Genomic DNA, 55,818 nt, shown 5'->3' with positions numbered 1-55,818 from the left:
TGGCGGCCCTGAAGTAACTCACTCTGTAAAATACCGCAGATCAAATGTGGGAGCGGGCTTGCTCGCGAATGCGCTGGTTCAGTCAATACATCTGGCGACTGATCCACCGCTTTCGCGAGCAAGCCCGCTCCCACATTGGGTTTGCGTACGCGTTAGAAATTGGCCTCCAGGGAAACCATCGCCGTACGCTCCTCACCTACGTTGTAATACGCCGAGCTGGCCGCCAGGCCATTTACCGGCGCCGAGTTGAACGACACGGTGCGCGCCGAGCTCAAGTATTCCTTATCAAACACATTGAGCATCGAGAAGCGCAGCGCGGCCGACTTGAAGACCTTCTTGTCCACCGGCAGGTAGATACCGGCGTTGAGGTCGAACACGGTGCGCCCGGAGATTTTCTCGTTGTTGGTCAAATCACCGTAGAACGCCCCGACATACTTGCCGGCAATGTTGCCGTAGTAGCGCTTGTCGTCGTAACCAAACACCAGGTTGAGCATGTTTTCCGGCACGTTGGCCAACTGGTTGCCCTTGGTCGGCAACAACACGTTCTTGCTGACAAAGTCGTCCTGCTGCTCGGACTTGGTATAGGTGTACGACGCGTAGTAGTTGAAGTTGTACGGCAGCAGGCCGCTCCACTCCAACTCCAGGCCTTTGTTGGTCACGTCACCGACGTTGGCCATCACGTAGTCACCGTTCAAGTCGGTGGTCGACAGCTGACGGTCCTTGAAGGTGATGTAGAACAGGGTGGCGCTCAGGGCCATTTTCTCTTCGGTGTAGCGCCAGCCCAGCTCCTGGTTCCAGCTCAGCTCGGGGTTGAGGTTGAGGGAGTCACCCTTGTTGTACAGCACGTAGTTCTGCGGGGTGCGCATGTTGCGAGTGACGTTGTAGAACGCCTGGTTGCTCTCGTCGACCTGGTACTTGGCGCTGAAGTTCGGCAGGAACTGATGGTAGCGGGCGTTACGCTTTTCCGGCTTGTCGTACAGGCTACCGAGGTTGTCGCCGTCACGTTCGACGTACTGGTACGCCAGGCCGCCGACAAAGCTCAGGTCTGGCGTGGCTTGCCAGCTGTCCTGCACCCACAGCTTCTGGGCCGGGGTCACGGTGTATTGATGGCGCCCCTGGACAGTCTTGCCGTTCTTGTCGACCACCTGGCCGCCGCTGTTGTAATCGCCCCAGACGTCGTCCGGTGCACCTTCGCTGTTGATCCCGATATACGGCTGGGTCTGGCGCTGGCGAGCGCGCTCGTACCAGTAGCCGTAATCCAGGCTGTGCTCCTCGTTGATGTCCCATTTCATTTTGACCGTCACGCCAGGGCGCCAGGTTTCGGTCCACGAGGGGCGATAGTAGTTGGCCGACTTGAGGTTGCTCAGGTCGTAGTTGCCACTCTTGTCGGACTTCGGCCCCAGGTTGGTCGCGGTCTGGCCGCTGAAACTGCCGCCGTTGCCCCAGTAGTAGTAAGGCGCAACCGTCAGGGCCAGGTCATCACGCAGGCGCCAGCGCTGGGTGAAGGTGGTCATGACACTTTCAAATGGGTTGCGGTTGAGCTTGTAGGAAGACGACAGCAATCCGTTCTTGTAGACCGGCGTTTCCGCGTAATCCAGGCGGCGGCCCTGTTGCTGGAACTGGCTCTTGCTCAGCGTGTTGTAGTTGTAGTTTTCCTGGGTGTTGTACTTCATGGTGAAGTTGCTGGTGTTGCCGTTGTCGTCTTCGAACAGCGTGCTCCACTCCACCTTGTCGCCCCGCAAGGTGCCCTTGCCGCGCCACTTGTCGCCCTCCGTGTGAGAGGCCGACACCCAGGTCTTGAAGCCGCCGAGGTCGCCGGTGTTGATGCGGGCGAAGGACTTTGTCAGGTTGTTCGAACCCATGGATTGCTTGACGAACAGCCCCGGCTCCTTGGTCGGCCGAATGGTGACCATGCCGATGTTACCGCCGCTGGAACCAATGTGCGGGCCGTCCGCTTCCGAGGAGCCCTGGGTGACAAATACTTCGCCGACGTTTTCCGGATCGCCCAACTGGTTGGCGTACACGCCATAGCTGCCGGAGTCGTTGATCGGCACGCCGTCCATGGAAACCCCGACCTGATCGGAGTTCATGCCGCGCATGGTGAAACTGGTGCCGCTCATGCCGCTGGCGTCGTCGTTGGAAACGTTGATGCCCGGGGTGTACTTGAGCTTGTCGATGGCGTTGGCCGTCGGGGACATTTCGTCCATGGCTTCCTTGGTCACCGTGGACCGGGCCTTGGCACTTTCTTCCTGAATCATGTGGCCGGTGCCCAGGGTACGTTCGCCGGCGACGTGCACCGAACCGACATCCTGTGAATCGTCTGCCAGAACCAGCGGCGCAAAGCCGCCCAGGCCCGATGCTAAAAGCAGGGCATAGAGTTTGTTGTAGGTCACGAGTAGATCCCTTACATGCATCTATCTGTTGTTATGGGGGAGGTATTGGCGATCTCGGCCGGGTGAACAGCGCCGCCAATCTTCCTGACCACCTGCTCAGGAATCCGAGGATCATCCGTGCATCACGTAACGATTTGGTTACAGGTTTTGGCGATTGCGATGAAGGTTAAATGAAAGGTCCACACACACGGATGTGCCAAGGCATGGGGATTTTCAAGGGAAGGTGGTGCAAGTAATGACAGCGCCACGCCATTGCAGCGTAGCGCTCTGTATCTAGCGCAATACGATCATCCGACCGAGCAGCGAGTGTTGTTCAAACCCCAAGACCGCCTGCAACGCATTGAGCACCGCCTGGGGGTCCTTGCTCGGGAAACTGCCGCTGACACGCCGGGCGCCGAGGTCTTCGTTGAGCAGCAGAATACGCCCGGGGTAGTAGCGACCGAGGTCTTGCACCACATCGGCCAGTGGTGCCTTGTAGTAATTGAGCCAACCGTCACGCCAGGCCAGGCGCGACTCGCTGTCGACCGCGTGCAGCTCATCGGCGACACCATCGGCGTAGGCCACTTGTTGGCCGGCCGTCAGAATCTGTTGCTGAGCATACTTCGACGGCGTTACCCCAACCCGACCGGACAACACCGTCACCTGCGCACCTGCCGGTTGCAGGCGCACCTCAAACTGCGTGCCGAGCACCCGTGCTTCGCCGCTGCCGGCCTCGACCACAAAGGATTCGCCAGTGTGGGTCACACTGAAAAAACCGGCGCCACGGCGTAGCTGGATATGGCGCTCGCCATGCTTGAAATCCACTGCGATCGCACTGTCGGCGTCCAGGGTGACCTGGCTTTGATCGGCCAGGGTCACGGTCTTCACCTCACCCGGCGCGGTGACATAATCGGCACCGAAGTCATCGACCCAGCGTGACGGCTGCCAGCCGGCGCCCATCGAGATCATCACCAGCAGGCAGGCGGCCATGGCCAGGGCGCCAGACCAGCGCCGCACGCTGGAGCGTTTCGAGGTATTCATCGCGTTCAAGTAACCCTGCAGCGCCAGGGCATCCTCATCCGCCAACGTTCTGGCCGGTACTTCACTCAATTCCCACAGCACCTGGGCCTGGGCGTAGGCTTCCACATGCGCAGGATCGGCCCGCAGCCAACGGCTGAACGTGGCCTGGTCGCCACTGCTGGGTTGGTCATGCAACAGACTCAACCAGGCCAGTGCGGCCTGTTCCTGGTCGGGCGTCGGGGTGACGCTGGCGGTGGGGTTCACGGGGCTTTCCTTGGCGATGGTTCACGAAGGCTGGCCTTGCAGGCTTCGAGGGCACGCATCATATGTTTTTCCACGGCGCTTTGGGACAGGCCCATGGCCTTGGCGATTTCCGCGTACTTGCGGCCATGGATGCGGTTGAGCAGGAAAATCTGCCGGGTACGTTCCGGCAGGCTGCGCAAGGCTGCTTCAACGTGACGCAGATCATTGCCCGCCTCCAGCGCGGCCTGGGGTTCGCAGCCCTGGTTATCCTGTTGTTCCGGCAGCCAGCCTTCGCTGCTGCGCACCCGGGCGCCTTCGCTGCGCAGGTGGTCGATGGCGATATTGCCGGCGCAGCGCAGCAGGTAGGTGCTGAGCTCCTCGACCTGCACCAGCGGCCGGCGCCAGAAGCGCAGGAACAAATCCTGCACCAGGTCCGCCGCCGTCGCACGGCAGCCCACGCGGCGGCTGACCAGCGCTTCCATCTGCGAGCGCTGGGACAGGAACACCTGCAGGAAATGCGCCCGTCCGCCCGCCGCGTCTGCGTGCTGCTCTGGGTGTTCGGGAGGCGTGGTGATCATCAACGGTGGACTCAAAGGGTCGCGAAGGCCGCGACCGGACTGGCCAGCAGGCCGAGGCCCGCCAGGATCAAGGCCAGCCTTGGCCGATACGGCAACAGCAACACCAGCAACAACCCGCTGAGCATCAAGACCGCGCACCACTCCACCAACCCCTGGCTCCACCCGGTCGCGAGCACCGCCGGCCAGATCGAGACAATCAACAGCAGCCAGCCGCCCACGCGCAAACCCAGGCGCCGACGAGGCGAAGGTTTACTGTGCAGCAGTTCGCCATGGTGCCGGTCCATGGACAGGCACAACGCGGTAAACCCTGCGTAACACAGCAATAGCGCCAGGAGCATTCAGTTCACCTCGCCCTTGAGGGTCAATGGCCGGGCACGTTCGGTCTTGGGCTGAGGGACGCGGCGGTGCTGCATTTTCCAGGCAGCCCAGGCGAGGAACACACCGCTGCCCAGGCACGTCAGGTCGAAGCCGGCCATGGCCCAGTCGCCGTTGGCCAGGGTCACACCCAAATGCTGGGTCGTGGTCAGCGCGTTGAGCACCGGCACGCCGATAAACAGCAGCGCGCCCACACTCAATTGCTCAACCCAGCCGCGGCGCCCCTGGCGAACAATCGCGTGCACGACGCTCAAGCCCCAGGCAATAAAGAAGGCTTGTACTTCCCAGTCCGAACGCCCGGCAAAGCTGGCCGGCAACAGGCGGTTGGCCCAGAAGAATGCAGCGATGGCGATCATCAAGCCGGACATGCTGGCGATGTTCAGCACTTCCACCAGCCGCAGCTCAAAGGGCATCACACCGGTTTTGGTGTGCTTGAGCTGACGCTTGCCCAGCCACATCACCAGCCCGGTGCCGATCATTGCCGTGCCCGCGAGGCCGCAGATGAAATACAGCCAGCGCAATACCGGGCCGGCGAAATGGCCCATGTGCAAACCGTAGAAGCTGCCACCAATCGCCGCCGGCAGCGACTGCTCGCCGCTCACCCGCAACAGTTCGCCGGTAGTGCCGTTGAATGACACGGTGCTGCCAAAGTCATGCACCACTCGATCCGACCCGGCGCGGAACACATTGACCGAAGCGTTTACATCGCTTGGATTATTCACCACCAGCCGCCCGACATGCCCGCCGGCCCATTGCCCGCGCGCCTGCTCGTACATCGGGCCCAGTGGCAGCAATTGCCCCGGCTGGCCGAGGGCCGGCGCATTGTCGGTGGCCGGAAACACATCGTTGAAGAACGCACGGGTGTCGTTGCCGTAGGAAGCGAGGATGCTCGCCGGCATCACCATGCTCATGAAAATCACCAGGCTGCTGTAGGTGATCATCAAGTGGAACGGCAACACCAGCACGCCCACGGCGTTGTGCCCGTCGAGCCAGGACCGCTGGCCCTTGCGCGGGCGGAAGGTGAAGAAGTCCTTGAAGATTTTCTTGTGGGTGATGATCCCGGTGATCAACGCCACGAACATCACCATCGCGGCGATGGTCGACAGCCAGCGCCCCCACGGATAGGGCATTTGCAGCTGGAAGTGGAAACGATAGAAGAATTCGCCGCCCATGCTTTCCCGGGCCTGGACCTGCTGGCCGCTGACGGGATCGAGGAGTTTTTCGACGAAATTGCCGCGTTTGCCCGGGTCGACCTTGTCTTGCCACATCACCGACAGGCCCGGCTCACGGCTGCTCGGCAAGGTGATAAACCAGCGCGCGGCATTGGGCGCCTGGTGTTGCAGATAGGTTTGGGCGGCGGCCAGGCTACGGGCGTCATCGACGGGATGCGCCTGCACTTCGGGCTGCATCCAGTGGGTAATTTCGTCCTTGAAATACGACAGGGTGCCCGTCAGGAAAATCGCAAACAGCAGCCAGCCAAAGATCAGCCCGGCCCAGGTGTGCAACCAGGCCATGGCCTGGCGGAAGCCCTCTTTCATGTGCGCGCCATCCAGTACGCCAACCCGGCGAACGTGGCCATTATCGCGCTGGGCAGCAACACGCCAAACCAGGCGCGCCAGGCCGTGCGGCAGGCGAAGCACCAGATGACCGCCAACAGGTAGAACACAAACGAACTCAGCATGCCGCTGATCACCGCATCGGCGCGGCTGGTGGGCAGCCACAGCGTCATGCACACGCTGGCCAGCGAGGCCAGCAGGTAACCGCCGACCACAGCCGCCAGCACCCGCGAAGTCACGGCAAGACGGTAGGAAACGGGAAGTGAAGTTTTGCGTTTCATGCACAAGGCGCCAGGTTCGTCAGTGCGCAATATTAATGATAAAGGTTCTCATAAGCAAAAGAGAACGCATCACTGGCAATTGCCGAACCCGCCTGCGCGCCCTACAATGCGAACAATTCTTGTTCTCTAAAGCATGCCCATGCTGCCGGAGTGTGCGCGTTGCAGCCGTCCAACACCGTCGAAGTCCTGTACCACGACCATCACCACTGGCTTACCGGCTGGTTGCGACGCAAGCTCGGCTGCCCGGAAAGCGCCGCCGACCTGGCCCAGGACACCTTCATCCGCGTGCTCACCGCACGGGAAACACCGACGCTGATCGAACCTCGCGCCTTCCTCACCACCATCGCCAAGCGTGTGCTGTGCAACCATTACCGCCGCCAGGACCTGGAGCGCGCCTACCTCGACGCCCTGGCGCAAATGCCCGAACACGTGGCGCCGTCGGAGGAAGAGCGGGCAATCATCCTGCAAACCCTGATGGAGCTGGACCAGTTGCTGGACGGCTTGGCGCCCCTGGTTAAACGCGCGTTCCTGCTGGCCCAGCTCGACGGCCTGACCTACGCGCAAATCGGCGCGGAACTGGGCATCTCCATCGCCACGGTCAAGCGCCATCTGAATAAAGCGGCGATGCGCTGCTACTTCGCCCTATGAGTTTCTCAACGCAAGTCGCCGAACAAGCGGTGCACTGGCTGATGGAAATGCAGCAGGGCCCGCTCAACCCACGCAAACAGGCGGCCTGGCAACAGTGGCTGGACGCCCACAGCGAACATCAGCGGGCCTGGGCGCACATCCAGCGAGTGAACCAGCGCTTGCGCGGGATGCCATCACCCCTGGCCCACGCCGCCTTGAATGCACCGAAATCCAACAGTCGTCGTCAGGCCCTGAAGTTGTTGCTGATACTCGGCGCCGGGTCGGCAGCGGCCTGGGGTTTGCGCCAGCAACATATATTGCCGCCGTTGAGTGCCGACTACCGCAGCCCCATCGGCCAACGGCGCAAGTTCCAGCTGGCGGATGGCAGCCAGTTGCAGCTCAACACCGGCAGTGCGGTGGATGTGCATTTTGATGGCCAGCAACGCTTGATCCGCCTGCTCGAAGGCGAAATCCTGCTGACCGCCAAACCCGGCAACGCCCCGCTGCGGGTCATCACTTCCCAGGGCCTGCTCAGCGCCCAGGCCGCGCGGCTCAACGTGCGGCAATTCAACGATCACACACAACTGGCGGTGTTTGATGGGCACGTTGACGTGATGCCCAACACCTATAGCGGTTTGCCGTTGTCGGTGGAGAAAGCCCATCAGGTCAATTTCACCCGCAAAGGCTGGGACACCGCCCGCCCCACCGACGCCGGCAGCGGCGCCTGGGCCGACGGCATGCTGGTGGCGGCCCACATGCGCCTGGAAGATTTCCTCGCCGAATTGAGCCGTTATCGCCGTGGCCAGCTCAATTGCGACCCGCAGGTGGCCAACCTGCTGATTTCCGGCAGCTACCCGCTGGACGACAGCGAACGAATCCTGGACCTGCTGCAAGTCAGCCTGCCGGTCAGGGTCCGGCGGTTTACCCGCTACTGGGTCACTGTCGAAGCCCGTGCCTGAAATATTTTCAAACCCCGTGAGCCGTTTTCCGCACCTCGCGTGACAGAGAAGGAAAGCCACCTTGATCCTTCCTTCTCAGGACCGCACTTCATGCCCCAGCAACCGACTCGCCTGACGCCACTCGCCCGCACCCTGCGCCACATGTTGCTGGGGGCCAGCCTCAGTTTCAGCACCGTTCCCTACGTAATGGCGGCCGACGCCAAGCCCTACCGCATCGCCCCTACGTCACTGGAAGCGGCGCTGAATCAATTTGGCCGGGAAGCCGGCGTGCTGATTTCATTTGGCTCGGACGTTACCGCCGGCGTGCAAAGCCACGGCCTGTCGGGCAACTACACCGCTGAAGAAGGCTTGAATGCGTTGCTCAAAGGCACCGGCCTGCAAGCCCGTGCCGAGGGCAACAACGCCTTCAGCCTGCAACCGGCGAATGCTCCGGCCACCCTCGAATTGGGCACCTCCAACGTGGTCGGCGACTGGCTGGGGGACGCGGCGCAAACCAACGTCTTCGAGCACCCGGGCGCCCGGGACGTGATCCGCCGCGAAGAATTCGAACGCCAGGGCGCCACCCAGGCCCGCGACGTGCTCAACCGCATTCCCGGGGTCAACGCCCCGGAAAACAACGGCACCGGCAGCCACGACATGGCGCTGAACTTCGGCATTCGCGGGCTCAACCCACGCCTGGCCTCGCGCTCCACGGTCTTGATGGACGGCATCCCGGTGCCGTTCGCGCCGTATGGCCAGCCGCAGTTGTCGTTCGCGCCCATCAGCATGGGCAACATGGATGCCGTGGACGTGGTACGGGGCGGCGGCGCAGTGCGTTATGGCCCGCAGAACGTCGGCGGCATCGTCAACTTCGTCACGCGCGCGATTCCCGATGCGCCAACGGTGAAAGGCGGCCTGCAAACCGAAACCAGCCCGTCTTCCAGCCACGATGGCTTCAAGACCACCGGCAACCTGCTGGCCGGCGGCACGGCGGACAACGGCCTGGGCGGCGCGATCCTGTATTCCGGCACCCGTGGTGGTGTTTGGCGCGAGAACAGCGACACCCGCATCGACGACCTGATCCTCAAGGGCAAATACCAGTTGGACGACGCCAACAGCTTCAACGCCATGGCGCAGTACTACGAAGGCAAGGCCGATATGCCCGGTGGTTTGAGCACTGCGGCCTACAAGGCCGACCCCTACCAGTCCACCCGCCCCTACGACCAGTTCTGGGGCCGGCGTACCATGTTCAACGCGGGCTATCGCTACCAGGAAGATCGCCGGGAATTCACGGTCAACAGCTTCTTCACCACCACCCTGCGCAGCGGTTACCTGGACCAGGGCAATTTCCTCTCCCTGTCGCCCCGCGAGTATTGGGTACGCGGCCTGGAAACCCGTTTCGCCCAAGGCTTCGACCTCGGCCCAACCAGCCACGAAGTCGGCGTGGGCTACCGCTACATCAACGAGGCCGGCCACGAACTGCGCTACCGCACGCCGATTTCCGCCAATCAGCAACTGCCGACCACCGACAGCCGCAACGACCGCGACACCCGAGGCAGCACCGAAGCCAATGCGTTCTTCGTCGACGACCGGATAGATATCGGCAAGTGGACCATCACCCCGGGCATCCGCTACGAGATGATCGAGTCCCAGCAGACCAACAACCTCAGCAACGTCAAATACAAAGGCGACTACAACACCGCTCTGCCGGCGCTGAACGTGCTCTACCACCTGACGGACGACTGGAACCTCTATGCCAACACCGAAGGGTCGTTCGGCAGCGTGCAGTACAGCCAGATGCCCAACCGCGTGACCAGTGGCGAAGTGAAGCCGGAAAAAGCCCGCACCTGGGAACTCGGCACACGCTATGACAACGGCACCTTGCGCGCCGAGATCGGCGCGTTCCTGATCAACTTCGACAACCAGTACGACAGCAACCAGACCAACGACACCGTGATCGCCCGCGGCGAAACCCGCCATCAGGGCATCGAGTCCAGCATCAACTACGCCCTCGACGGCTTGAGCCCGGCGCTCGCCGGTTTTGATGTGTACGCCACCTACGCCTACGTCGACGCCACCATCCGCGAAGACGGCCCGAACAAAGGCAACCGCGTACCCTTCTCCTCCAAGCACAAGGGCACCCTGGGCGTGGGTTACACCGAAGGTCGCTGGAAGTTGAATGTGGACAGCAGCTACCAGAGCAGCCAGTTTGCCGACAACGCCAACACTGAAGCAGAAAGTGCTGATGGCAGCACCGGACGCATTCCTGGCTACATGCTGTTCAGCAGCCGCGCGGCGTACGACTTTGGCCCGCAGCTGTCGGATTTGAACGTGGCGGTGGGTGTGAAAAACATCTTCAACAAGCAGTACTACACCCGCTCGTTTGACGATAACAACAAGGGCAAATACGTCGGCGAGCCGCGCACGCTGTATGTGCAGACGTCCATCGCGTTCTGATCAGCTACCCGCCAGGCACGACGGTGTGCCGGCCACCAACGCGTCGATGGCGCATCGGGTCTTGGCCGGCATGTGCGTCGCCGTGGGCCAGATGACATGGATCGGCATCGGTTGCTCGCGGTGGCCCGGCAGCACCGCCTGCAATTGCCCGCGCAACACGTAGTGGGCGATCAGCCAACTGGGCAACCAGGCCAGGCCGACCCCGGCGATGGCGGCATCGGCCACGGCCTGCAGGTCATCGAGGATCAACGGCGAGGCGACTCGCTCGCGGTGCGGGGCATTGCTGCGATAGGCAATGCCCCGGTGCCCGGCCAGGTCGTCGATGGAGTCAATACGAGGTGTGCGCTGCAAGTACGCGGGTGACGCCGACAGGGCAATCGCCTGTTCGCCGAGGCGACGTGCACTCAAGCGGTCGGTGTCAGGCAATGCGCCAATGCGCACCGCCAGGTCGAAGCCTTCCTGCGCCAGGTCGATCAATCGGTCGGAGAAGGAAATCTCGATTTCCAGTTGCGGAAAACGGTCCATCAGCCCCCACAACGCAGGCGCCGCATAGTGATGACCAAACGCCAAAGGCAAGCTGGCCCTTAACCGTCCACGGGGCTGCTGACGGCCACTTTCCAGCACGGATTCGGCGGCTTCCAGTTCCGCCAGCGCACGCAGGCAATGCTCGTAATAGGCCTGCCCGTCCTCGGTCAAACGCTGACGCCGGGTGGAGCGTTGCAACAGCGACGTCCCCAACCGCGCCTCCAGCCGCGCCAGGCCTTTGCCCACCGCCGAGCGCGTGAGGTTCAGCCGTTCGGCGGCCTCCGTCAGATTGCCGCTCTCGACGATCTGCAAAAACAGTTCAACACCATCAAAACGCGGAGTGGCCATGGTCGTTTGTCGCCCTATATTCCCTTATCACAGGAAGAAGTATCGCTAATAAAGAATCAGATTCCCGTGAAAATGATATCTTCCCCCATCGAAAGGAAGAGGCCATGCCACCCGACGCCGTTGTATCTGCCATCAACCCGCCACGTACCGCCCGGGACGGCCTTGCGCTCACCGCCGTGTGCCTGGTAGCGCTGATGTTCGGGCTGGAGATTTCCAGCGTGCCGGTCATCCTGCCCACCCTTGAGCAGCAACTGGGCACCGGCTTCCAGGACGCCCAATGGATCATGAACGCCTACACCCTGGCCTGCACCAGCGTGCTGATGGCCGCCGGCACATTGGCCGATCGTTTTGGCCGCCGACGCATGCTGGTGCTGTGCCTGTGGGTATTCGGGCTGGCTTCGCTGGCCTGCGGGCTGGCGAACGATGCATCCACGCTGATCGCGGCGCGTTTTGTCCAGGGCGTGGGTGGCGGGGCGATGATGATCTGCCAGTTCGCGATCCTGTCGCACCAGTTCCGCGAGCCGGCGACCCGGGCCCGGGCCTTTGCGGTGTGGGGCGTGATCGCCGGGGTGGGCCTGGGTTTCGGGCCAATGGTGGGGGCATTGATCCTGGCGGTGGCGGATTGGCGCTGGGTATTCCTGGTGCATGTGCCGTTGACCTTGTTCACTCTGGTGTTGCTGCGCATCAGCGTGCAGGAATCCTGTGACCCGGCGGCCCATCGCCTAGATATAGCCGGCATGGCCACCCTCACCCTGGCAGTGTTCGCCCTGGTTTATTTCATCACCCAGGGCACCGAGAGCGGCTTTGCCACCCCGGCCATGCTCGGTTGGGCCGGGTTGTCGGTGGGCAGCCTGTTGTTGTTCGTGGTTGTCGAGCGGCGCAGCCCGCATCCGATGTTCGACTTCTCGGTGTTTCGCATCCCGCGCTTCAACGGCGCGCTGATGGGCTCGATCGGCATGAACTTCAGCTTCTGGCCCTTCATGATCTACCTGCCGCTGTATTTCCAGGCCGGCCTGGGCTACGACACCATGCTCACCGGGCTCGCCCTGCTCGCCTATACCCTGCCCACGTTGGTGGTGCCGCCGCTGGCTGAACGCCTGGCCCTGCGCTATGGCGCCGAACGCATCATTCCATTGGGCCTGGGCCTGATGGGCGTGGGGTTTGTGACAATGGCGGCGATCAATCATAGCGGCCAGCCCAGTGTGGTATGGGTCCTGATCGCCTGTGGGATTGCCGGCAGCGGCTTGGCGTTTACCAACTCGCCCACCACCAACACCACTACCGGATCAGTTTCATCCGACCGCGCGGGGATGGCCTCGGGCATCGACTTCAGTGCACGGCTGATCACCCTGGCGCTGAATATCGCGTTGATGGGGTTGGTGTTGATACTCGGGATCGCTCACTACCTGGCAGGCGTGTCGCCCGCCACCGCGCAATTGGCCGCCCTCAGCCAGGACATCGCCGCCGGCAAGCTGGACGTGTTGCCGCAGGGCCCACTGATCGCCCAGGCCGCGCTGCGCAACGGTGCGGGCTGGGCCATGTTGTATGCCGGCGTTGGAGCGTGCGCACTGTCGGCCTTGAGCGCCGGTTTTTTCCGGCGCAGCCCGCGCTGACCTTTTGCGCATAAAAAAACGGGCCTGCATCTGCAGGCCCGTTTTCAGTGGGGTTGAAAAAAGTATCAGCTATCAGCCGTTAAGCGCAGCCTGTTCGTTTTCCAGGAATTCCTCTTCTAGCTCGGCCTCGTCGGCCTTGGTATTGGGCAGGCTTTGACCCGCGGCGCGTGGTTTGCCGCGCAGTTTGCCGTACAGATGCTCCAGGGCATGCTCCAGCTTGGTCGCTGCGCCATCGATCGCCTGTTCCAGCGTATCGGCTTTATGGAGGACCGAAAGCGGTTGATGGCCTTTTGGCCGTGCTTCCAGTCGGCAACTCAGATCGTGTGGGCCGGGCTTGTCACCGTTCTCGTCCCGCAGGTAAACCTCGACGCGGGTCAGATCTTCTTCGTAACGTTCGAGCGTGCTCTCAATGGTGGTACGTACCCACTCCTCCAGTCGGATGCTGCTTTCAATATGGTTATCGCTATTGACTTGGATTTGCATAGTTTTCCCTTATTTCAGCTAGCTCGCCGAAGGCCATTCCTGCTTCACCGGATGGGTGAAAACCATGACCTCCTGATTACACAATTGAGCAGACAGAGGAACATTTCAACCCCTTTGCAAAGATAAATCCCACATTACAAATTAACCCTGACTACAACCAAAAACGCTGTTAGGGTGGGGAGTTGGTTACATCTTCTTACCGCCAACTTCCTTACAATTGCCCCTCTCCCAACGGGTGCAATCCGCGAAAAATCTCCGCTTCCTCCACCAGCCAGTCATGCACCGCCCGCACGCCCGGATGGCTCAACGCACCCGGCGCGTACAGCAGTACATAGCGTTTGTGGTTGGGAACGGCGAGGCCGAATGGCACGATCAAGGTGCCGCGTTCCAGTTCGTCATTGAGCAAGGTTCGCCGGGCAATCGCCACGCCCATGCCGGCAATCGCCGCCTCGATGGTCAGGTGATTGCGGTTGAAGGTATGCCCGCGCCGTACGTCGGCGGCGTCATAGCCGATGGCGTTCAGGTAGAACTCCCACTCTGCGTACTCATAACTCCCACGCCAGGCAGTGATGTCGTGCAGCAGCGGGAAATGCACCAGGTCAGCGGGGCCATGCAGTGGCGGTCGCCCCCGCAGCAGGCTCGGTGCGCACACCGGGAAAATCTGCTCGTCCAGCAAGGCTGTGGACAACAAGCCGGGATAGCTGCCGTCGTTAAGGTCGATGGCCAGGTCGAAGTCGCCCTCGTGCAGGGCGACGCTGCTGTCTTCGGCAACCATGCGCAACTGGATATCCGGGAAGCGCTGCTGCAAACGCGGCAAACGCGGGGTCAGCCATTTGCCGAGAAACGACGGGATCGAGCGCAGGCGCAAGGTGCCGCTGATCATCCCGGCGTCCAGCCGCTGCAACTCGGCATCGATGCTGCCATAGGCCTCGCCCACGGTGATCGCCAACCGCTGGCCCTCTGCGCTCAGCTCAACCCCGCGTGCGCGCCGATGGAACAGGCGAAAGCCCAGGCGCTCCTCCAACTGACGGATTTGCTGGCTGACCGCGCCCGGGGTGATGTGCAGTTCCTCGGCGCAACGGGTGAACGACAAATGCCGTGCCGCGCAGGAAAAAACGTGCAACCAGACGTAGGTCTGGCCATGAAGCGGGCGAGCCATAGGGTTTAGTCCTGCTAAAGGGTGTCTTAGGATAATTCGTTGGTCAGTGCCGATCCAGAGGCTCAGTATCGCGCCAATTCCGCTTGTCCTACAAAACATGGCAGCGATTCCTACTCCATTGCTTGTAAGGGTTTAGCATGGCTATCAGTGTTTTCGATCTATTCAAAGTGGGAATTGGTCCTTCCAGCTCCCATACCGTCGGCCCGATGCGGGCCGCGGCGACCTTCGTCCAAGCGCTTATCGACCAGCAATTGCTCGACGAAACCCGTCGCGTAGAGGTGCGTTTGTACGGCTCGCTGTCCGCCACCGGTGTCGGCCACGCCACCGACCGCGCCTGTGTGATGGGCCTGATGGGCGAATGGCCAGACAGCATCGACCCCACCAGTATCGGCCCACGCATCCAGCAACTGCGCGAGTCCGGCCAATTGCTGCTCGGCGGCCGCACGTCGATTGCCTTCAACTGGCAACACGACCTCCTGCTGCTGGACGAAAGCCTGCCCTACCACCCCAACGCCATGTCCCTGCATGCCTACGGCGAAAACGGCCTGTTGAGCGAGCAGACGTACTACTCGGTGGGCGGCGGTTTCATCATCGAAGCGGCGGAAGCCGAATCCGGCATCGCGCCGACCAGCGAAGTGCAATTGCCCTACGACTTTTCGAGCGCCGTCGAACTGCTGGCCTTGTGCAACAAGCACGGCCTGCGGGTTTCCGAGCTGATGATGGCCAACGAGCGGGCCTGGCGCAGCGATGCCGAGATCCGCAGCGGCCTGCTGCATATCTGGTCGGTGATGCGTGAATGCGTCGAACAAGGCCTGCGCCACGAAGGCATCCTGCCCGGCGGTCTGGATGTGCCACGGCGCGCGGCGAAACTGCACCGCAGCCTGCTGGAAATCGGCAAACCCAACGTCATCACCTCGACCTTGTCGGCCATGGAATGGGTCAACCTGTTCGCCCTCGCCGTCAACGAAGAAAACGCCGCCGGCGGGCGCATGGTGACGGCGCCGACCAATGGCGCGGCGGGAATCATCCCGGCGGTGCTGCACTACTACATGAAGTTCAACCCGGACGCGTCCGACGATGACGTGGTGAATTTCTTCCTGGCTGCCGCCGCCGTCGGCATCCTCTGCAAGAAAAACGCCTCGATCTCCGGCGCCGAAGTCGGCTGCCAGGGCGAAGTGGGTTCCGCCTGCGCCATGGCCGCTGCCGGCCTTGCGGACGTGCTCGGCGCATCCCCGGAGCAACTGGAAAACGCCGCCGAAATCGGCCTGGAACATAACCTGGGGTTGACCTGCGACCCGGTTGGCGGGTTGGTCCAGGTGCCGTGCATCGAGCGCAACGCCATCGCCGCGGTCAAGGCGATCAACGCCACGCAAATGGCCCTGCGCGGCGACGGCAAGCACTTCATCTCCCTGGACCGGGTGATCCGCACCATGCGCGACACCGGCGCCGACATGCACGACAAATACAAAGAAACTTCACGGGGCGGCCTGGCCGTCAGCTGGGTGGAGTGCTGAGGAGCATTCCCTGATCGCCCCAACGTGAGCCCGCGCAAAAATAATAACGAGGCAATAACGATGACCGATGTACGTACACCTGCTGCCGAAAATCCCGCTGTAGACCTGACGCCGACCACCGTTACACAAGGCTGGAACAAACACGACACCACCTGGATGCTCGGCCTCTACGGCACCGCCATCGGTGCCGGCACCTTGTTCCTGCCGATCAACGCTGGCGTGGGCGGCTTCTGGCCGTTGATCGTGCTGGCGCTGCTGGCCTTCCCGATGACCTTCTTCGCCCACCGTGGGCTGACGCGCTTTGTGTTGTCGGGCAAATCCGGCGACATCACCGAAGTGGTGGAAGAACACTTCGGCATCGGCGCCGGCAAGCTGATCACCCTGCTGTACTTCTTCGCGATCTTCCCGATTTTGCTGGTGTACAGCGTGGCGCTGACCAACACCCTGACCAGCTTTATGGAACACCAACTGCACCTGGCTGCACCGCCCCGGGCAATCCTGTCGCTGGTGCTGATCCTCGGCCTGATGGCCATCGTTCGCTGCGGCCAGGGCGTGATCGTCAAGGCCATGAGCGTGCTGGTGTACCCCTTCGTCGCCGCCCTGCTGCTATTGGCGGTGAGCCTGATCCCCAACTGGAACGGTGCATTCTTCGCCTCCGCCAGCGAAGGCATGCCCCTGCCGGCCTTCTTCAAGACCTTGTGGCTGGCGATCCCGGTGATGGTGTTTTCCTTCAACCACTCGCCGATCATCTCCGCCTTCGCCGTCGACCAGAAACGTGTGTACGGCCCGCAAGCCGAACGCAAAAGCAGCGGCATCCTGGCCATGGCCCACAGCATGATGGTGCTGACGGTGATGTTCTTCTGCTTCAGCTGCGTGCTGGCCCTGTCGCCGGCTGACCTCGCCGCCGCCAAGGCGCAGAACATCTCGATCCTGTCGTACCTGGCGAACCACTTCCAGACCCCGGTCATCGCCTACGCCGCACCGTTGATCGCGCTGGTGGCGATCACCAAATCCTTCCTGGGCCACTACATCGGCGCCAGCGAAGGCTTCCAGGGCCTGATCGTCAAATCCCTGCGCGGGCGCAACCGCAGCATGTCGGCCAAGTGGCTGGAGCGCTGCACCGCGCTGTTCATGGTGCTGACCTGCTGGGCCGTGGCCACCTTCAACCCGAGCATCCTCGGCATGATCGAAACCATGGGCGGGCCGATCATCGCCTGCCTGTTGTTCCTGATGCCGATGTACGCCATCCGCCGCGTGCCATCCCTGCGCCAGTACTCGGGCCAGGCGTCCAACGTGTTTGTGGTGTTGGTCGGCTTGATTGCGCTGTCTGCGATCGTTTTTTCGGTCATGCCCTGAAACGGATCACCGAACTCAAAAACACCACCCACCCACTGTGGGAGCGGGCTTGCTCGCGAAAACGGTCGTTCAGCTGAGCAATCATTGGCTGACACACCGCATTCGCGAGCAAGCCCGCTCCCACAGGGGAAATTTGATGGCAGGCAGATTGCTGTACGGCACGCCCCTTGCTGTACAGCTACTGAGGAAAACGGACCTTGTGAAAACCTCAGCGAGCGAATGGCCGGTGGTCAGGAAACGCGAACTAATCCCGACACCGGTCGTCAATGACTGCATGTTCTTATCAGGCGGTAACGCACCATGGACAACCCTTTTCAGATCATCACCGACACCTTCGCCCCGAAATACCGGGTCAATTTAAGCATCCAGCGGCTGGACGGCAGCATCATGCTGACCCTGTCCGATGAAGACGGCGTCGTGGCCAAACGCATGATCAGCGCCGAACAACGCAACGACCCCCAGCGCCTGAAACGGCTGGTGCAGAGTGTGCAATTCGGGATTGCGATCGAGCAGGGGCACAGCGCGATGGAGATATTGGCGGTGATGACCGATGGGGACAGCCACCAGGTACTGCAGCGGCCGCCGGTCAGCAGGCCGCCGCTCAACGCAGGGTTCTAGAGCTCGCCCTTCTCTGTTTCAAGGCTCGCTTCGCCCTTGCGGCGCGGGCCTTCGACCTTCACCGACGGAAATGCCGACGACGCATACCGCACCACCAGAATCGCGAACGCCAGCAGCAGAATCCCACCGCACAGGTAGATGATGCCGATGTCGGGCGGGTTGTGGTGGGACACGTTGGAAATCAGCAGACGGGTCAGCGCCGTGATCGCCACGTAGATCAGGAAGCGCACCGGCATGTGGTTGGTCTTGAAATAAATCCCGACCATCGCCCCCAGTTCCAGGTAGATGAACAGCAGCAAGATGTCATCGATCTTGATGTGCCCCGTCTCCAGCATCCCCAGAAATTCCATCACCGCGGCATAGGCGGTCACCGCACCAATGGCGAACAGTGCCAGGTAGTGGAAGGTCTCGACGAACAGATTTCCCAAGGACTCGGCCAGTTGGTGCACGGTCTTGCGCAGGTTTTCAGCCCAGTTGATTTTCACGATGATGCTTCCTTAGGTCGGCTCGACCGGATAATGCGGGTTGGACGTGACGGTTTCTCTGCATGCAGAAAAAAGGCCAGGGAACAGGAAGTGAGATGGTGGCGGGGTGATATGAGGCACTTATCTTGCTGCTCGATGATCGTTCCCACGCTCTGCGTGGGAATGCCGCCCCGGACGCTCCGCGTCCAATGCCCCACGGTTTCGGATAGAGGTGACGCGGAGCGTCACGGTATGCATTCCCACGCAGAGCGTGGGAACGATCCAGGTGACCGGGTGATTCAGGTCAGGTCGGGGCGACTTGGTCCAACGCCTGATCAACCAACAAACCACTCATTTCCAGCAGTTGATGGATCGCCAGAAGCAAACTTCGCTGTGGTCCTTCAAGCTCAAAAGCCAGGCTACTGGCCATTTCACGGGCACTGTTCAAGGTTTCGCTGGCGTTGGCGAGTAATGTTTCAGTGTCAGTATTTGGGGTCACAGCGAAAAGCGCGGTAGGCGACTTTATAGGCGATTCAGAAAAACAGGCAGTCATTTTTACCATGGTGCATTCCTTGGATTTACAAGATGTTTGCTCCTTAAATTCGAGCCGCCAAACTCGTGTACCGCATAAGCGAAGCCCGGAGAAGGTAAGCCACTGAATGACGCTCCTGCAACCCCACCAACCTGTGAGAAGTTTCCGATAGGGCAAACCAGCATTTGCCAGCTACATTAAAAAGCCACTACCCAAACCCCATGGATTGGCTTATGCTTTTAGCTGTATATAAATACAGTAGTCGCAAAAACGCTTGGCGACACTCGAACCAAGGGCAACTCCCTTCAATACTGCACCGATGACGAGGCCGAAAAATGGCTGTTGAAACCCTGTATCGCAGTACCCGTGACCTGGAGACTACATTCGTGGATCGCAAACTTGCCGACGCACACGACCAGATGCTTGAACTGGCAGAGTCCCTGATGGAAGTGCTGTTGAAAAACGTCGAAGGCTTGAGCGAGAAGCAGGCAGAAGATGCCGGTATTTTCATGGCCAAGAACCGCGCGGCGTTTGCGGCGGCGTTCAAGAACAATGCGAGTGCATTGGCGGAGATTGGGCAGCCAGCGGCTGAGTGATGCATTGCCAGTAGTGGCGAAAGGGCTTGCTGTGGCAGAGGGCGCTTACTTGTAGCTAGGGAGCTTGTTGTGGCGAGGGAGCTTGCTCCCGCTGGAGTGCGCAGCGCTCCCAAGCTTTTGGGTCTGCTGCGCAGCCCAGCGGGAGCAAGCTCCCTCGCCACAGCAAGCTCCCTCGCCACAGGTTATGCGTTGATGCCTTTCACATGTGTCATGCCTGCCACAAGGTCTTGCCGAAGAACGTCAACGTGCGGTCCCACGCCAGTTGCGACCAGGCGGCATCGTATTGCGTGTCTGCAATCCGACCATCACCAATCGCCGTCTCGTTGGCAAACGCATGGCGCGCCAGGTAGCGATGGAAAGTCGCGTCCACACCCGCAGCATGCAGTTTTGACTCCAGCTCCGCCACGGTGTCGATATTGAAGAAGGCATCCTGCGTGCCCCAATGCCCGATCAGCGGCGCCTTGATCTTCGAAGCATCCAGATACTCCAGCGGCGGGAAGCCGTACCACACCACGCCCGCAGCCACTTCCGGAATCGCGTTCAACGCCAGCAACGTCAACGCCCCGCCCATGCAGTAACCGGTCACACCGACTTTTTTCGAATCCGCCTGCAAGTACTGCACGGCGCCCTTGATGTCCTGGGAAACCGCGTCACCAAAATCCAGCCCATCCATCAGGTGGTGAGCCTCTTCCTCTTCCACGGTCGACGCGCCGCGATAAAGGTCCGGCACCAACACGCGGTAACCGCATTCGGCCAGTCGATTGGCCACGCCCTTGATCTGATCGTTTACGCCCCACCATTCCTGGATCACCACGATCGCCGGCGCGCCTTCGAGTACGGCCGGGCTGGCCAGGTAGCCGTTGACGTCCGCGCCATCCGGGCGTTTGAAGGTGATCATGCGCCCGCTGGAGCGCCCTGCTGTTTGTTTGGACATGCCAACCTCGTTCTGATGGGTTTGAAAAAATAAGCCGATAACAGAGATATCTGTATTTGCACGTGTCCGCCACTGCGGGTGTATCAGAGTGTGTATGGATGCCCCTGAGATACACACGTACCGGCAATCGCGGCAGCGCGACACACGACAGATACACATCGGCGCTTAAGTGATGAAGCCTGTTCAACATTCAATCACCCAGGGCCCGGAAAATAAAATGAATAACCTCCCTTCTGTCGACCGTCTCACCGTCACCTCCTACACCAATGGGCTGCTCGGCCCCAGCCAGAAAATGCTCGGCCCGCTGGCCGACGGTGGCACCTTGATCACCGGCACCCCGCCCGGTTGCTGGGGCCCGATGATCACGCCGGCCTTTGAGGGTGGCCATGAAGTGACCCAGCCCGTGTTCATCGCCGGCGCCGACATCGGCGACGCGGTGGCGCTGAAGATCAAGCGCATGCGCGTCACCTCCCTGGCCACGTCCTCGGGGGTCATGAGTTTTGTCGAAGGTCGCTACCATGGCGACCCGTTCGTCGCGAAGTTCTGCTCCAACTGCGGGCAAGAGCATCCCGCCAGCCACGTCGAAGGCATTGGCGATGACGCCATTCGTTGCGATGCCTGTGGCGCCGAGGTCAGTGCGTTTCGTTTCAGCAATGGTTACGTGATCGTTCTGGATGCCGAGCATCAGGTGAGCCTGACGGTCAACCAGGCCGTGGCGGATCGCCTGGCCGGCAAGGCATCGGACCTGTCGGCGCTGCCCGAACTGTCTGCCCAGCACTCGATCCTGTCCCTGGCCCGCGCCGATATCCCGGGCCTGGCCGCGCATATGCGCCCATTCCTGGGCAACATCGGTACCACGCCTTCACGGGATCTTCCGGATTCCCACAACTGCGGCGACTTCGGCCAGTACCTGGTGGGCGCGCCCCATCGCTACGGCATGACCCATGATGAACTGCACGCCGCGAAAACCGATGGCCACATGGACACAAACTCAGTGCGCGAAGGCTGCATCCTGATCTGCCCGGTGAAGGTCCCCGGCGCCGGGGTGTACATGGGCGATATGCATGCTCAACAGGGCAATGGCGAAATTGCCGGGCATGCCACCGATGTGTCGGGGGAAACCGAACTGACGGTGCAGGTGATGAAGGGCCTGAGCCTGGACGGGCCGATCCTGCTGCAAAACCTCGATGACCTGCCGCCCATGGCGCGCCCGATGACCGCGGAACAACGCCTGCGAGTGAAGGCACTGGGGGAGCGCTGGGGCCAGGTGGAGATCGAGGAGAACGCGCCCATCACCTTCATCGGCAGTGGGACCAATCTCAACGTCGCGACAGACAACGGACTGGAACGCGCAGCCGCCGTGACCGGGCTGCCGCTCGACGAAGTGCGCAACCGCGCGACCATCAACGGCTCGATTGAAATCAGCCGCCTGCCGGGAACCGTGCGGGTCACGATTCTGTGCCCGATGCACATACTTGATCGTATGGGCGTGGGCCAACTGGCCCGGGAGAAATATCAGCTTTGACCCGCCTCAGCGGTACAGCAAGCGCTCCGCCAGCTCATCCGCTACCCGCGCGGGTGAGCGTTTTTCAGCCTGGGCATGGGCGAAGATTTCGGTCAGGCGCGTGCCGATGTTCGACAGGTGCGCGGTGATGGTTTCCAGCTCCGCGCCGCCGTGCTTGAGGGCCACGTAGATCAGCCCACCGGAGTTGATCACGTAGTCCGGCGCGTAAAGAATCCCACGCCCTTCCAACTGATCGGCCACTTGCAGGTTGGTCAGTTGCGCACTGGCGGAGCCGGCCACCGCTGCGCATCGCAACTGCGCGACCGTGTAGCGGTTGAACACCGCGCCCACACCGCAGGGCGCAAGGATATCGCACGGAGTGCTGAGCAAGGCTTCGTTGGCAATCGGGTGCGCACCCAGTTGCTCCATGGCCAGTTGCACCTTGCCGTGGTCGATGTCGCTCACCAGCAATTCAGCCCCGACGGCGTGCAGCTGCTCGGCGAGGGCATAACCGACGTTGCCCAGGCCCTGGATCGCCACGCGCAGACCTTCCAGATTATCGCTGCCCAGGCGAGCCATCGCGGTGGTGCGGATGCCGGCGAACACGCCCATCGCCGCGTGGGGCGAGGGATCGCCGGCCGCCGTGGTGCTGGTGACATAGCGGGTCTGCTGGGCGATGCAATCCATGTCGGCCACCGAGGTGCCGCTGTCGATGGCGGTGATGTAGCGGCCATCCAACTGCTCGATGCAGCGGCCGAAGGCTTCAAACAATGCCGCGCGGCTTTCCACATGGGCGGGGCGGATGATCACCGCGTTGCCGCCACCCACCGGCAAACCGGCCAGCGCGGCCTTGTAGCTCATGCCCTGGGCCAGGCGCGCGGCATCCGCCACGGCACTTTCATCGTCGGGGTAAGAGAGGTAGCGGCAGCCTCCAAGGGCGGGACCCAGGCGGCTGTTGTGGATGGCAATGACCGCCTTCAACCCGGTGGCCGGGTCAACGCTCAGGTGCAGCGATTCAAGGCGGGTGCTGTGCATGAGCGCAAACATCGTCAAGCTCCCGAATCACTTCTGGTAGGCGCCAAGTATAGGACTGCCAGCGAAACCCTGCTGAAGCGCGCAGGAATAAGACCACCGGTTTTAAAGGGTTTGCGACATAAACAGGTAGGACCTGTCTTAAGGCACTGGACGAAAGTTCACAGCAAGGCTAAAACGAGACATCCGCCGGAGAACCCAATGAAGCCCCGCGACGCCTTTTTTGCCTGCCTGGAACGGTCACCGCCCGCGCTGTTTGAAGCCGCGCTGTGGATGGCGGCCGAGCACGACCCGGCGGTGGACCCCTTGGCCATCCTGCAGGACTTCAAGGTACTGCAGCAGTTGGTCAGCCTCAGCATGCCGATGCTGCCGGCGGATGAACTCGGACAACCGTTGCTGCGGCGCATGAACGACCTGGGGTTCGCCCAGGATGACCACACCCCGCTGCGCCCCGCCGCCGCGCTGCTGGACAAGGTGTTGAAGCGTAAACGCGGCCAGCCGCTGGCATTGGGGCTGATCGCCCTGGAGCTGGCGCGGCGCCTGGACATTCCGCTGGTGGGCGTCAACTTCCCGGGGCACTTCCTGTTGCGGGTGCCGGGCGCCGATCACCTGCTCGACCCCTGCGGCGGCCGACGCCTGTACCCCAACGATTGCCGCGACCTGCTGACCCGCCAGTACGGGCCCAATCTCAAGTTGCAGGCCGACCACCTGCACACCGCCGAGCCGCGATCGATCCTGCAACGGCTGTCGCGTAATCTGCGCCAGTTGCACCTGTCCAACGACGACCACCTGGCCGCTCTGGTGGATGCCGAACGCGTGCTGGAGCTGGGCAATGCCAGCGCCGCCGATTATCTGGCCCGGGCCAGTTTGTATCAGCGCCTGGATTGCCCGAACGCCGAGCGTTTTGACCTGGAACACGCGTTGATGCTCAGCGAAGACCCGATCCAGCGTCTACGCCTGACCGAACGGCTGGGGCATTTGCCGCCGAACTCTGTGGTGCATTGACTGGCGAGCGCACCTGGATAATCAACAACGCCGCTATCACCGCCGGAATCGCGCAGAAGAAGAAAATCTGCTGCACCGGTATGTGCATCGCCAGCAGAAGGCTGCCGAACAGCGGCCCCAGGATCGACCCTAACCGCCCGACACCCAGCGCCCAGCCTGTACCGGTGGCCCGCACGTGAGCCGGGTAGAAGTTACTGGCGAACGCGTTCAGGGTCAGTTGACCGCCGATGATGCAGAAGCCCGCCGCAAACACGCAGGCCACCAGATAGCGCGGATTGTCGTGATTCAGCCCCAGCAGGATGGTGCACACCGCAGCCGCTGCCAGCACGCCGGACAGTAGGCGCACTTTGCTTTTGAGCCGGTCGGCAAACCAGGCCATGCCGATGGCGCCCAGTGTCCCGGCGAACAGGAACATCGAGGTCACCAGATTGGCTTCGTTCAGGCCCAGGCCGCTTTCCAGCAACAGCGAAGGCAGCCAGCTGATCATGAAATACAGCAGGATCAGGCTGACAAAAAACGTCGCCCACAGCAGCAAGGTCGGGCGCGCATAACCATGGCGGAACAGCTCCACCACCGTCAGTTTGCTGCCTTGCTCCTGGCGGTTTTCAGCCTCGCTCGCTGGCGGCGGTTGCCAGCCTGGCAGCATTCGCGCGGTGACTTTTTGCAGGCGCGCATACGGCGGTGCATCACGCAGCAGGCGTGGCAGGGATTCGGGCAACATCCAGGCAAGAAACGGAAACAACAGCAATGGCGTCACACCACCGGCGAGGAACACCGCCTGCCAGCCGAAGCTGTCGATAAACCCGGCCGCGACAAAACCACCGGCCGCACCGCCGAAAGAGAAGCCACAGGCGGCGAGCGTCACCATCAATGTTCGCAGGCGGGGTGGTGAGTATTCCGACATCAAGGCCATGGCGCTGGGCATTGCACCGCCCATGCCGATGCCGCAGATAAAGCGGGCGGCCATCAAGGTATTGAGAGAGTTGGCGAACACCATCAGCACCGTGAGGCTGGCGTAGATCAACACACAGCACAGCAGGATGCGTCGCACCCCGAAGCGATCCGCCAGCGGCGTGACGGCCAGGGAGCCCAACGTCAGCCCCAGCAGGTTGGCGCTGAACACCGGGCCGAACGCGGCTTTTTCAAGGCCCCAGTCCTTGGCCAGCGCCGGGACCACGTAGCCCAGTACCTGGGCGTCGTAGCCGTCGGTGACCAGCAACAGTGCCAGCAACAGGAGAATCAACCACTGATAGCGCGACACCGGACGGGCGTCGAGTGCCGCACGAAAGCTGGCAATCTGATTGTGCATCGCAAGGGACCTGTATTGTTTTTATAGTGGTGTAGATCGTTCCCACGCTCCGCGTGGGAATGAATCAGGTGACGCTCCGCGTCACGGACGCAGAGCGTCCAGGGCGGCATTCCCACGCAGAGCGTGGGAACGATCAGACTGGTGGGGTATCCGGTTGGTTGGCGGGATGAGCCGCCATGAACGCCGGATGCTGCGCCGCCAACCCCGCCACCCGCTGAATGCGCGGGTATGCCGCCAGCGACACCTTGAACCGCTCGGCCGCATACAACTGTGGAATCAGGAACGTATCCGCCATCCCCGGCTGCTCGCCAAAGCAATAACCCTGATCACCAATCAACTGCTCAACCGCCGCCAGGCCCTGGCTGATCCAGTGCCCGATCCACTCCAGCACCTGCGCTTCATCGTGCCCCCATTGCTTGAGCAGATTCTGGGTACTGGAGTTGTGCAGCGGGTGGATGTCGCAACCGATGATCGACGCCACCGCGCGCTCATGGGCGCGGGTTGCCAGATCCGTGGAGAGCAACGGCACCTGTGGATAACGTTCCTCCAGGTACTCGATGATCGCCGGCGACTGAATCAACACATCACCCTCATCGGTGCGCAAGGCCGGCACGCGACCTTGCGGGTTGATCGCCAGGTACTCCGGCTGATGGTTGGCGCCGCCCTTGGGCACCAGCAGGTTGACCGGCACGGCGGTGAAGTCCAGGCCCTTGAGGGCCAGCGCGATCCGCACCCGGTAGGACGAAGTGGAGCGGTAGTAGGTATAGAGTTCCATGGCCCTGCCCTCTCAGCGCGCCGCGACCACGGTACCCCGGCATTCGCCGAAGCCGATGGAGGCAAACCCGTCGCGGGTGCAGCGGGCACGCAGGATGATTTCGTCGCCGTCTTCGAGGAACTTACGCACTTCGCCGGAGGCCAGTTCGATCGGCTTTTTACCGCCCTCGGTGATTTCCAGCAGGCTGCCGAATTGTCCGGCTTCAGGCCCCGACAAGGTGCCCGAACCAAACAGGTCACCCGCCTGCAACTGGCAACCATTGACGCTGTGGTGCGCAACCATTTGCGCGACGGTCCAGTACATGTGTTGGGTGTTGCTCAGGGTCAGGCGATGGGCCGGCAGGTTCTGCTCGCGCATCGAGGCGGTGGTCAGCAGCACTTCCAGTTCGATATCAAAACCACCGGCCGCCTGGTCGCGCTTGTCCAGCAGGTATGGCAGCGGTTGTGGGTCGCCTTCAGGGCGCGCCGGTTGTGCCTTGCGGAACGGTTCCAGGGCTTCAGCCGTCACCACCCATGGCGAAATGCTGGTGATGAAACTCTTCGACAGGAACGGGCCCAGCGGCTGGTATTCCCAGGCCTGGATATCCCGCGCCGACCAGTCGTTGAGCAGGCAGAAACCGGCGATGTGATCAGCCGCGTCGCCGATGGCAATCGAGTCGCCCATGGCATTGCCCTGGCCGATCCAGATGCCCAGCTCCAGCTCGTAGTCCAGGCGTGCGCAGGGGCCGAAGGTCGGCTCGGTCTGGCCGGCTGGCAGGGTCTGGCCTTTCGGGCGGCGGACCTCGGTGCCCGACGGGCGAATCGTCGACGCGCGGCCGTGGTAGCCGATCGGCACATACTTGTAGTTGGGCAGCAGCGGGTTGTCCGGGCGGAACAGCTTGCCGACGTTTTGCGCGTGCTCGATGCCCACGTAGAAGTCGGTGTAGTCGTTGATCCTGGCCGGCAGGTGCATCTGGCAATCGGCAGCCGGGTGCAGCGCAGCTTGCAGTTTGCCTTGCTGGTCGCTGCCTTCGGCCAACAGTTCCAGCAGGCGTTCACGCAAGGCCACGCGCGGGCCACGGCCGAGTTCGAAAAACGCGTTCAATTGGCCGCCAGCGGTGGCTTCAACGGCCCGGCGGGCTTCGCCTTCAAAGCATTCCAGCGCGGCGTGCAGATCAAGAATCTGCTCGCCAATCGCCACGCCACTGCGCGGTGCCGAGCCATTAACGCTGAACACCCCCAACGGCAGGTTTTGCAGCGGGAAATCCCGGTGACCGTTGGCGGAAACCACCCAACTGCGGGTGAGATTAGGCTGAGTCATGGGTTATCTCCGATTCGGGTTGAAGGTTGCGGGCAGTGAGGCCCAGCAAGCGTCGTAGGAAGGTTGCAGTTGCGGGCATTCCAGCGCGAACTGTGTAGGACGCAGCACTTGGCTGGTCTCGAACATGAACGCCATGGTGTTATCAATCTTGTGGGGCTCAAGCGTCGCGTTGATGGCTTTGGTGCAAGTCTCGCCATCCGGGCCGTGGGCGCTCATGCAGCTGTGCAACGACGCACCGCCGGGCACGAAGCCTTCAGCCTTGGCGTCGTAGGCACCCTGGATCAGGCCCATGTATTCGTTCATCAGGTTGCGGTGGAACCACGGTGGCCGGAAGGTGTTTTCGGCGACCATCCAGCGGGGCGGGAAGATCACGAAGTCGAGGTTGGCCAGGCCGTGCACGCTGGTGGGCGAGGTCAATACGGTGAAGATCGAGGGGTCCGGGTGATCGAAGCTCACGGTGCCGATGGTGTTGAAACGACGCAGGTCGTATTTGTACGGCACGTTGTTGCCGTGCCACGCCACCACGTTCAGCGGCGAATGGTCGAGCTGGCAGCCCCACAGTTCACCGAGGAATTTCTGCACCAGCGTGGTCGGTTGCTTGAGGTCTTCGTAATGGGCGACGGGCGTGAGGAAATCCCGTGGGTTGGCCAGGCCGTTGCTGCCGATAGGACCAAGGTCCGGCAGGCGCAGTGGCGCGCCATGGTTCTCGGCGACGTAACCGCGGGCCTGGGCATCCAGCAGTTCGACGCGGAATTTCAGGCCCCGGGGCAGCACGACGATTTCCAGTGGCTCGACTTCCAGCACACCCAGTTCGGTCGCAATGCGCAGGCGGCCCTGCTCGGGAACGATCAACAGTTCGCCGTCCGCGTTGAAGAACACGCGGTCCATCGAACGGTTGGCGCGGTAGTTGTAGATGCTGATGCCCGAGGGTTTTTCCGATCCGGAATTGGCGACCATGCCTACAAGGCCATCGATGAAATCTGTCGGCTCACCCGGAATATCCAGCGGGTTCCAGCGCAGGCGGTTGGGCGTCACAGCGCCCAGCGGTCCACCGGCCAATTGCCGCTCCAGCTTGACGAACGCCGGGTGATTGGCCGACGGCTGGATGCGGTACAACCAGGTGCGCCGGGCTTCGCTGCGGGCCATGGTGAAGGCGGTGCCGGAAAAGAGTTCGGTGTACAGCCCGTAGGGCGCTTTCTGCGGGGCGTTCTGGCCGACGGGCAATGCACCGGGCAAGGCTTCAGTGGCAAATTCATTGCCAAAACCCGATTGGTATTCGAGGGTCATGGATCATCCTCTGAGCGGAAGTTGTTTTTATCGTAATCCAGTTACGCATAACGTAATTTGATACCTGTTGACCGTCAAGCTATAAAGACGCCCATTCGTCTTTCGGATTCATGCCCTCCATGGAAAAGCCGCCCGCCCCCCGCGACACCGGTAAACAGAAAGTCCGCTCGGCTGAAGTGGGCACCGACATCCTCAAGGCCCTGGCTGAACTGTCGCCGGCCACCTCGTTGTCGCGCCTGGCCGAGCACGTGCAAATGCCGGCGAGCAAGGTCCACCGTTATTTGCAGGCGCTGATTGCCTCGGGTTTTGCCGAACAGAACACCGCCACCAACCATTACGGCCTGGGCCGTGAAGCCTTGCGCGTGGGGCTGGCCGCGCTGGGCAGCATGGACGTGCTGAAAGTCGCCGCCCTGCCCCTGGCGGAACTGCGGGATGAGTTGAATGAAACCTGCTTCCTGGCCGTCTGGGGTAACCAGGGCGCGACGGTGGTGCATATCGAGCCGGCGGTGCGCGCGGTGACGGTGGTCACGCAATTGGGCTCGGTGTTGCCGTTGCTCAGTTCGTCCACCGGGCTGGTGTTCAGTGCGTTCCTGCCGTCGCGGGAAACCGTGGAGTTGCGCGAGCGGGAGATTCAGGCGGGCGTTGCCCATGCGTTGGCGGATGACCAGGAATACGCGACCACCTGTGAGCAGATCCGCCAGCGCGGCTTGCACTTTGTGCATGGTTTGCTGATGCCGGGTGTGGACGCGTTGTCGGCGCCGGTGTTCAACGCGGTCGGGCAAGTGGCGGCGGTGTTGACCGTGGTGGGGCCGACGTCGCTGTTCCATGCCGATGAAGACGGCCCGGCGGCGAAGCGTTTGCTGGCGGCGACCCAGGCGGTGAGTTGGCGCATGGGTTATCAGCTTCCCTGACGCAACGCCGTTCAACTGTGGGAGCTGGCTTGCCTGCGATAGCGGTGCATCAGGTTAGCTATCTGTCGCTGCCACACCGTCATCGCGGGCAAGCCCGGCTCCCACATTAGCCTGCGTTGATTTCGAGATTAAAGTTCAGGCCATCAAGCCCAGCGTCTTGGCCTTGGCCACTGCCTGGGTGCGCCGCTCCACCCCCAACTTGCTGTGAATCCTCCGCGCATGGGTTTTTACCGTGTGCAGCGAGATAAACAATTGGCTGGCAATTTCCAGATTGGAATTGCCCTGGGCAATCAGTTGCAGCACCTCAAGCTCGCGCTGGCTCAGGGGATTTTCCCCCGCCGCCGCCGGGCATTCCTGCGGCTCCAGCCCCAACGCACTCAACAACCCCGGTTGCCTGAGGCGCAGCTCGCGTATCGCCTGTTGCACCTGGCAACGCCCCGCCAGTTCCAATCCGGCTTTCAGCGAGCGCACGGCCAACGGGCGATCGCCGACTTGCCAGGCCACTTCCCCCAGCACCAAGTGCAACTCCGCTTCCAGGCACAGCATGCCCCGCTGACGGGCGGCCTCCAGTAACGCACTCAGGCGGGCGACAGGCTCTTCGGCGCGATGCAATTTCACTTCGGCCAGCACCTGCAAATATTCAAGCCTGGGGATCAACTCCAGGGTGGCCGGCGGTGCTTGTTTCGCCTTGGGGCCACGGTAGTGCCGCAGCACCCGGGTCACCGCCTCCAGGGTCAGTTCGGCACGGCCCTGTTGCAGCCAGAAATGCCCGCTGAGCAACAGCAATACGGCGCGATAGACGGTGTCGGGCACCTGGCGTTGCTGCATCAGGCGTTCAGCGTCGCGCAACTGGATAAACGCCTGGGCGTAATCGCCCTTGTTGGCGGCCAATAGCGCCAGTCCCAGGTAGCCGTAGAGCACGCGTTTGTCCTGGCTGTGCAGGCACATGCCCAGGCCGGATTCGAAGCATTCGGCGGCCACGGCGTCGTGGCCCTGGCGCAGCGCCAGGTGCCCACGTCGCAAGCAAATCCGCCCCATCAACGGCCCGGCTTTAAGCCGCTGCTGCACCAGCATGCGCTGCACATTTTCCAGCAGGCTTTGGGCCCGATACGGCGCGCCGCGCTGCTCCAGCAACTGCGCATGATCGAGCTCCAACAATGCCTCCAACAGCAGTGAGCCGTGGGAGCGCGCCAGGCACAACGCCTCGCGGTTCAGCGCCTGGGCCACATCCAGCTCGCCACGCAGCAAGGCTTGCTGGGTCAGGCCCGACAGGCACATCAGGCGCGACGTCCAGGCGCTCTCGGGCAAGTCTTGCAGGGCTTCGAGAAAATGTTCCCGGGCCCGTGCGGCTTCGCCGCCCAGATGCAACAGCCAGCCCCATTGCGCCTGCCAGCGGGCCAGCAGATAACGCTGCAGGTGCGCGGTCGGTTGCGGAGTGAAACGCGCCAGTTGGTCAATGCACAACGCCGCCTGGTCGAAACGCCCGGCAAACAGCAACGCCGCCGTTACCAAGCCCACCAGTTGCGCCGAGCCCAGCATCAATTCATCACCATGCTGCTCATGCAGGCGCAACAACAGCACCGCGTTTTGCTGGCGGAACAGGTCTTCAAAACTGAAATGCTGCAACAGGCTTACGGCCACTTCGTACTCTTCGGCCTGCAACGCTTGCTCAAACGCTGCTTGCCAGTCCTCGGCGGCGGTAAACCATTGGCACGCGCGCCGGTGCCAGGAGCGCCTGGCTGGCCAGGGTTCGGCGCGCATCAGTTGGGCCAGTGGCGGGAAGACTTGCAGCCAGTCGGTGGACTCCTCCCAGGGCTCGATAAAGGCGCCCAGCGTCTGCAAGTCTCGCAGGTAGTCGCCACCATCACCAAAGCCGAACAGGTGGTCACACAAGCTCGGGTTGAAGCGTGGCAGGTGCGCGAGCACGCGCCAGGCCTCGGCCAATTCCGGCGCCAGGCCCGTGAACAACTCGTGTTGCAGGTAGTCGAGCAAGGTTTTGTCCGGGTGCCCGTCGCCTTCAAGCAATCCGATACGCACTCCGGCGCACCAGCCGGCGCTGAACTGCAACACCTTGTCGGCACTGGGCCCGGCCAAGTGCTGGATTTCGCTGGGGTCAAACGCCAACTCGGCAGCGCTGCATTCCCACAGCTCATCATCAAGCAACAGCCGGGGCCAGTTGCAGGCCGGCCGCCGCCGCGCGCCGATCCACCAGGTCAAGGCCGGGCTGCTGGCCGCCAGAATGCGGTCAAGCAACCCATCCAGTTCAGGAGCAGGCACGCGGCAGAAGTCATCGAGAAACAACCAGCCCGGCGCTTGCCAGCGGTTCAGGGCCAGCAGCAACGTGGGCTCATCAACAAAGTCGAGGCCAAGGCTTTGCGCCAGGCGCTGACACAAATCCGAGGCCACGCCATTCAGCGGCAACCAGTACACCTGGCACTGCGAAGGCGCCTGCAACGCGCACTCGGCGAGCAATGCACTCTTGCCACTGCCGGCCGGGGCGCAGAGCAACTTCACCCGCGCGGTGGCGTTGAGCAGCGGCACGGCCAGGCGCGGGCGCAACAGATGATGGGGAGACAAGCGTGGCATGAATCCAGGACGATCCAGACAACGGGTCATGGCGGTCATTACTGCGTCCCTGTTTTTTATTATTAGGCGGCGTGCGCCCTACCCTAGTCCTGTGGCTGGCGGTTGTTGAGGAGTATTCAGCAGGCTGATTGGCGGGCATAAAAAAGCCGGGAGCCAAAAGGCCACCCGGCACTCGTTCTAAAGGTGGAACACAGTAAATGTGGGAGCGGGCTTGCTCGCGAAGGCGGTGTATCAGTCACTGATGCTTTAACTGACAGACCGCTTTCGCGAGCAAGCCCGCTCCCACAGTTTGATCGCATTTCAATCAGGTTTTAGCGCACGCCTTCCGAGCGCAATGCTGCCGGCGTGTAGTCGGCCGCCTTGGCCGCAAAGCCGAACACAAAGCTGCTCTTCTCTTCGTTCTTCATGCCCAGGGCGATGTAGCGCCCGGCGATGATGTCGTACAGGGTTTCGACGGTGTAGGCCGGCACCTGATGGTCGTAGTAGAACTGCGCGTGACCCTCAGCAACACGCCACAGCTGGCCGCGGCCGTCGTAGTGGTCCACCAGCGCCACCTGCCAGCTGTCTTCGTCGATGTACATGTGGCGCTTGGCGTAGATGTGCCGCTCGCTCGGCTTGACGGTACCCACCACCTCCCAGACCCGGTGCAGCTCGTAACGGGTCAGGTCCTGGTTGATGTGGCCGGCCTTGATGATGTCGTCGTACTTGAGGGTCGGCGAATCGAGCTTGTAGCTGTTGTAGGGAATGTACATCTCCTTCTTGCCCACCAGCTTCCAGTCGTAGCGGTCGGGAGCGCCGGAGAACATGTCGAAGTTATCCGAGGTGCGCAGGCCGTCGGCCGCAGTGCCCGGCCCGTCGTAGGCCACTTGCGGCGCACGGCGTACGCGGCGCTGGCCGGCGTTGTAGACCCAGGCCAGGCGCGGCTCCTTCACCTGGTCGAGCGTCTCATGCACCAACAGTACGTTGCCGGCCAGGCGCGCCGGGGCGGTCACCGATTGTTTGAAGAAGGTCAGTACGTTGGCGCCCTTGACCGGGTCCATGTCCGGGATCAGTTGCGGCACGGCCACTTCTTCCTCGAAACGGATCGGCGTGTAGCTGCCGTTGGTCTGCGGCGTGGCTTGGGTGATGATGCGGCGCAGGTTGCCGCCGTGGTAACGGGTGATGTGGTTCCACAGCACTTCCACGCCATTTTTCGGAATCGGGAAGGCGTAGTAGCGGTTGCCGGTGAAGTTCTCCAGGCCATTGCCGTCGTTGATCGCATGCACATTGAGCGCGCTTCGCTTGATCGACTCGTAGATCTCCGGCGGCAGGTTGACCGTGCGGTGGGTCGGGTACACCGGAATCTTGTAGGTTTGCGGGTAGCGCTTGAACATCGCCACCTGGCCTTCGGAGAGTTTGTCCTTGTATTTGTCGACCGTGGCGGCGGTGATCACGAACAGCGGCTTTTCATTGGCAAACGGGTCAGCGAGGAAGCCTTTGCTGTCCACCGCCCCGGCGTTTTTCGGGATACCACCGGTCCATGCCGGGATCGAACCATCGGCGTTACCGGCCTTCTCGGCGCCCACCGGGGTCAGGGTAGTGCCGAGCTTGGCCGCTTCTTCCGGCGACACTGCGGCCATCACGTTGGCGGCCAACAGGCTCAGGGCCAACACCCCGCATTGCAGAATCATTTTGCGCATAGTCTCTTGTCCTTACTTAAGCCAAATCAGAAGTTCACGCCAAAGCTGAGGGCGATGAAGTCGCGGTCGGTGAGGGTGTTGTAGTCACCGCCAAAAAAGTCGGTGTAGCTCAGGCTCGCGGTGTAGGTGTTGCGGTAGTCCGCATCCACGCCGACGCTGATGGCCTTGGCGCCTTCGTTGAACAGGCCGTTGGGGCCGTAGCCGCTGACGTCCTGGGACCACGACACGTTGGGCTTGAGGTTGACCCCGGCGAATACGTTGTTGTAATCGAGGATGGCCCGGGCGCGATAACCCCAGGAGTTGGCCGTGACAAACCCATCGGTGTCGCCGCCGAACCCGTACTGGCCGTAGACCGAGTCACGGCCATAACGCAGCTTGGATTTCGCCTCCAGCCCGCCGACGTGCACAAAGGCCGCCTCGCCCACCAGGGTCAGGCGTTCGGCGCCCAGTACCTGGTCGAAGAATTGGGTCATGGTGCTCTGGATCTGGGTGATTTCCTTGCGGCGGTAGCCGGCGTTGTCGGCACCGAAGGAACTGCTGATCGGTGAAGCGGCGTTGCCGGCAATCGGGTTGACCAGGGCCAGCGTCAGGTCGGTGGTGTTGAGTTGTACGGGGGCATTCGGGCGATAGCTGATTTCGCCGGTCCAGGCGGTGCCGGTGGGCAAGGTGGTGGAGAAACTGGCACCGAACAGGCGAATGTTTTCCGGGTAGTCGAGGTAATACTGGCCTCGACCGAGCATCGTGCTTTGCGCCAGGCCGGCCCCGGTACCCGGGGCGATCCCGTTGGCCGCGTTGGCAATAGCGCCAATGGTTGCCAGGTTGGTGTTGGCGGTGATGGTACCGACGGTGGGCGTGCGGCTGTGATAGTTCATGAAGTACAGGCCGTACTCGGTGTCATCCCCCAGCCAGCGCAACGCCATGCCGAACTGGCCGCCATCGCGCGCCTCGCGGTCTTTTGCACGCTGCACTACAACGCCTTCGTTGGTGACCTGGAAGCCTTGGCCAAACGCCGCCGCCACCGGTTGCAACGGCGCAATCGCCGGGCTGCCGACGGTGTAGTTGCCGTTACAGCCGTGGGCCACCACGTCGTTACCGAAGAAGGTGCCGCAGTTGTCCACCACGGTGTTTTCCCAGTTCAACTGGTAGAAACCTTCCACGCTCAACTGGTTGGTGAGGCTTTGGGAGGCGAACACCATGTTGACCGGAATCAGGCCTTCCTTGATCTCGGCGCCAGGGCGGCGGAACGCGGAAACGTCGATGGGGTTGATGCTGTTGATGGAGTTGCCGATGAACGTACTTTCCCCCCAACTGACCACCTGCTTGCCGACGCGCACGTTGCCCGGCAAATCGCCGATGGAATAGTTGTGATAGACAAACGCGTCGAGTAATTCGTAGCCGGAAGAGCGTGCGCCTTCGTCGCGGTGGTTATTGCTGATCTGCTTGAATTCGCGGTCTTCGTCCTGCAGTTCAAAGTCGTACCAGTACTTGCCGCGCACGAACACGCCGCTGTCGCCGTACTTGAGTTCCAGGTCGTGGATGCCCTTGAAGATCTTGGAGAAGGTCTCGCCCTTCTTGAAGTTCAGGCGACCATCATCGCCGGTGGAAGCCTGGCCCGTTCCGCCATTGGGAATGCCTACCAGCTTCTTGTCGGCATCACGCATGCCCCAGCTGGCACCGACCGACAGCGAGGAATCGAATTGCCCTTCGATCTCGCCGATGTTGAACGAAACAGCCTGCGCCTGGGCACAGCAACCCAAAGCAACCGCAGCGGCCAGCGCCTGTGGCCTGAAGATGGCGCGCATTGTTGTTTTTGTCATGCGTCTTCCCCGGTGGTGTGACAGAAGGCCCCACCCTACTGCCCGCGATCAGGAGCGATAAGCGCACCAAGGAGGTATTCGTGTTGTCGCTCGAAAGGATGAGAGGGCGCTCTGGCCGGGGTCTTGGAGAGGCCATGGACGAGATGGATGAAGGATTATCAGGAGGATGGATGAGGTGTTATTGCCACTGTTGCGGGTTTGGTAACAGTCCTTGTCTCGAATCGCTATTTTTCATTTTGTAACAAAAGCCTATTCTTGCCTGGCTTTCAGGGCAAACCGCCCGCTTCCAGAACCTGGAAGAACAGCCAGTTTTTTATGGATTGATCAATATTTTCAATCTGTTACCGGTGTTCACTGACGTTGATTTATTGCTCCTTGATCAAACGTCTTACTTCAGCCGCTGCCTTTGCAGCGGCTTTTTTTATGCCTGAAATAAAGCGGGGCGCCATGGCGCCCCGCTTGATTAAAACTTTTTCACGTAATGATCACAGGCTGTACTTCTGCAGGTTGGCCATCATCTCCTTCAAGGCCTCGATGTTGTCCTTGGGGTGAGCGGCCCCGTCGAAGTCACAGATTTGCTGCCAGTGGGCGGCGACATCATCCGGGGAGAACCCGGCTTCAGGATCAAACCCAACCCCCAGGCTGCGCTCCCAGCGGGTCTTGCCGATCCAGCCGCCGCCCACCTCAAACAGCCCGGAGGTTTCCTGACACGCCTCGCTGCCCAGGTACACCACCAGCGGGCTGATCAATTCCGGCTTGAGGCGTTCGAAGACTTGCGGCGGGATCAGGCCTTCGGTCATGCGTGTACCGCCGGTGGGGGCGATGGCGTTGACCAGGATGTTGTTCTTGCGACCTTCCAGCGCCAGGGTGCGGGTCAGGCCGTACAGGCCGAGCTTGGCCATGCCGTAGTTGGACTGGCCGAAGTTGCCGTAGATACCGGAGGTGGAGGCGGTGAAGATCACCCGGCCGTAGGCTTGTTCACGCAGGTGGGGCCAGGCGGCGCGGGTGACTTTGTAGGCGCCTTCGACGTGTACGCGGTAGACCAGGTCCCAGTCGCTGTCTTCCATTTTGTGGAAGGTTTTGTCCCGCAGGATCCCGGCGTTGTTGACCACGACGTCGATGCGGCCGAAGGCGTCGAGGGCGTTCTGGACGATCTTGTCACCGTCGGTGACGGAGTCGTGGTTGGCCTCGGCGATGCCGCCGGCTTCGCGGATTTCGGCCACTACGCGGTCGGCCGCCGAGGCGTTGGCGCCTTCGCCCTGGGTTGAGCCGCCAAGATCGTTGACCAGCACTTTGGCGCCGTGTCTGGCGAACAGGAGTGCGTGGGCGCGGCCTAGTCCGCCGCCGGCACCGGTGACGATCACGACCTTGTCTTGGAACTGCACAGGCTCACTCATTGGGGACTCCAGGGGTGGTTAGGGGTGGATGGGTTGAGTGTCAGGCACGGGGCCTGGGGTCACAATAAATACGGCTGGGGGTGAATGGTGCGCGATAAGGCTGGGGGATGATTGGTGTGGGTTAGATGGGGGACATATCCGTTATTTAGGTAACGGCGGCTTATGGTTCCGCTCTTACAGCGGCTCACTTTTGAAGAGCGCAAAAGTAAGCAAAACGCTCTTGCCCCACCACTCGGCACCTCGCTTAGGCTCGGTGTGCCCTCACTCCGGCTTTGGACCGTGGGCCGCCGCGATGGGCCATCCTTGGCCCAGCGCGGCTAACCCGGCGTCCTGCCGGGTTACCCACGCTCCAAAGCCTGCGTTCGGCCAGCGTGGTTTAACGGGGCGCCCAAGATCAAGATCAAAAGCAGATCAAGAGCACAGCGGCCTACCGGCCGGCTTGAGTGTTGAAGAGCAAAAGCCAAATCAAAATCTAAAGCGGGCACGGTCCAAAAAATGTGGGAGCGGGCTTGCTCGCGAAGGTCGTTAACGATGACGCGGACATTCTGGATGAACGCGGCGCTCTCAGGTTTTTCGCGAGCAAGCCCGCTCCCACAGAAAAGCAGCTCTGTTTTCCCTCTGGTTTTTGCTTTTGCTTTTAACACTCAAGCCGGCCGGGAGGCCGCTGTGCTCTTGCTTTTGATTTTGATCTGACTGCCCCAATAAGCCCGAGGCCGAACGCAGGTATTGCGCAGCGGGTAAACCGGCAGGACGCCGGTTTAGCCGCGCCGGGCCATGGATGGCCCGTCGCGGCGGCCCGCGGAGCAATGCCGGAGTGAGGGAACGCCGAGCCCTAGCGAGGCGCCGACAGGCGGGGCAGAGCCCTTTGCTTACTTTGGGGCTTTTCCAAAGTGAGCCGCTGTAAGAGCGGAACCATAAGCCGCCGTTACCTAAATAACGGATATGTACTCAACCCCAATCAAGAATAAGCCACCCGAGAAGCCCCCACCCCAAGCCCCTCCCGAAACGCCAGATAATGCTTCAACACCTGCACCGGCGCCTCAATCTGCGGATAGTGCCCAATATTCGCCAGCAACACCGTATCCGCATGCGGCACCAGTTCACGATACCGCTGAACCATATGCCCCCCAGAAATCGGATCAACCTCCCCATCGATCACCCGCAACGGCACCTCCCCCCACTGCATCGCTGCCACCCATCGATCCCGCTGCCGCCGACGCTGAGGAATATACGCAATTAACTTGTGCAAAATCCGCGGCCCATCCTGGCTCTCGATCAGGCTCCAGAAATCATCCAGCGCACTTTCACTGGGCCGGGTCGAAGGCCCGAAAATCTGCCCGAAACTATTGGCCAGCGCATTACGCCCAAACGCCCGCCCGATCATCCACCCCAACGGGCTCAGCAACAGCTTCTGCACCAACGCCGGACGATGCGTCTCCGGAAACAACCCACCGTTGAGAAACACACAACTGCCCATCCGAAACCGGCCTTCGTAATGCCGCGCCAACAACTCCTGCGCAACACTGTCACCGTAATCATGGGCCAACACATGCACCGGCTGCTGCACCCAAAGATGCTCCAGCAACGCCTGTTGCAAGTCCGCCTGCTCCAGCAGGCAATAGGTGTGGTCCAGCGGCTTGGCCGAATCGCCAAACCCCAGCATGTCGCAGGCAATCACTTGATAGCGCTGGGCCAACGGCTGCCAGAGGTAATGCCAATCCCAACTGGCCGTGGGAAAACCATGGATCAGCAGCAACGGCTCGCCCTGCCCCGCCACCCAGTACCGAATGGTGCGGCCGCGAAACTCAAAGCTCTGGGCACGCTGGCGCCAGATGCGCAGCGGGATCTCGGCGAGTGGCATCAGCTTTTATACCCGGGGTCGAGTGCATCGAGTTTGCGCAGCAACGCCGGCCACGCCAGCGCGCCGCCCATGCCCTGAGCGCTTTTGGTGACCCCGGCGATCATCGCCCGGGCACCGGCCAATATCTGCGGCGCAATGCTGATCAGTTCAGCGCCACCGTTCTGCGCCATCACCTGGATATCGCAGGTGCGCTGGAAGATGAACATCATCAGGAACGTATCGGCGATGCTGCCGCCACAGGTCAGCAGACCGTGGTTGTGCAGCATCAGGAAATTGTTTTCGCCAAGGTCGGCCTGCAAACGGGCCTTTTCCTCGTGGTTCAGCGCCACACCTTCGTAGGCGTGATAGGCCAGGCTGGACAGCACAAACAGTGATTGCTGGCTGATGGGCAGCACGCCCTGTTTCTGCGCGGAGACGGCAATACCGGAAGCGGTGTGGGTGTGCAGCACGCAGACCACATCGTGCCGTACTTCGTGCACCGCACTGTGAATGGTGTACCCGGCAGGGTTGACCTCGTAGGGACTGTCCATCAGCTTGTTGCCGGCCTGATCGACCTTCACCAGGCTCGACGCGGTGATCTCGTGGAACATCAGCCCATAGGGGTTGATCAGGAAGTCTTCGGTGCCCGGCACCTTGGCCGAGATGTGGGTGAAAATCAGGTCGTCCCAACCATGCATCGCCACCAGGCGATAGCACGCGGCGAGGTCGACGCGGGCCTGCCATTCGGCCGCGCTGACCTGGTCTTTTACGCTGTGTGTCGATTGAACAGTGGCTAGGCTCACGGCAATGACCTCCTTGACGCGTTTTCTTATTATTTTTCTGAGTGAAGGGGCAATCCAGGTAGAAGAGGCAGTCTAGTCAGACCTCGAGGCCGCCGTAGTTGCATTGGCAGCCAGCTTGATGACCGAACGGGTCAGTCCTGAGGATAGTTCGATTTTGTTCTGCGCGTGTCAGAGAAGCGACGCCAATAAAGGCGCGGCGAACAGGTTGAGCAACCCGGTCAGCACCATTACCAGGCCCGCCACGGAGCCTTCCTCACCGCCCACCTCATGAGCCCGGCTGACACCCGCGCCATGAGCGCCCACGCCAAACAATGCGCCACGGGCCAATGGCGTGCGCAACGGCAACCACTTGAGCAGTACGCCGCCGAGCATGGCGCCAAACACCCCGGTGAACATCACGAACACCGCCGTCAGTTCCGGCACGCCGCCCAGGTCGGAAGACACCGGCATCGCGAACGGGGTGGTGATCGAACGGGGCACCAACGACATCGTCACCGAGCTGTCGAGAGCGAGGGCCTTGGCCAGGCCATACGAAGTGGCGATGGACGCCGCACTGCCCGCGACCATCCCCAGCAATAACGCTGACCAGTGGCGCACCAGCAATTGGCGCTGTTGCCAGATCGGAATCGCGAACGCCACGGTCACCGGGCCCAGCACCAGCATCAGCCAGTGGGTGTCGGTGGCGTATTCGGCATAGGCGGTTTTCATCGGCACGGCCACCGCCAGCAGCAGCGCCGGCACCAGGATCAGCGGCGACAGCAGGTAGCGCCCGGTGCGCCGGTAGATCCAGCGGCTGAAGCCGTAGGCACCGAGGGTCAGCGCCAGCCAGAACATCGGCATCAGCTCAAGCTTCATGGCGCAGCTTCCAGCGGCAGACGAATTCCACGGTAAACGCAGTCACCAGCATCACCGACAAGGTGCTGAAGCCGATCACCAACATGATCCGCCAGCCGTCGTGCTTTACCAGGCCACCGTAGTCCAAAAGGCTCATCAAGGCAGGAATAAAGAACAGCAGCATCTCGGCCATCAGTACACCGGCCGCCCAGTTGCAGAGCCGCCGGTTTTACCAGGCCGGTGGCGAAGGTCAGCAACAACAGGCCCAGGCCGACCACACCACCGGGAATAGGCCAGCTCAGCCAGGCGGCCAATTGGCAGCCCAGAAAATATATGGCCAGCAGCACAATCAGTTCAGTCAACAACCGACCGACGACTTTGAAGGTGAAACGTTTCATGAGCTTTGGGTCCTCGCAGGGCTCCCATTTTAAAGAGGCCCCTGGCATCCCCACAGCGAATTGTTAGACTGCAAGCTATTCCAAACTGGAATCATGTCGATGGAATTTAAACAACTGCGCAGCTTTGTCGAAGTGATCCACCGCGGCGGCTTTACCCAGGCCGGCAAAACCCTGCACATCAGCCAGTCCGCCGTCAGCAAGCAGGTGGCGCAACTGGAGCAAAGCCTGGGCACGCCGCTGCTGGATCGCCTGGGTTCGCAGATTCGCCTGACGGCGGCCGGCCAAGTGGTGTTGCAGCGGGCAGAGGCGATGCTGCGCCAGCAAGCCGAGTTGCTCAGTGAGCTGGATGACTTGAATCAGCTGACCCGTGGCGAACTGCGCATGGGCCTGCCGCAGTTGGGCGGCGACACGTTGTTCGCCGGGCTGTTTGCCGAATACCGCCGCCGTTATCCGAACGTCACCATCCAGTTGCTGGAAGGCGGCAGCCGCAATATCGAGCAGGCGATCTTGAGCGGAGAGCTGGAAGTGGGCGGCAGCCTGATGCCCAGCGACCCGGCATTCGCCTGGCAGGCATTCTGCGATGAACCGCTGGACGCCCTGCTGCCGATGGACCATCCATTGGCCGATAACGCGCAGATCCGCCTGGAGGAGTTGGCTGACACGCCGTTCCTGATGTATCAGCGCAGTTTTGTGTTGAACGACCGCCTGCTACAGGCCTGTCAGCAATTGGGCTTCACCCCGAAGGAAAGTGGTCGCAGCGGCCAGGCGGATTTCCTTGCGGCCCTGGTGGCCGCCGGCCAAGGCGTGGTGTTGCTGCCCAGCGTGGTGGCCCGGGGCCTGGTGCGGCCCGGGGTGGTGCGCCTGACGCTCAAGGCGCCGGACTACCTGCGCTGGGACATTGCCTTTATCTGGCGTGAGGGTGCCTACCTGTCGAAAGCCGCCCAGGCCTGGCTGGCGTTATTGCGCGAGTTCCCGGTCAACCGCGCAGTGCAGTGACCAACTCGGCCAGCCACGGCTCGGCGTCGGCTTCCGGGGTCACGCTTTCGCTGGCGTCCAGGCGCAGCATCGGCAGCACTTCGTGCACGCCCAACTCGGCAAACAGCTCGCGCATTTGCTCGCCGCCGCCGCAGAAGGTGTCGCCATAGCTGGCGTCGCCCAGGCCGATCACCGCGCCGGGCAAGCCTCGCCAGGCGGCCGGCAGTTGGTCGCGAATGGTCGAGTAAAGCGGCTGCAGGTTGTCGGGCAGTTCGCCCATGCCAGTGGTGGACGTCACGGCCAGGAAGGCTTCCGGAGCAAAGCCCTGTACGTCGGCGAGGGTTGCCCGCGGGTTGTGCCAGGCGTCGAAGCCGGCAGCGTTGAGGATGCTTGCAGCATGACGGGCGACTTCTTCAGCCGTGCCGTACACCGAGCCGGAAAGGATGGCGACTTTCATCAATCTGATCCTGTAGCTGACTAAAAGCCTGGGATATTAACAGCTGGGGCCCATGGACAGGCTGCCGGCATGTCTTAAACTGCAAACTCCAACTACAAGCCATGGACCGCTCAATGATTAACGCCAAGCTGATGCAACTGGTGATCAACGCTTCCAACGACGGCATCGTTATCGCCGAGCGCGAAGGCAAGGACAAGCCACTGATTTATGTGAACCCGGCCTTCGAGCGCATGACTGGCTACACCCTCGACGAAATCCTCTATCAGGACTGCCGCTTCCTGCAATCGGGCGATCGTGACCAGCCGGGGCTGATGGCGATTCGCGAAGCCCTGGAGAGTGGCGGCGCCTGCCGGGAAATCCTGCGCAATTACCGCAAGGACGGCACGCATTTCTGGAACGAGCTGTCGTTATCGACGGTTTACAACCCGGCCGACAAGCAGACCTACTTTGTCGGTGTGCAGAAGGATGTGACCGTTCAGGTCAAGGCCCAGCAGCGTGTCGCGCAACTGGAAGCCCAGTTGGCTGACCTCAAGGCGGAGCTTGCGGCACTCAAGGCGACGAGCGGATCTAACAAAAACTAGAAAACGCGGTCTTTAAAGAGATAATGGCGTTTTAATACCTTTTTCTTGAGCAAGATCAATGCAACGCGACGCGCTTTTGACGCAGGACGAGCTGGATTTTATTCAGACCATGCACCATAACCCGCAACTCAATGTGCGGGACGCGTCGTCGAGCCTGACGGTCAATGGCGGTGCGCAGATTCGTGATCTGCTCACCCGCCTGGCCGCCCATGACCATGTCACCCTCCAGGCCCAATTCGACAACCAGCAAATGACGTTTCCGCTGCAATTGGTGGAAGACGAGTTTCATGCCGTGCATCTGCGGCTGGGTGTACCGAGTATTTTCGAAGACGGGCCGATGATCCGCCCGTGGCGCCTGGCGCTCGAAGAGCCGGTGCCGTTGGAAAATATCAAGGGCCAGCCGGGGGCACTCTGGGTGCATGAGGTGTCGTTCAAAGGGTTGCTGGTGGAAATTCGCGGGCGGATCAAGGCGCCAAGAACCTTTTCGCTGTGGTTCAGTCCGTCCGGGTACGAGCGCATTTCGGTGCGGGGCACGCTGGAACGGGAAACTGCCCGAGGATTGTTCGCCTACCGCCTGAGCCAGAACGATGTGGATGAGACCGAGCGCCTGCGCCAGTTTATCCTGCAGCAACACCGCCTGTTTCACCCCGAAGTCCACGCCTGAAGTCAGGTATCCAGGTTACCGCGCAGAAACTGCTGCAAGCGGCGCTGCATCAATCGCCCTTCGTTACCCAGGCAGCCAACGGATGAACCCGCCAGTTGTTCCTGCGCCAACTCCGCCGCATCGCCGGCCAGCAACAGTGGGCAATCCAGGGTCAGGGCCAACCGTTCAAGGCGCCGAGGCAAGCCATTGGCCGGCGAGTGATTGGAGAACACCACAAGGGCTTGTGGCCTGGTTTTTTCACAGACAAGGGTCAATTCATCCATCGGCTGGCCCACAGCCAGGACCTTGACCGCCAACTCGTCACCGCTCATCAACAGGCCTGCGACCAACAACTCCAGCTCTCGGCACTCCCCCGCAATGGCCGCCAGCAATACCCGCGGCGCCGCTGAGGCACAGCCTATCTGCAGGCGTTTCCAGGTTCGGCTGCGCAGGAATCCATCAAAAAACAGCCATTCACTGGTTTGGCCAAACAACCCCTGATGTCGCAACAGTTGCTGCCAGAGGGGCATCAGGATGTCCTGGAACACCACCGCGACCGGGTAGGCAGCGAAAATCTGGCCATACAACCGGTCCAGTTGCCGGTCGTCGAAGGCACCGACGGCCGTTCGCAACTGCGCCTGCCATTGGGCCCACTCATGCTCTGCACCTGCCGGCGAAGCAGCCGCCGCTTCGACTTGATGATCGTCGCGGGCGAGGATCTTGCCGACCTTGCTCACGGCCACGCCACGCTCGATCCAGTCAAGAATGCGATGAACGGTCTCGATATCGGTGCGCGAATACAGGCGGTGCCCACTTTCGGTGCGAACCGGGTGGATCAGCCCGTAACGCCGTTCCCAGGCACGCAAGGTGACAGGGTTGATGCCTGTCAATCTCGCGACTTCGCGAATCGGAAACAGCTCGTCGGAATCGGCAGGGTTGCCAAGGGCCATTTCGGGACGTGGAGCAGTCATTACAGACATCAGGGCATCAATATACTGTCAGGAACTTGGATCCCATTTAACGCCCATACAGCTGTCCGATTCAAGGTCTTCGACAAGCCGACCAATGTCGCTGGTGTATTTCTGCAAAACAGGAATAATCCTTGCCTGTTTTTTCAACGTGGCTGCTTACCCCGCAGCTTCGTTCGTGCGCCGCCTACCCGGCCCAGTGCACCTGATCCTTATGGAGATACACAATGTCTACCTCCCCCGTCACCCTGATGGTTGCGCGCCGCGTGGCCAAGGGTCGCTATGAAGAGTTGATGGCCTGGCTGCGCGAAGGCGAGCAATTGGCCACGGACTTCCCCGGTTACCTGGGTTCAGGCGTGCTTGCACCGCCGCCCAACGATGACGAGTTCCAGATTATTTTCCGCTTCGCCGACGAAAAAACCCTGCATGCGTGGGAGTTTTCCGCCTCCCGTGGTGCATGGCTCGGGCGTGGCAGTGAGCTGTTTGCTGCGCCGTCGGAGCATCGCGTACGCGGTATCGACGGCTGGTTTGGCGCCGCCGCCGCACGTCCGCCGCGCTGGAAGCAGGCCGTGGCCATCTGGCTGGCATTTTTCCCGGTGTCGCTGCTGTTCAACTTCGGCCTTGAGCCGCTGCTCAGCGAGTTGGGGTTGCTGAGCCGTGTGCTGGTCAGCACCCTCGCGCTCACGCCATTGATGGTTTACTTCTTTATCCCGTTGTCGACCCACCTGCTGGCCGGTTGGCTGCATCCGGCGCCAGCCCGGGTAAAGGCCACCGAAGCCGCTGCTTGAGTACAAGGGAGGCCGCTCGCTGGTATAGTTTTAGCCTGCCAGCGATTCGAGCCTCCCATGTCTTCAACACCCGCCCCGATCCTGATCACCGGTGCCGGCCAGCGCGTCGGCCTGCATTGCGCCCAGCGCCTGCTGGACGAAGGGCAGCCAGTGATTTTCAGCTACCGCAGCGAACGTCCCGGCGTGCAAGCCTTGCGCGAACGCGGTGCGATCGGTGTGTTTGCCGACTTCTCCAACGAGACCGGTATTCTCGCCTTCATCGACGAACTGAAGACGCACACCCAAAGCCTGCGGGCGATCATTCATAATGCCTCGGCCTGGGTGGCGGAAGCGCCCGGCGACGAGAGCCGCGCCTTTACCGACATGTTCAGCGTGCACATGCTTGCGCCGTACCTGATCAACCTGCATTGTGCTTACCTGCTGCAACGCTCCACGCCTGCGGATATCGTGCACATCAGCGATGACGTGACCCGCAAGGGCAGCCGCCAGCACATTGCCTACTGCGCCACCAAGGCCGGGCTCGACAGCCTGACCTTGTCGTTTGCCGCGCAGCTTGCACCGGATATCAAGGTGAACAGCATTGCCCCGGCAATGGTGATGTTCAACGAGGGCGACGACGCGGCTTACCGCGCCAAGGTCCTGGCCAAGGCGGCACTGGGCGTCGAGCCCGGCCCCGAGGTGATTTACCAGAGCGTGCGCTACCTGCTGGATAACCCGTATGTCACCGGTACCACCCTGACCGTCAACGGCGGGCGGCATATCAAGTAAGCCGTTTGCGAGGATGTTGTATGACTTTGTCCCTGCCCCACCACTACCGCGAGATCCTCAAGGGCCTGGGTGAAGACCCCGAGCGCGAGGGTTTGCTCGACACGCCAAAGCGTGCCGCCAAGGCCATGCAGTACCTGTGTCACGGCTACGAGCAGAACCTGGAAGAGATCGTCAACGGTGCGCTGTTTGCCTCCGACAACGACGAGATGGTGATCCTCAAGGACATCGAGCTGTATTCGCTGTGCGAGCATCACCTGCTGCCCTTTATCGGCAAGGCCCATGTGGCCTATATTCCGACCGGCAAGGTGCTCGGCCTGTCGAAGCTGGCGCGTATCGTCGACATGTTCGCCCGTCGCCTGCAGATCCAGGAAAACCTCACGCGGGAAATTGCCGACGCCATCCAGACGGTGACCCAGGCCGCCGGCGTGGCGGTGGTGATCGAAGCCAGGCACATGTGCATGATGATGCGCGGTGTCGAAAAACAGAATTCAACCATGAACACCTCGGTGATGCTCGGCGCCTTCCGCGAGTCGAACACCACGCGCATGGAGTTCCTGCAACTGATTGGACGGAGCAAGTAGCAATGCCACAACTTCAGCCAGGCATGGCGCGCATCCGGGTCAAGGACCTGTGCCTGCGCACGTTTATCGGGATCAACGAGGATGAAATCCTCAACAAGCAGGATGTGTTGATCAACCTGACCATCCTGTATGCCGCCCAGGAAGCCGTGCGCGACAACGACATCGACCACGCGCTGAACTACCGCACCATCACCAAGGCGATCATCGCCCATGTGGAAGGCAACCGCTTTGCCCTGCTGGAGCGCCTGACCCAGGAGATCCTCGACCTGGTGATGAGCAATACATCGGTGCTGTACGCCGAAGTCGAAGTCGACAAACCCCATGCGTTGCGTTTTGCCGAATCGGTGTCGATCACCCTGGCGGCCAGTCGCTAACCCTTACCTTTGCAGTGAGCATCATGAACGATCAACAACGCCTCGAACTCGAAGCCGCCGCCTTCCGCCGGCTGGTGGCCCACCTGGACAGCCGCAAGGATGTGCAGAACATCGACCTGATGAACCTCTCGGGCTTCTGCCGCAACTGCTTGTCCAAGTGGTACAAGGCCGAGGCCGACGAGCGCCAGATCGAGCTGAGCCTCGATGACGCCCGTGAAGTGGTGTACGGCATGCCGTACGCCGAGTGGAAAGCCCAATATCAGCAAGAAGCCAGTGCCGAACAGCAAGCGGCATTCGCCAAAGGAAAACCCCATGACTGACCTGAACACCCTGCGCGCCAGCCTCAACAGTGGCGAACATGTTTTTGCCGATACCCTGGCCTTTGTGGCTGCCGGTTACGACTACCAGCCACAAGCGTTCACCAATGGCAGCGTGGAAAACGCCGCCGGGCAGAACGAAGGTTCGTGCAAGACCCTGGGCCTGGCGCTGCTGGAAGGCTTGAGCGACCAGGAAGCGCTGTTGGCGTTTGGCGAGCATTACCGTTCGGTGCTGGCCACGCCTGAAGGCAGTGACCATGGCAACATTCGTGCGCTGATCGAGCATGGGTTGGCGGGTGTGAAGTTCACTCAGCGGCCACTGACCCGCCGCTGATTCAATTTGATAACCCGGTTTAATGTGGGAGCTGGCTTGCCTGCGATAGCGGTGTATCAGCCGACGCCGCTATCGCAGGCAAGCCAGCTCCCACAGTGATTGGGTTAACACTTCTGAACTGCGGTGCGGCATAAATCCCGTGCATAAAAAAACCGGCCTCGCAGCCGGTTTTTTTGTTTCTACGGTTTAGAACGAAGCGTCCTTCAAACCGTCGAGGTAACGCTCGGCATCCAGTGCCGCCATGCAACCGGCGCCGGCGGAGGTGATCGCCTGGCGGTACACGTGGTCGGCCACGTCACCGGCAGCGAAGATACCTTCGATGTTGGTGGCAGTCGCATTGCCTTCACGGCCGCCCTGCACGATCAGGTAACCGTCTTTGGCATCCAGCACGCCTTCGAACAACGAGGTGTTCGGAGTGTGGCCGATGGCGATGAACACGCCGTCGACTTTCAGCTCGTCGAAGCTGCCGTCGTTGTTCTTCAGGCGAGCACCGGTCACGCCCATGTTGTCGCCCAGGACTTCATCCAGGGTGGCGTTGAGCTTGAGGATGATCTTGCCTTCGGCCACGCGGGCATGCAGCTTGTCGATCAGGATCTTCTCGGCGCGGAAGGTCTCGCGGCGGTGAACCAGGGTCACGGTGCTGGCGATGTTGGCCAGGTACAGCGCTTCTTCCACCGCAGTGTTGCCGCCACCGACCACAGCCACTGGCTTGTTGCGGTAGAAGAAACCGTCGCAGGTTGCGCAGGCCGAAACGCCCTTGCCCATGAACGCTTCTTCCGACGGCAGGCCCAGGTAACGAGCGCTGGCGCCGGTGGCGATGATCAGCGCGTCACAGGTGTACACGCCGCTGTCGCCGGTCAGGCTGTAAGGCTTCTTGGAGAAGTCGACCTTGTTGATGTGATCAAACACGATCTCGGTTTCGAAACGCTCGGCGTGCTCTTTCATGCGCTCCATCAGCACCGGGCCGGTCAGGCCGTGGACGTCGCCCGGCCAGTTGTCGACTTCAGTGGTGGTGGTCAACTGACCGCCCGCTTGCATGCCGGTGATCAGCAACGGCTTGAGGTTGGCCCGGGCAGCGTAGACGGCAGCGCTGTAACCGGCAGGGCCGGAACCGAGAATAATCACTCGCGAATGACGGGTATCAGACATGACTCACTCCTATCGACCGCCCGGACTACAGAACGGCTGGAATAAAAAAGGACCGCGAAGCACTTGGGGAAGGCTTGAACTCGCAGATCCTGAAAATAATGGGTGCAGCGTATAGAGGGAGGCAAGATTAAGGAAATACGGATTAACAATCCAGCTCATAGGTGGTCTCTATCCCATGCCCTCTATTAATCGACACCTTTGTTACCGTTAATGTCGCGATGCGGGCCGTGCTTTCCCGGTACTCCCAAAGCCGGTAAGGTCGGCGCGTTCGCCCCTATTGCCCGGAGTTATCCATGCCCGCCCCCGTTCTTTCAGGCCCACAGTACCTGCGCGAAGGTCTCAAACTGGTACTCAGCCCCGGCCTGCGGCTGTTTGTGCTGCTGCCGCTGGCAATCAACCTGATCCTGTTCGTCGGATTGATCTACTTCGCCGGCCATCAGTTCAGCCTGTGGGTCGACACACTCATGCCGACGCTGCCGAGCTGGCTGAGCTTCCTCAATTACCTGTTGTGGCCTTTGTTCGTGGTGCTGGTGGTGCTGATGGTGTTTTTCACCTTCACCATGCTTGCCAACATCATTGCCGCGCCGTTCAACGGCTTTCTGTCGGAAAAGGTCGAAGTGGTGGTGCGCGGCACCGATGATTTCCCGGCGTTCAGCTGGGGCGAACTGGCGGCCATGGTCCCGCGCACCCTGGCCCGGGAAATGCGCAAACTGGGTTACTTCCTGCCCCGGGCCATCGGCCTGTTTATCCTGTCGTTCATCCCGGTGGTCAATCTGGTGGCAGCACCGCTGTGGCTGCTGTTTGGTGTGTGGATGATGGCGATCCAGTACATCGACTACCCGGCCGACAACCACAAGCTGGGCTGGAACGAAATGCTCGCTTGGCTGCGCCAGAAGCGCTGGCAGAGCATGAGTTTTGGCGGCATCGTCTACCTGGTGCTGCTGGTGCCAGTGGTCAACCTGCTGATGATGCCGGCGGCGGTGGCCGGGGCGACGCTGTTCTGGGTGCGTGAGCAAGGCGCCGAGGCCATGGCCATTAAAAAGGCCTGAGCCGTCACAAATCCATCATCCAAAAGACACAATGACGACATGGCCCACGCCGACACTGTGGGTCATGACGACAGCTTCGCTCCACATCACCCTGATCACCGAAACCTTCCCGCCAGAGATCAACGGGGTGGCCAATACCCTTGGCCGCCTGTGTGACGGTTTGCGCGCGCGCGGGCATCAAGTCGAACTGGTTCGCCCGCGCCAGGGCAGCGACCAGAGCCGGCCCAGCGACGACGGCCTGATGCTCTGTCGCGGCTGGCCGCTGCCGGGCTACCCGGGGCTGCAATGGGGCCAGTCGTCGATGCACAAGCTGTTGCGGCGCTGGACCCGCCAGCGCCCGGATGTGTTGTATATCGCCACGGAAGGGCCGCTGGGCTTGTCGGCGTTGCGGGCGGCGCGGCGCCTGGGGATCAGCGTGGTGAGTGGCTTCCACACCAACTTCCAGCAGTATTCCAACCAGTACGGCCTGGGCATGCTGAGCCGGGTGCTGACCCACTATCTGCGCTGGTTCCATAACCGCTCGACCCTGACCCTGGTGCCCAGCGCCAGCCAGCGGCTGGAGCTGGAGCGGCGCCATTTCGAGCGCCTGGGCATGCTCGCGCGCGGTGTCGACAGCCAGCTGTTTCACCCGGCCAAACGCGACAATGCGTTGCGTGAAAGTTGGGCACTGACCAGTGAGCAAACTGCCGTGCTGCATGTCGGCCGCCTGGCCCAGGAAAAAAACCTCGGGTTACTCAAGCGCTGTTTCGAGACGCTGCAGGACACGTATCCACTGCGCCAGATGAAACTGATCATCGTCGGCGATGGCCCGCAACGGGCGATGCTGGAAAAGGAACTGCCGGAGGCGATTTTCTGCGGCACCTTGCGCGGTGAGGAACTGGCCCGGCATTACGCGTCCGGGGATGTGTTCCTGTTTCCCAGCCTGACCGAAACCTTCGGCAACGTGGTGCTGGAGGCCATGGCTTCAGGGTTGGGCGTGGTGGCATACGACCAGGCGGCCGCAACCCAGCACATTCGCCATGGCTACAGCGGCGTGCTGGCGATGCCGGGGGATGAAGAAGCGTTTTGCGATGCGGCCAATTGGCTGTTGGAAGAGCGCGAGAGCTTGCGCCGGGTGCGGCTCAATGCCCGGCAACACGCCAGCCGTCAGGGTTGGCCGGCGATTATCGAGCAGTTTGAGCGCCAATTACGCGGGGTGTGCGAGGACGAGCAACCGGTGCCCGCCCTGTCGCCCCTTACACCAACGTCGTCAACGCCTCACGACTGAACGGCAGGATGTCGCCTTCACGGCCTTCGCGAACCTTCAGTGCCCAATCCGGATCCACCAGCAGCGCACGGCCCACAGCGACCAGGTCGAACTCGTCGTTGTTCAGGCGCTCCAGCAGTTTTTCCAGGCTGGCGGGTTGCGCCACTTTGTCGGTGTTGACCATGAACTGCAGGAACTCGCCATCCAGGCCGACGCTGCCCACGGTGATGGTCGGCTTGCCGGTGAGCTTGCGGGTCCAGCCGGCCAGGTTCAGCTCGGAGCCTTCGAATTCCGGCTCCCAGAAACGGCGGGTGGAGCAGTGGAAAATATCCACGCCCGCGTCAGACAGCGGCTTGAGGAATTCACCCAAGGCTTCCGGGGTTTGCACCAGGCGCGCGGTGTAGTCCTGCTGCTTCCACTGGGAGAAACGCAAAATGATCGGGAAGTCCGGGCCCACGGCGGCGCGGACGGCCTGGATCAATTCGATGGCGAAACGCGAACGGTTGGCCAGGCTGCCGCCGTATTCGTCGGTGCGCTGGTTGGTGCCTTCCCAGAAGAACTGGTCCACCAGGTAGCCATGGGCGCCGTGGATTTCAACGCCGTCCATGCCGATGCTCCGGGCATCCTTGGCAGCCTGGGCGAACGCGGCGATCACGTCCTTGATGTCTTGCACGGTCATGCCGTGGACGACGACGTTGCCGTCCTTGAGTTTTTCGGTGGGGCCGTAAGCCGGGACGCTGGCATCCGGCTCGGTGCCGATGCGCCGTACGCTGCCCACATGCCACAGTTGCGGAACGATCTTGCCGCCTTCGGCATGTACCGCGTCGACTACTTTCTTCCAGCCGGCCAGGGCGGCTTCACCATAGAAATGCGGGACGTTCGGGTAGCCGTTGGAAGCCGGGTGGCCGACCACGGTGCCTTCGGTAATGATCAGGCCGACACCGGCGGCGGCGCGGCGGCGGTAGTACTCGATCACTTTGGAGTTGGGCACGCCACCCGGAGAAAAGGAACGGGTCATCGGCGCCATGACCACGCGGCTCGGCAGTTGCAGTGCACCGAGCTGGAACGGTTTGAACAAAGCTTGGACAGGCATGGGAGCACTCCATCGGAAAGGAATTTATGATGTGGATAATATGGAGTGTGCAGCGTGTTGGATAGCACTATTGATTGGGGTGATTAAGGGGTAAAAGCGGGAGGGCATGGGGCTGCTTCGCAGCCCAGCGGGAGCAAGCTCCCTCGCCACAGGAAGCTCCCTTGCCATAGGAAACTCCCTGCCACAGGAAGCTCCCTTGCCACAGAAACTCACTCGACAATGCTGAAAGTATCAGCTCAATGCTTTTTCGATCGCCTGAATAATGGAGGGGTCATCCGGCGGTGTACGCGGCGAGAAACGCGCCAGCACCCGGCCGTCCTTGCCCAACAGGAACTTCTCGAAGTTCCAGGTGATGTCCCCGGGAAATTCGGCGCCCTCGCCCGCCAGCAATCGATACAGCTGGTGGCGATCGTGGCCATTCACCTCAAGCTTGCTGCCCAGGGGAAAGGTCACGCCGTAGTTGAGGCTGCAGAATTCCTGGATTTCTTCTTCAGTACCCGGTTCCTGCCCGGCAAATTGGTTGCACGGCAGCCCGAGTACGGTGAAACCCTGGTCTTTGTATTGCTGATAGAGGTTTTCCAGCGCGGCGTACTGTGGGGTCAACCCACATTTGGAGGCGACGTTGACCACCAGCACGACTTGCCCCTTGAAGGGCGCCAGAGGCAGCTCCTGACCATCCAGGGCTTTGAGTTTAAGGTCGTGGAAAGCACTCATGACGAACTCCAGATATCCCATGTTCTTCGTAACGGCCATTCGAGATTACAGCCGCCAAGTCGGCAAGAATAGCCGCCAAATGAAAAAGGCGCCCGAAGGCGCCTTTTTCCAACTGACAGAGCGTCGCTCAGTCAATTAATGGTGGTGACCACCTTCGCCGTGCACGTGGCCGTGGGCCACTTCTTCCTGGGAAGCGTCACGGATAGCGACGATCTTCACCTGGAAGTTCAGGCGCTGGCCAGCCAGCGGGTGGTTGCCGTCGACGGTCACGTCGTCGCCGTCCAGGTCACGGATGGTGACGATTTGCATCTGGCCGTCCGGAGCGGAAGCGTGGAACTGCATGCCCACTTCCAGCTCGTCGACACCTTCGAACATGCTGCGGCTCAGGGTGCTGACCAGTTCGGCAGCGTATTCGCCGTAGGCATCTTCAGGTTCTACGGCAACGGTCAGTTCGTCACCGACCTCTTTGCCTTCCAGGGCCTTTTCCAGGCCCGGGATGATGTTACCTGCACCTTGCAGGTAGACCAGCGGCGCGCCGCCGGCAGAACTGTCGATGACCTCACCAGCGTCGTTGGTCAGGGTATAGTCAATGGAGACAGCCTTATTGGCGGCGATCGGCATGGGGCGAGACCTTTTGCAGAAGAATGAAGAACGGACAAGTCTAAACAAGGATTTGCCCGAAAGCGAACACAACCCGGACGGACGGGGTCGAACAACTGACCCGACGGTCGTCGGATTTCACCAGGACGAAGACCGGCACTGGGTCGTCGAGCTTTCCTGCGGCCACACCCAGCACCTGCGCCACCAGCCACCCTGGCAATCCCGGGCCTGGGTCACGGACCCGGCGCAACGCCTTGAAAAAATAGACAAGCCCTTTACGTGCGGCTGGTGTGCGCAAGGCTCAGATAAAGATAACCTTGGCACCTGATTCCCGGTAGGCAGCCAGCCATAGGCCGCCACCGAAGCCATGCACCTCCAGAGAATTCGCATGCAGACTTTTTTTATCGCGCCCACCGATTTTGGTGTGGGTCTGACCTCCATCAGCCTTGGGCTGGTGCGCACCCTTGAACGGGCCGGGCTGAAAGTCGGCTTCTTCAAACCGATTGCCCAGCCGCACCCCGGCGACACCGGCCCCGAGCGCTCCACCGAGCTGGTGGCCCGCACCCACGGCCTGAAACCGCCCCAGCCTCTGGGCCTGGCCCATGTCGAACGGATGCTCGGCGACGGCCAGCTCGACGAGCTGCTGGAAGAAATCATCACCCTTTACCAGCAAGCCGCCGTGGGCAAGGACGTGCTGATCGTCGAAGGCATGGTGCCGACCCGCAGTGCCAGCTATGCGGCCCGGGTCAACCTGCACCTGGCCAAGAGCCTGGACGCCGAGGTGATCCTGGTCTCGGCCCCGGAAAACGAAGTGCTGACCGAACTCTCCGGCCGCGTGGAATTGCAGGCCCAGCTGTTCGGCGGCCCGAAAGACCCAAAAGTGCTGGGTGTGATCCTCAACAAGGTGCGCACCGACGAAAGCATGGAAGCCTTCTCGGCGCGGCTCAAAGAGCATTCGCCTTTGTTGCGCAGCGGCGATTTCCGCCTGTTGGGCTGCATCCCCTACCAACCGGAACTCAACGCCCCACGCACCCGCGACGTGGCCGACCTGATGGGCGCGCAGATCCTCAATGCCGGTGATTACGAAACCCGGCGCATGACCAAGATCATCATCTGCGCCCGTACCATGCGCAACACCGTGGAGCTGCTCAAGCCCGGCGTATTGGTGGTGACACCCGGCGACCGCGACGACATCATCCTCGCCGTCAGCCTGGCCGCCATCAACGGCGTGCCGTTGGCCGGCCTGTTGCTGACCAGCGACACCCTGCCCGACCCACGGATCATGGACCTGTGCCGTGGCGCGTTCCAGGCCGGGCTGCCGGTGTTGTCGGTGAGCACCGGCTCGTATGACACCGCCAACCAGCTCAACAGCCTGAACAAGGAAATCCCGATTGATGACCGCGAACGTGCGGAGATCATCACCGATTTCGTCGCCAGCCACCTCGACGCCCGCTGGCTGCACCAACGCTGCGGCACGCCGCGGGAGATGCGCCTGTCACCGGCGGTGTTCCGTTATCAACTGATCCAGCGCGCCCAGGCGGCCAACAAGCGCATCGTGTTGCCCGAAGGCAGCGAGCCGCTGACCGTGCAGGCCGCCGCCATCTGCCAGGCACGCGGGATCGCCCGTTGCGTACTGCTGGCCAAGCCGGCCGACGTGGAAGCCGTAGCCCGCGCCCATGGCATCGAGCTGCCCGAAGGCCTGGAGATTCTCGACCCCGACCTGATTCGCCAGCGCTACGTCGAACCGATGGTGGCCCTGCGCAAAACCAAAAGCCTCAACGCGCCGATGGCCGAGCAGCAACTGGAAGACACCGTGGTGATCGCCACCATGATGCTCGCTCTGGATGAAGTGGACGGCCTGGTCTCCGGCGTCATCCACTCCACTGCCAATACCATTCGCCCGGCCTTGCAACTGATCAAGACCGCGCCGGGCTGCACCCTGGTCTCGTCGGTGTTTTTCATGCTGTTCCCCGAGCAAGTGCTGGTATACGGCGACTGCGTGATGAACCCGCACCCCAGCGCGGCGGAGCTGGCGGAAATCGCCCTGCAAAGCGCCGACTCGGCCGCCGCGTTCGGCATCACGCCACGGGTGGCGATGATCAGTTACTCCAGCGGT

Annotated in this window: 55 protein-coding genes and 1 pseudogene (2 of these 56 running past the window's edge); 25 read left to right on the top strand and 31 right to left on the bottom strand. The window is 61.6% G+C overall.

Annotation, left to right across the window (positions count from 1 at the left end; genetic code table 11):
• Positions 1-17, top strand: partial view of a glutaredoxin family protein gene (locus tag QF039_RS00830; RefSeq protein ID WP_003212747.1) — the 3' portion only. The gene continues 334 nt to the left of window position 1, outside the view; only the last 17 of its 351 coding nucleotides appear in the window; its start codon lies off the left edge, out of view; it ends in the stop codon at positions 15-17.
• 135 nt (positions 18-152) lie between these two features.
• On the opposite strand, the gene QF039_RS00825 is transcribed toward QF039_RS00830, so the two are convergent.
• The 6 genes from QF039_RS00825 to QF039_RS00800 all read right to left on the bottom strand — a co-directional run bounded on the left by QF039_RS00825 (position 153) and on the right by QF039_RS00800 (position 6,425).
• Entirely contained in the window at positions 153-2,393 is a 2,241-nt protein-coding gene (locus QF039_RS00825) for a TonB-dependent receptor (protein ID WP_008438524.1), read from the bottom strand.
• A 273-nt stretch (positions 2,394-2,666) separates the two neighbouring features.
• Complete coding sequence (locus QF039_RS00820; protein WP_087695170.1) at positions 2,667-3,656, bottom strand: FecR family protein; 990 nt, start codon at positions 3,654-3,656, stop codon at positions 2,667-2,669.
• Positions 3,653-4,213 carry an RNA polymerase sigma factor gene (locus tag QF039_RS00815; protein WP_003212753.1) on the bottom strand — a complete coding sequence of 187 codons (561 nt, stop codon included), beginning with the start codon at positions 4,211-4,213 and terminating at the stop codon, positions 3,653-3,655. The genes QF039_RS00820 and QF039_RS00815 overlap by 4 nt, the downstream gene beginning before the upstream one ends.
• An 11-nt stretch (positions 4,214-4,224) precedes the next feature.
• Entirely contained in the window at positions 4,225-4,551 is a 327-nt protein-coding gene (locus QF039_RS00810) for a DUF3325 domain-containing protein (RefSeq protein WP_003212755.1), read from the bottom strand.
• A complete protein-coding gene (locus QF039_RS00805) occupies positions 4,552-6,126 on the bottom strand; it encodes a PepSY domain-containing protein (RefSeq protein WP_214499340.1) in 1,575 nt (524 codons plus the stop codon). It abuts the gene before it with no gap.
• Positions 6,123-6,425, bottom strand: a complete 303-nt coding sequence (locus QF039_RS00800; protein WP_003212759.1) for a DUF3649 domain-containing protein — start codon at positions 6,423-6,425, stop codon at positions 6,123-6,125. The genes QF039_RS00805 and QF039_RS00800 overlap by 4 nt, the downstream gene beginning before the upstream one ends.
• A 159-nt stretch (positions 6,426-6,584) precedes the next feature.
• Here QF039_RS00800 and QF039_RS00795 point away from each other — a divergent pair, with 159 nt between their 5' ends.
• From QF039_RS00795 to fecA, 3 genes are all read left to right on the top strand, one after another.
• Positions 6,585-7,073 (top strand): sigma-70 family RNA polymerase sigma factor, encoded by a 489-nt coding sequence (locus tag QF039_RS00795; RefSeq protein ID WP_177020378.1) that lies wholly within the window; start codon positions 6,585-6,587, stop codon positions 7,071-7,073.
• Complete coding sequence (locus QF039_RS00790; protein WP_307516576.1) at positions 7,070-8,011, top strand: FecR domain-containing protein; 942 nt, start codon at positions 7,070-7,072, stop codon at positions 8,009-8,011. The genes QF039_RS00795 and QF039_RS00790 overlap by 4 nt, the downstream gene beginning before the upstream one ends.
• Positions 8,012-8,101: 90 nt before the next feature.
• On the top strand, positions 8,102-10,447 hold the full coding sequence (gene fecA / locus QF039_RS00785; RefSeq protein ID WP_307516575.1) for a TonB-dependent Fe(3+) dicitrate receptor FecA: 2,346 nt from the start codon (positions 8,102-8,104) through the stop codon (positions 10,445-10,447).
• Here fecA and QF039_RS00780 read toward each other — a convergent pair whose 3' ends face one another.
• A complete protein-coding gene (locus tag QF039_RS00780; RefSeq protein WP_307516574.1) occupies positions 10,448-11,320 on the bottom strand; it encodes a LysR family transcriptional regulator in 873 nt (290 codons plus the stop codon).
• A gap of 104 nt (positions 11,321-11,424) precedes the next feature.
• Here QF039_RS00780 and QF039_RS00775 point away from each other — a divergent pair, with 104 nt between their 5' ends.
• Positions 11,425-12,933: an MFS transporter gene (locus QF039_RS00775; protein WP_307516572.1), complete on the top strand. Its 1,509-nt coding sequence runs from the start codon at positions 11,425-11,427 to the stop codon at positions 12,931-12,933.
• 72 nt (positions 12,934-13,005) lie between these two features.
• On the opposite strand, the gene QF039_RS00770 is transcribed toward QF039_RS00775, so the two are convergent.
• Together QF039_RS00770 and QF039_RS00765 are read right to left on the bottom strand one after the other, a co-directional pair.
• The gene (locus tag QF039_RS00770) at positions 13,006-13,416 is read right to left on the bottom strand and encodes an HPF/RaiA family ribosome-associated protein (RefSeq protein WP_003212772.1); all 411 of its coding nucleotides are present in this window, start codon (positions 13,414-13,416) and stop codon (positions 13,006-13,008) included.
• A gap of 211 nt (positions 13,417-13,627) precedes the next feature.
• On the bottom strand, positions 13,628-14,575 hold the full coding sequence (locus tag QF039_RS00765) for a LysR substrate-binding domain-containing protein (RefSeq protein WP_003212775.1): 948 nt from the start codon (positions 14,573-14,575) through the stop codon (positions 13,628-13,630).
• Between the two features lie 137 nt (positions 14,576-14,712).
• Here QF039_RS00765 and QF039_RS00760 point away from each other — a divergent pair, with 137 nt between their 5' ends.
• From QF039_RS00760 to QF039_RS00750, 3 genes are all read left to right on the top strand, one after another.
• Entirely contained in the window at positions 14,713-16,089 is a 1,377-nt protein-coding gene (locus QF039_RS00760) for an L-serine ammonia-lyase (protein ID WP_177008189.1), read from the top strand.
• Positions 16,090-16,149: 60 nt separating this feature from the next.
• Positions 16,150-17,445: a serine/threonine transporter gene (locus tag QF039_RS00755; RefSeq protein ID WP_177021370.1), complete on the top strand. Its 1,296-nt coding sequence runs from the start codon at positions 16,150-16,152 to the stop codon at positions 17,443-17,445.
• A gap of 300 nt (positions 17,446-17,745) precedes the next feature.
• Complete coding sequence (locus QF039_RS00750; RefSeq protein ID WP_003212781.1) at positions 17,746-18,063, top strand: DUF3509 domain-containing protein; 318 nt, start codon at positions 17,746-17,748, stop codon at positions 18,061-18,063.
• Here the strand turns inward: QF039_RS00750 and QF039_RS00745 are convergent.
• Both QF039_RS00745 and QF039_RS00740 read right to left on the bottom strand, forming a co-directional pair.
• Positions 18,060-18,548, bottom strand: coding sequence for a phosphate-starvation-inducible protein PsiE (locus QF039_RS00745; protein ID WP_003212783.1), 489 nt, complete (start codon positions 18,546-18,548; stop codon positions 18,060-18,062). The two genes, QF039_RS00750 and QF039_RS00745, sit on opposite strands and share 4 nt — an antisense overlap.
• A gap of 283 nt (positions 18,549-18,831) precedes the next feature.
• The gene (locus QF039_RS00740; protein ID WP_307516569.1) at positions 18,832-19,089 is read right to left on the bottom strand and encodes a DUF6124 family protein; all 258 of its coding nucleotides are present in this window, start codon (positions 19,087-19,089) and stop codon (positions 18,832-18,834) included.
• 305 nt (positions 19,090-19,394) lie between these two features.
• Between QF039_RS00740 and QF039_RS00735 the strand changes: the two genes are divergently transcribed.
• On the top strand, positions 19,395-19,655 hold the full coding sequence (locus QF039_RS00735) for a YebG family protein (protein WP_003212789.1): 261 nt from the start codon (positions 19,395-19,397) through the stop codon (positions 19,653-19,655).
• A gap of 208 nt (positions 19,656-19,863) precedes the next feature.
• On the opposite strand, the gene QF039_RS00730 is transcribed toward QF039_RS00735, so the two are convergent.
• Positions 19,864-20,589, bottom strand: coding sequence for a dienelactone hydrolase family protein (locus tag QF039_RS00730; protein WP_087695180.1), 726 nt, complete (start codon positions 20,587-20,589; stop codon positions 19,864-19,866).
• Between the two features lie 217 nt (positions 20,590-20,806).
• Here QF039_RS00730 and QF039_RS00725 point away from each other — a divergent pair, with 217 nt between their 5' ends.
• Entirely contained in the window at positions 20,807-22,114 is a 1,308-nt protein-coding gene (locus tag QF039_RS00725; RefSeq protein WP_307516567.1) for an acetamidase/formamidase family protein, read from the top strand.
• Positions 22,115-22,120: 6 nt separating this feature from the next.
• On the opposite strand, the gene QF039_RS00720 is transcribed toward QF039_RS00725, so the two are convergent.
• Positions 22,121-23,140 (bottom strand): Glu/Leu/Phe/Val dehydrogenase dimerization domain-containing protein, encoded by a 1,020-nt coding sequence (locus tag QF039_RS00720; RefSeq protein WP_307516565.1) that lies wholly within the window; start codon positions 23,138-23,140, stop codon positions 22,121-22,123.
• A 186-nt stretch (positions 23,141-23,326) separates the two neighbouring features.
• On the opposite strand from QF039_RS00720, the gene QF039_RS00715 reads away from it, so the two are divergent.
• A complete protein-coding gene (locus QF039_RS00715) occupies positions 23,327-24,130 on the top strand; it encodes a SirB1 family protein (protein WP_003212796.1) in 804 nt (267 codons plus the stop codon).
• Here the strand turns inward: QF039_RS00715 and QF039_RS00710 are convergent.
• The 4 genes from QF039_RS00710 to hmgA form a co-directional block, all read right to left on the bottom strand.
• Positions 24,054-25,439: an aromatic acid/H+ symport family MFS transporter gene (locus QF039_RS00710; RefSeq protein WP_307516564.1), complete on the bottom strand. Its 1,386-nt coding sequence runs from the start codon at positions 25,437-25,439 to the stop codon at positions 24,054-24,056. The two genes, QF039_RS00715 and QF039_RS00710, sit on opposite strands and share 77 nt — an antisense overlap.
• A 133-nt stretch (positions 25,440-25,572) precedes the next feature.
• Positions 25,573-26,214: a maleylacetoacetate isomerase gene (maiA, locus tag QF039_RS00705; protein ID WP_307516562.1), complete on the bottom strand. Its 642-nt coding sequence runs from the start codon at positions 26,212-26,214 to the stop codon at positions 25,573-25,575.
• Positions 26,215-26,226: 12 nt separating this feature from the next.
• The gene (fahA, locus tag QF039_RS00700) at positions 26,227-27,513 is read right to left on the bottom strand and encodes a fumarylacetoacetase (protein ID WP_102368145.1); all 1,287 of its coding nucleotides are present in this window, start codon (positions 27,511-27,513) and stop codon (positions 26,227-26,229) included.
• A 3-nt stretch (positions 27,514-27,516) separates the two neighbouring features.
• Positions 27,517-28,800 carry a homogentisate 1,2-dioxygenase gene (gene hmgA, locus QF039_RS00695; protein ID WP_177008196.1) on the bottom strand — a complete coding sequence of 428 codons (1,284 nt, stop codon included), beginning with the start codon at positions 28,798-28,800 and terminating at the stop codon, positions 27,517-27,519.
• 119 nt (positions 28,801-28,919) lie between these two features.
• Here hmgA and QF039_RS00690 point away from each other — a divergent pair, with 119 nt between their 5' ends.
• Complete coding sequence (locus tag QF039_RS00690) at positions 28,920-29,711, top strand: IclR family transcriptional regulator (RefSeq protein WP_307516559.1); 792 nt, start codon at positions 28,920-28,922, stop codon at positions 29,709-29,711.
• Positions 29,712-29,846: 135 nt separating this feature from the next.
• On the opposite strand, the gene QF039_RS00685 is transcribed toward QF039_RS00690, so the two are convergent.
• The 8 genes and pseudogenes from QF039_RS00685 to QF039_RS00650 all read right to left on the bottom strand — a co-directional run bounded on the left by QF039_RS00685 (position 29,847) and on the right by QF039_RS00650 (position 41,065).
• Positions 29,847-32,336 carry a LuxR C-terminal-related transcriptional regulator gene (locus QF039_RS00685; RefSeq protein WP_307516557.1) on the bottom strand — a complete coding sequence of 830 codons (2,490 nt, stop codon included), beginning with the start codon at positions 32,334-32,336 and terminating at the stop codon, positions 29,847-29,849.
• Between the two features lie 272 nt (positions 32,337-32,608).
• Entirely contained in the window at positions 32,609-33,976 is a 1,368-nt protein-coding gene (locus tag QF039_RS00680; protein ID WP_087695186.1) for a DUF1329 domain-containing protein, read from the bottom strand.
• A gap of 26 nt (positions 33,977-34,002) precedes the next feature.
• Entirely contained in the window at positions 34,003-35,793 is a 1,791-nt protein-coding gene (locus QF039_RS00675; RefSeq protein WP_177040111.1) for a DUF1302 domain-containing protein, read from the bottom strand.
• A gap of 485 nt (positions 35,794-36,278) precedes the next feature.
• A complete protein-coding gene (locus QF039_RS00670; RefSeq protein WP_008438591.1) occupies positions 36,279-37,190 on the bottom strand; it encodes an SDR family oxidoreductase in 912 nt (303 codons plus the stop codon).
• A gap of 958 nt (positions 37,191-38,148) precedes the next feature.
• Positions 38,149-39,051 carry an alpha/beta fold hydrolase gene (locus tag QF039_RS00665; RefSeq protein ID WP_307516554.1) on the bottom strand — a complete coding sequence of 301 codons (903 nt, stop codon included), beginning with the start codon at positions 39,049-39,051 and terminating at the stop codon, positions 38,149-38,151.
• Positions 39,051-39,833: a class II aldolase/adducin family protein gene (locus tag QF039_RS00660; protein ID WP_003208491.1), complete on the bottom strand. Its 783-nt coding sequence runs from the start codon at positions 39,831-39,833 to the stop codon at positions 39,051-39,053. The genes QF039_RS00665 and QF039_RS00660 overlap by 1 nt, the downstream gene beginning before the upstream one ends.
• Positions 39,834-40,001: 168 nt before the next feature.
• Positions 40,002-40,688: an LrgB family protein gene (locus QF039_RS00655; RefSeq protein WP_003208490.1), complete on the bottom strand. Its 687-nt coding sequence runs from the start codon at positions 40,686-40,688 to the stop codon at positions 40,002-40,004.
• A pseudogene (locus QF039_RS00650) lies at positions 40,678-41,065 on the bottom strand (CidA/LrgA family protein). The gene QF039_RS00655 and the pseudogene QF039_RS00650 overlap by 11 nt, the downstream one beginning before the upstream one ends.
• A 99-nt stretch (positions 41,066-41,164) precedes the next feature.
• Here QF039_RS00650 and QF039_RS00645 point away from each other — a divergent pair.
• Positions 41,165-42,061 (top strand): LysR family transcriptional regulator, encoded by an 897-nt coding sequence (locus QF039_RS00645; RefSeq protein ID WP_088427075.1) that lies wholly within the window; start codon positions 41,165-41,167, stop codon positions 42,059-42,061.
• On the opposite strand, the gene QF039_RS00640 is transcribed toward QF039_RS00645, so the two are convergent.
• Entirely contained in the window at positions 42,042-42,497 is a 456-nt protein-coding gene (locus QF039_RS00640; protein WP_003208486.1) for a flavodoxin, read from the bottom strand. The genes QF039_RS00645 and QF039_RS00640 overlap by 20 nt on opposite strands.
• A gap of 113 nt (positions 42,498-42,610) precedes the next feature.
• Here QF039_RS00640 and QF039_RS00635 point away from each other — a divergent pair, with 113 nt between their 5' ends.
• The gene (locus QF039_RS00635; RefSeq protein WP_003208484.1) at positions 42,611-43,078 is read left to right on the top strand and encodes a PAS domain-containing protein; all 468 of its coding nucleotides are present in this window, start codon (positions 42,611-42,613) and stop codon (positions 43,076-43,078) included.
• A gap of 58 nt (positions 43,079-43,136) precedes the next feature.
• Complete coding sequence (locus QF039_RS00630) at positions 43,137-43,742, top strand: hypothetical protein (RefSeq protein WP_003208483.1); 606 nt, start codon at positions 43,137-43,139, stop codon at positions 43,740-43,742.
• A 2-nt stretch (positions 43,743-43,744) separates the two neighbouring features.
• Here QF039_RS00630 and QF039_RS00625 read toward each other — a convergent pair whose 3' ends face one another.
• Positions 43,745-44,701 (bottom strand): MerR family transcriptional regulator, encoded by a 957-nt coding sequence (locus QF039_RS00625; RefSeq protein ID WP_043225723.1) that lies wholly within the window; start codon positions 44,699-44,701, stop codon positions 43,745-43,747.
• Between the two features lie 215 nt (positions 44,702-44,916).
• On the opposite strand from QF039_RS00625, the gene QF039_RS00620 reads away from it, so the two are divergent.
• The 6 genes from QF039_RS00620 to QF039_RS00595 are packed head-to-tail and all read left to right on the top strand — an operon-like array spanning position 44,917 to position 47,851.
• Positions 44,917-45,477 carry an antibiotic biosynthesis monooxygenase gene (locus QF039_RS00620; RefSeq protein ID WP_008432309.1) on the top strand — a complete coding sequence of 187 codons (561 nt, stop codon included), beginning with the start codon at positions 44,917-44,919 and terminating at the stop codon, positions 45,475-45,477.
• A 57-nt stretch (positions 45,478-45,534) separates the two neighbouring features.
• The gene (gene folM, locus QF039_RS00615) at positions 45,535-46,245 is read left to right on the top strand and encodes a dihydromonapterin reductase (protein ID WP_307516549.1); all 711 of its coding nucleotides are present in this window, start codon (positions 45,535-45,537) and stop codon (positions 46,243-46,245) included.
• A gap of 20 nt (positions 46,246-46,265) precedes the next feature.
• Positions 46,266-46,826: a GTP cyclohydrolase I FolE gene (gene folE / locus QF039_RS00610; protein ID WP_010176988.1), complete on the top strand. Its 561-nt coding sequence runs from the start codon at positions 46,266-46,268 to the stop codon at positions 46,824-46,826.
• Between the two features lie 2 nt (positions 46,827-46,828).
• On the top strand, positions 46,829-47,200 hold the full coding sequence (gene folX, locus QF039_RS00605; protein WP_003208474.1) for a dihydroneopterin triphosphate 2'-epimerase: 372 nt from the start codon (positions 46,829-46,831) through the stop codon (positions 47,198-47,200).
• A gap of 23 nt (positions 47,201-47,223) precedes the next feature.
• Positions 47,224-47,520: a DUF1244 domain-containing protein gene (locus QF039_RS00600; protein ID WP_003208473.1), complete on the top strand. Its 297-nt coding sequence runs from the start codon at positions 47,224-47,226 to the stop codon at positions 47,518-47,520.
• Positions 47,513-47,851 carry a HopJ type III effector protein gene (locus QF039_RS00595; RefSeq protein ID WP_307516545.1) on the top strand — a complete coding sequence of 113 codons (339 nt, stop codon included), beginning with the start codon at positions 47,513-47,515 and terminating at the stop codon, positions 47,849-47,851. The genes QF039_RS00600 and QF039_RS00595 overlap by 8 nt, the downstream gene beginning before the upstream one ends.
• Before the next feature lie 186 nt (positions 47,852-48,037).
• Here QF039_RS00595 and trxB read toward each other — a convergent pair whose 3' ends face one another.
• A complete protein-coding gene (trxB, locus tag QF039_RS00590; RefSeq protein WP_003208470.1) occupies positions 48,038-49,000 on the bottom strand; it encodes a thioredoxin-disulfide reductase in 963 nt (320 codons plus the stop codon).
• Positions 49,001-49,293: 293 nt separating this feature from the next.
• Between trxB and cysZ the strand changes: the two genes are divergently transcribed.
• Both cysZ and QF039_RS00580 read left to right on the top strand, forming a co-directional pair.
• A complete protein-coding gene (gene cysZ / locus QF039_RS00585) occupies positions 49,294-50,049 on the top strand; it encodes a sulfate transporter CysZ (RefSeq protein WP_003208468.1) in 756 nt (251 codons plus the stop codon).
• A gap of 64 nt (positions 50,050-50,113) precedes the next feature.
• Complete coding sequence (locus QF039_RS00580) at positions 50,114-51,316, top strand: glycosyltransferase family 1 protein (RefSeq protein ID WP_008432296.1); 1,203 nt, start codon at positions 50,114-50,116, stop codon at positions 51,314-51,316.
• On the opposite strand, the gene QF039_RS00575 is transcribed toward QF039_RS00580, so the two are convergent.
• From QF039_RS00575 to QF039_RS00565, 3 genes are all read right to left on the bottom strand, one after another.
• Complete coding sequence (locus QF039_RS00575) at positions 51,285-52,388, bottom strand: NADH:flavin oxidoreductase (RefSeq protein ID WP_178966472.1); 1,104 nt, start codon at positions 52,386-52,388, stop codon at positions 51,285-51,287. The genes QF039_RS00580 and QF039_RS00575 overlap by 32 nt on opposite strands.
• 231 nt (positions 52,389-52,619) lie before the next feature.
• The gene (locus QF039_RS00570; protein ID WP_003208462.1) at positions 52,620-53,102 is read right to left on the bottom strand and encodes a glutathione peroxidase; all 483 of its coding nucleotides are present in this window, start codon (positions 53,100-53,102) and stop codon (positions 52,620-52,622) included.
• Between the two features lie 135 nt (positions 53,103-53,237).
• Positions 53,238-53,723 (bottom strand): peptidylprolyl isomerase, encoded by a 486-nt coding sequence (locus QF039_RS00565; RefSeq protein WP_003208457.1) that lies wholly within the window; start codon positions 53,721-53,723, stop codon positions 53,238-53,240.
• Between QF039_RS00565 and QF039_RS00560 the strand changes: the two genes are divergently transcribed.
• A complete protein-coding gene (locus QF039_RS00560) occupies positions 53,692-54,030 on the top strand; it encodes a DUF3565 domain-containing protein (protein ID WP_003208456.1) in 339 nt (112 codons plus the stop codon). The two genes, QF039_RS00565 and QF039_RS00560, sit on opposite strands and share 32 nt — an antisense overlap.
• 60 nt (positions 54,031-54,090) lie before the next feature.
• On the top strand, positions 54,091-55,818 hold the 5' portion of the coding sequence (pta, locus tag QF039_RS00555) for a phosphate acetyltransferase (protein ID WP_003208454.1). Its footprint extends 372 nt past the window's final position; 1,728 of the gene's 2,100 nt are visible here — the first part of the coding sequence; the start codon lies at positions 54,091-54,093; its stop codon lies beyond the right edge, outside the window.

The organism is Pseudomonas sp. W2I6 (assembly GCF_030815935.1).
GTDB lineage: Bacteria > Pseudomonadota > Gammaproteobacteria > Pseudomonadales > Pseudomonadaceae > Aquipseudomonas.
Note: the sequence above shows the minus strand (reverse complement) of the source record. Positions and strands in the feature narration are given on the sequence as shown.

Excerpts from the sequence above, each read along its gene's own strand:
- QF039_RS00815 (WP_003212753.1), bottom strand. The coding sequence starts at position 4,213 with ATGATCACCACGCCTCCCGAACACCCAGAGCAGCACGCAGACGCGGCG.
- QF039_RS00810 (WP_003212755.1), bottom strand. The coding sequence starts at position 4,551 with ATGCTCCTGGCGCTATTGCTGTGTTACGCAGGGTTTACCGCGTTGTGC.
- QF039_RS00805 (WP_214499340.1), bottom strand. The coding sequence starts at position 6,126 with ATGAAAGAGGGCTTCCGCCAGGCCATGGCCTGGTTGCACACCTGGGCC.
- QF039_RS00800 (WP_003212759.1), bottom strand. The coding sequence starts at position 6,425 with ATGAAACGCAAAACTTCACTTCCCGTTTCCTACCGTCTTGCCGTGACT.
- QF039_RS00790 (WP_307516576.1), top strand. The coding sequence starts at position 7,070 with ATGAGTTTCTCAACGCAAGTCGCCGAACAAGCGGTGCACTGGCTGATG.
- fecA (WP_307516575.1), top strand. The coding sequence starts at position 8,102 with ATGCCCCAGCAACCGACTCGCCTGACGCCACTCGCCCGCACCCTGCGC.
- QF039_RS00780 (WP_307516574.1), bottom strand. The coding sequence starts at position 11,320 with ATGGCCACTCCGCGTTTTGATGGTGTTGAACTGTTTTTGCAGATCGTC.
- QF039_RS00775 (WP_307516572.1), top strand. The coding sequence starts at position 11,425 with ATGCCACCCGACGCCGTTGTATCTGCCATCAACCCGCCACGTACCGCC.
- QF039_RS00770 (WP_003212772.1), bottom strand. The coding sequence starts at position 13,416 with ATGCAAATCCAAGTCAATAGCGATAACCATATTGAAAGCAGCATCCGA.
- QF039_RS00765 (WP_003212775.1), bottom strand. The coding sequence starts at position 14,575 with ATGGCTCGCCCGCTTCATGGCCAGACCTACGTCTGGTTGCACGTTTTT.
- QF039_RS00760 (WP_177008189.1), top strand. The coding sequence starts at position 14,713 with ATGGCTATCAGTGTTTTCGATCTATTCAAAGTGGGAATTGGTCCTTCC.
- QF039_RS00755 (WP_177021370.1), top strand. The coding sequence starts at position 16,150 with ATGACCGATGTACGTACACCTGCTGCCGAAAATCCCGCTGTAGACCTG.
- QF039_RS00750 (WP_003212781.1), top strand. The coding sequence starts at position 17,746 with ATGGACAACCCTTTTCAGATCATCACCGACACCTTCGCCCCGAAATAC.
- QF039_RS00740 (WP_307516569.1), bottom strand. The coding sequence starts at position 19,089 with ATGGTAAAAATGACTGCCTGTTTTTCTGAATCGCCTATAAAGTCGCCT.
- QF039_RS00735 (WP_003212789.1), top strand. The coding sequence starts at position 19,395 with ATGGCTGTTGAAACCCTGTATCGCAGTACCCGTGACCTGGAGACTACA.
- QF039_RS00730 (WP_087695180.1), bottom strand. The coding sequence starts at position 20,589 with ATGTCCAAACAAACAGCAGGGCGCTCCAGCGGGCGCATGATCACCTTC.
- QF039_RS00725 (WP_307516567.1), top strand. The coding sequence starts at position 20,807 with ATGAATAACCTCCCTTCTGTCGACCGTCTCACCGTCACCTCCTACACC.
- QF039_RS00720 (WP_307516565.1), bottom strand. The coding sequence starts at position 23,140 with ATGTTTGCGCTCATGCACAGCACCCGCCTTGAATCGCTGCACCTGAGC.
- QF039_RS00715 (WP_003212796.1), top strand. The coding sequence starts at position 23,327 with ATGAAGCCCCGCGACGCCTTTTTTGCCTGCCTGGAACGGTCACCGCCC.
- QF039_RS00710 (WP_307516564.1), bottom strand. The coding sequence starts at position 25,439 with ATGCACAATCAGATTGCCAGCTTTCGTGCGGCACTCGACGCCCGTCCG.
- maiA (WP_307516562.1), bottom strand. The coding sequence starts at position 26,214 with ATGGAACTCTATACCTACTACCGCTCCACTTCGTCCTACCGGGTGCGG.
- fahA (WP_102368145.1), bottom strand. The coding sequence starts at position 27,513 with ATGACTCAGCCTAATCTCACCCGCAGTTGGGTGGTTTCCGCCAACGGT.
- hmgA (WP_177008196.1), bottom strand. The coding sequence starts at position 28,800 with ATGACCCTCGAATACCAATCGGGTTTTGGCAATGAATTTGCCACTGAA.
- QF039_RS00690 (WP_307516559.1), top strand. The coding sequence starts at position 28,920 with ATGGAAAAGCCGCCCGCCCCCCGCGACACCGGTAAACAGAAAGTCCGC.
- QF039_RS00685 (WP_307516557.1), bottom strand. The coding sequence starts at position 32,336 with ATGACCGCCATGACCCGTTGTCTGGATCGTCCTGGATTCATGCCACGC.
- QF039_RS00680 (WP_087695186.1), bottom strand. The coding sequence starts at position 33,976 with ATGCGCAAAATGATTCTGCAATGCGGGGTGTTGGCCCTGAGCCTGTTG.
- QF039_RS00675 (WP_177040111.1), bottom strand. The coding sequence starts at position 35,793 with ATGACAAAAACAACAATGCGCGCCATCTTCAGGCCACAGGCGCTGGCC.
- QF039_RS00670 (WP_008438591.1), bottom strand. The coding sequence starts at position 37,190 with ATGAGTGAGCCTGTGCAGTTCCAAGACAAGGTCGTGATCGTCACCGGT.
- QF039_RS00665 (WP_307516554.1), bottom strand. The coding sequence starts at position 39,051 with ATGCCACTCGCCGAGATCCCGCTGCGCATCTGGCGCCAGCGTGCCCAG.
- QF039_RS00655 (WP_003208490.1), bottom strand. The coding sequence starts at position 40,688 with ATGAAGCTTGAGCTGATGCCGATGTTCTGGCTGGCGCTGACCCTCGGT.
- QF039_RS00645 (WP_088427075.1), top strand. The coding sequence starts at position 41,165 with ATGGAATTTAAACAACTGCGCAGCTTTGTCGAAGTGATCCACCGCGGC.
- QF039_RS00640 (WP_003208486.1), bottom strand. The coding sequence starts at position 42,497 with ATGAAAGTCGCCATCCTTTCCGGCTCGGTGTACGGCACGGCTGAAGAA.
- QF039_RS00635 (WP_003208484.1), top strand. The coding sequence starts at position 42,611 with ATGATTAACGCCAAGCTGATGCAACTGGTGATCAACGCTTCCAACGAC.
- QF039_RS00630 (WP_003208483.1), top strand. The coding sequence starts at position 43,137 with ATGCAACGCGACGCGCTTTTGACGCAGGACGAGCTGGATTTTATTCAG.
- QF039_RS00625 (WP_043225723.1), bottom strand. The coding sequence starts at position 44,701 with ATGTCTGTAATGACTGCTCCACGTCCCGAAATGGCCCTTGGCAACCCT.
- QF039_RS00620 (WP_008432309.1), top strand. The coding sequence starts at position 44,917 with ATGTCTACCTCCCCCGTCACCCTGATGGTTGCGCGCCGCGTGGCCAAG.
- folM (WP_307516549.1), top strand. The coding sequence starts at position 45,535 with ATGTCTTCAACACCCGCCCCGATCCTGATCACCGGTGCCGGCCAGCGC.
- folE (WP_010176988.1), top strand. The coding sequence starts at position 46,266 with ATGACTTTGTCCCTGCCCCACCACTACCGCGAGATCCTCAAGGGCCTG.
- folX (WP_003208474.1), top strand. The coding sequence starts at position 46,829 with ATGCCACAACTTCAGCCAGGCATGGCGCGCATCCGGGTCAAGGACCTG.
- QF039_RS00600 (WP_003208473.1), top strand. The coding sequence starts at position 47,224 with ATGAACGATCAACAACGCCTCGAACTCGAAGCCGCCGCCTTCCGCCGG.
- QF039_RS00595 (WP_307516545.1), top strand. The coding sequence starts at position 47,513 with ATGACTGACCTGAACACCCTGCGCGCCAGCCTCAACAGTGGCGAACAT.
- trxB (WP_003208470.1), bottom strand. The coding sequence starts at position 49,000 with ATGTCTGATACCCGTCATTCGCGAGTGATTATTCTCGGTTCCGGCCCT.
- cysZ (WP_003208468.1), top strand. The coding sequence starts at position 49,294 with ATGCCCGCCCCCGTTCTTTCAGGCCCACAGTACCTGCGCGAAGGTCTC.
- QF039_RS00580 (WP_008432296.1), top strand. The coding sequence starts at position 50,114 with ATGACGACAGCTTCGCTCCACATCACCCTGATCACCGAAACCTTCCCG.
- QF039_RS00575 (WP_178966472.1), bottom strand. The coding sequence starts at position 52,388 with ATGCCTGTCCAAGCTTTGTTCAAACCGTTCCAGCTCGGTGCACTGCAA.
- QF039_RS00570 (WP_003208462.1), bottom strand. The coding sequence starts at position 53,102 with ATGAGTGCTTTCCACGACCTTAAACTCAAAGCCCTGGATGGTCAGGAG.
- QF039_RS00560 (WP_003208456.1), top strand. The coding sequence starts at position 53,692 with ATGGAGACAGCCTTATTGGCGGCGATCGGCATGGGGCGAGACCTTTTG.
- QF039_RS00565 (WP_003208457.1), bottom strand. The coding sequence starts at position 53,723 with ATGCCGATCGCCGCCAATAAGGCTGTCTCCATTGACTATACCCTGACC.